At 71.6% G+C, this 43,221-nt stretch carries 36 protein-coding genes and 3 pseudogenes; 22 read left to right on the forward strand and 17 right to left on the reverse strand.

Annotation, left to right across the window (positions count from 1 at the left end):
• Positions 1–106 precede the first annotated feature (106 nt).
• Both AB1460_RS21590 and AB1460_RS21595 read right to left on the reverse strand, forming a co-directional pair.
• Complete coding sequence (locus AB1460_RS21590) at positions 107–826, reverse strand: alpha/beta fold hydrolase (protein WP_368963641.1); 720 nt, start codon at positions 824–826, stop codon at positions 107–109.
• A 125-nt stretch (positions 827–951) separates the two neighbouring features.
• A complete protein-coding gene (locus AB1460_RS21595) occupies positions 952–1,773 on the reverse strand; it encodes a TetR family transcriptional regulator (RefSeq protein ID WP_368963642.1) in 822 nt (273 codons plus the stop codon).
• Between the two features lie 269 nt (positions 1,774–2,042).
• Here AB1460_RS21595 and AB1460_RS21600 point away from each other — a divergent pair, with 269 nt between their 5' ends.
• On the forward strand, positions 2,043–2,837 hold the full coding sequence (locus tag AB1460_RS21600; protein WP_368963644.1) for an O-methyltransferase: 795 nt from the start codon (positions 2,043–2,045) through the stop codon (positions 2,835–2,837).
• Positions 2,838–2,865: 28 nt separating this feature from the next.
• Here AB1460_RS21600 and AB1460_RS21605 read toward each other — a convergent pair whose 3' ends face one another.
• Entirely contained in the window at positions 2,866–3,516 is a 651-nt protein-coding gene (locus AB1460_RS21605; RefSeq protein ID WP_368963645.1) for a TetR family transcriptional regulator, read from the reverse strand.
• Between the two features lie 173 nt (positions 3,517–3,689).
• Between AB1460_RS21605 and AB1460_RS21610 the strand changes: the two genes are divergently transcribed.
• Positions 3,690–4,409, forward strand: a complete 720-nt coding sequence (locus AB1460_RS21610; RefSeq protein WP_368963647.1) for an alpha/beta fold hydrolase — start codon at positions 3,690–3,692, stop codon at positions 4,407–4,409.
• Between the two features lie 15 nt (positions 4,410–4,424).
• On the opposite strand, the gene AB1460_RS21615 is transcribed toward AB1460_RS21610, so the two are convergent.
• Entirely contained in the window at positions 4,425–5,177 is a 753-nt protein-coding gene (locus AB1460_RS21615) for a TetR/AcrR family transcriptional regulator (RefSeq protein ID WP_368963648.1), read from the reverse strand.
• Positions 5,178–5,419: 242 nt separating this feature from the next.
• Between AB1460_RS21615 and AB1460_RS21620 the strand changes: the two are divergent.
• The 6 genes and pseudogenes from AB1460_RS21620 to AB1460_RS21645 form a co-directional block, all read left to right on the forward strand.
• A pseudogene (locus AB1460_RS21620) lies at positions 5,420–5,764 on the forward strand (CoA transferase); the annotation flags it as partial.
• Positions 5,764–5,925, forward strand: a pseudogene (locus AB1460_RS21625) (short-chain dehydrogenase); the annotation flags it as partial. The pseudogenes AB1460_RS21620 and AB1460_RS21625, both read left to right, overlap by 1 nt.
• An 84-nt stretch (positions 5,926–6,009) precedes the next feature.
• Positions 6,010–6,462 (forward strand): pyridoxamine 5'-phosphate oxidase family protein, encoded by a 453-nt coding sequence (locus AB1460_RS21630; protein ID WP_368963650.1) that lies wholly within the window; start codon positions 6,010–6,012, stop codon positions 6,460–6,462.
• 80 nt (positions 6,463–6,542) lie between these two features.
• Entirely contained in the window at positions 6,543–7,805 is a 1,263-nt protein-coding gene (locus tag AB1460_RS21635; RefSeq protein ID WP_368963651.1) for an amidohydrolase family protein, read from the forward strand.
• Entirely contained in the window at positions 7,802–8,989 is a 1,188-nt protein-coding gene (locus AB1460_RS21640) for a cytochrome P450 (protein ID WP_368963652.1), read from the forward strand. Before AB1460_RS21635 ends, AB1460_RS21640 begins: the two co-directional genes overlap by 4 nt.
• Positions 8,990–9,009: 20 nt before the next feature.
• A pseudogene (locus AB1460_RS21645) lies at positions 9,010–10,067 on the forward strand (aldo/keto reductase).
• Between the two features lie 66 nt (positions 10,068–10,133).
• Here AB1460_RS21645 and AB1460_RS21650 read toward each other — a convergent pair.
• The 7 genes from AB1460_RS21650 to AB1460_RS21680 form a co-directional block, all read right to left on the reverse strand.
• A complete protein-coding gene (locus AB1460_RS21650) occupies positions 10,134–10,739 on the reverse strand; it encodes a TetR family transcriptional regulator (protein WP_368963654.1) in 606 nt (201 codons plus the stop codon).
• Between the two features lie 170 nt (positions 10,740–10,909).
• Entirely contained in the window at positions 10,910–12,454 is a 1,545-nt protein-coding gene (locus tag AB1460_RS21655; RefSeq protein ID WP_368963655.1) for a CocE/NonD family hydrolase, read from the reverse strand.
• Between the two features lie 270 nt (positions 12,455–12,724).
• On the reverse strand, positions 12,725–13,387 hold the full coding sequence (locus AB1460_RS21660; protein ID WP_420497334.1) for a phosphatase PAP2 family protein: 663 nt from the start codon (positions 13,385–13,387) through the stop codon (positions 12,725–12,727).
• 219 nt (positions 13,388–13,606) lie between these two features.
• On the reverse strand, positions 13,607–15,133 hold the full coding sequence (locus AB1460_RS21665) for a sensor histidine kinase (protein WP_368963658.1): 1,527 nt from the start codon (positions 15,131–15,133) through the stop codon (positions 13,607–13,609).
• Positions 15,134–15,140: 7 nt separating this feature from the next.
• The gene (locus AB1460_RS21670) at positions 15,141–15,830 is read right to left on the reverse strand and encodes a response regulator transcription factor (RefSeq protein WP_368963660.1); all 690 of its coding nucleotides are present in this window, start codon (positions 15,828–15,830) and stop codon (positions 15,141–15,143) included.
• A 77-nt stretch (positions 15,831–15,907) separates the two neighbouring features.
• A complete protein-coding gene (locus AB1460_RS21675) occupies positions 15,908–16,945 on the reverse strand; it encodes an alcohol dehydrogenase catalytic domain-containing protein (RefSeq protein WP_368963662.1) in 1,038 nt (345 codons plus the stop codon).
• Between the two features lie 95 nt (positions 16,946–17,040).
• Positions 17,041–18,012: an aldo/keto reductase gene (locus tag AB1460_RS21680; protein WP_368963664.1), complete on the reverse strand. Its 972-nt coding sequence runs from the start codon at positions 18,010–18,012 to the stop codon at positions 17,041–17,043.
• A 237-nt stretch (positions 18,013–18,249) separates the two neighbouring features.
• On the opposite strand from AB1460_RS21680, the gene AB1460_RS21685 reads away from it, so the two are divergent.
• The 6 genes from AB1460_RS21685 to AB1460_RS21710 all read left to right on the forward strand — a co-directional run bounded on the left by AB1460_RS21685 (position 18,250) and on the right by AB1460_RS21710 (position 24,651).
• Positions 18,250–19,056 carry a S1C family serine protease gene (locus AB1460_RS21685; protein ID WP_368963665.1) on the forward strand — a complete coding sequence of 269 codons (807 nt, stop codon included), beginning with the start codon at positions 18,250–18,252 and terminating at the stop codon, positions 19,054–19,056.
• Positions 19,057–19,145: 89 nt separating this feature from the next.
• Positions 19,146–20,192, forward strand: a complete 1,047-nt coding sequence (locus tag AB1460_RS21690; RefSeq protein ID WP_368963667.1) for an AAA family ATPase — start codon at positions 19,146–19,148, stop codon at positions 20,190–20,192.
• A complete protein-coding gene (locus AB1460_RS21695; protein ID WP_368963669.1) occupies positions 20,192–21,079 on the forward strand; it encodes a DUF58 domain-containing protein in 888 nt (295 codons plus the stop codon). Before AB1460_RS21690 ends, AB1460_RS21695 begins: the two co-directional genes overlap by 1 nt.
• Positions 21,076–22,131, forward strand: a complete 1,056-nt coding sequence (locus AB1460_RS21700) for a VWA domain-containing protein (protein WP_368963670.1) — start codon at positions 21,076–21,078, stop codon at positions 22,129–22,131. The genes AB1460_RS21695 and AB1460_RS21700 overlap by 4 nt, the downstream gene beginning before the upstream one ends.
• Positions 22,131–23,234 carry a VWA domain-containing protein gene (locus AB1460_RS21705; RefSeq protein ID WP_368963672.1) on the forward strand — a complete coding sequence of 368 codons (1,104 nt, stop codon included), beginning with the start codon at positions 22,131–22,133 and terminating at the stop codon, positions 23,232–23,234. The genes AB1460_RS21700 and AB1460_RS21705 overlap by 1 nt, the downstream gene beginning before the upstream one ends.
• 208 nt (positions 23,235–23,442) lie before the next feature.
• A complete protein-coding gene (locus AB1460_RS21710) occupies positions 23,443–24,651 on the forward strand; it encodes an aldo/keto reductase (RefSeq protein ID WP_368963673.1) in 1,209 nt (402 codons plus the stop codon).
• 46 nt (positions 24,652–24,697) lie between these two features.
• On the opposite strand, the gene AB1460_RS21715 is transcribed toward AB1460_RS21710, so the two are convergent.
• Positions 24,698–25,585, reverse strand: a complete 888-nt coding sequence (locus tag AB1460_RS21715) for a helix-turn-helix transcriptional regulator (protein ID WP_368963675.1) — start codon at positions 25,583–25,585, stop codon at positions 24,698–24,700.
• Positions 25,586–25,688: 103 nt separating this feature from the next.
• Positions 25,689–27,746: an NAD(+) synthase gene (locus tag AB1460_RS21720; protein ID WP_368963676.1), complete on the reverse strand. Its 2,058-nt coding sequence runs from the start codon at positions 27,744–27,746 to the stop codon at positions 25,689–25,691.
• 480 nt (positions 27,747–28,226) lie between these two features.
• Between AB1460_RS21720 and AB1460_RS21725 the strand changes: the two genes are divergently transcribed.
• Together AB1460_RS21725 and AB1460_RS21730 are read left to right on the forward strand one after the other, a co-directional pair.
• A complete protein-coding gene (locus tag AB1460_RS21725) occupies positions 28,227–29,528 on the forward strand; it encodes a glycoside hydrolase family 5 protein (protein WP_368963677.1) in 1,302 nt (433 codons plus the stop codon).
• Positions 29,529–29,931: 403 nt separating this feature from the next.
• Entirely contained in the window at positions 29,932–31,473 is a 1,542-nt protein-coding gene (locus AB1460_RS21730; protein WP_368963678.1) for an alpha/beta hydrolase domain-containing protein, read from the forward strand.
• Positions 31,474–31,569: 96 nt separating this feature from the next.
• Here the strand turns inward: AB1460_RS21730 and AB1460_RS21735 are convergent, their stop codons facing one another.
• Together AB1460_RS21735 and AB1460_RS21740 are read right to left on the reverse strand one after the other, a co-directional pair.
• Entirely contained in the window at positions 31,570–33,303 is a 1,734-nt protein-coding gene (locus tag AB1460_RS21735) for an ABC transporter ATP-binding protein (protein WP_368963680.1), read from the reverse strand.
• The gene (locus AB1460_RS21740) at positions 33,300–35,213 is read right to left on the reverse strand and encodes an ABC transporter ATP-binding protein/permease (RefSeq protein WP_368963681.1); all 1,914 of its coding nucleotides are present in this window, start codon (positions 35,211–35,213) and stop codon (positions 33,300–33,302) included. Before AB1460_RS21740 ends, AB1460_RS21735 begins: the two co-directional genes overlap by 4 nt.
• 105 nt (positions 35,214–35,318) lie before the next feature.
• On the opposite strand from AB1460_RS21740, the gene AB1460_RS21745 reads away from it, so the two are divergent.
• Positions 35,319–35,921 (forward strand): TetR/AcrR family transcriptional regulator, encoded by a 603-nt coding sequence (locus tag AB1460_RS21745; RefSeq protein WP_368963682.1) that lies wholly within the window; start codon positions 35,319–35,321, stop codon positions 35,919–35,921.
• Positions 35,922–35,951: 30 nt separating this feature from the next.
• Here AB1460_RS21745 and mscL read toward each other — a convergent pair whose 3' ends face one another.
• Positions 35,952–36,479, reverse strand: a complete 528-nt coding sequence (gene mscL / locus AB1460_RS21750; RefSeq protein WP_368963684.1) for a large conductance mechanosensitive channel protein MscL — start codon at positions 36,477–36,479, stop codon at positions 35,952–35,954.
• 232 nt (positions 36,480–36,711) lie between these two features.
• Between mscL and AB1460_RS21755 the strand changes: the two genes are divergently transcribed.
• The 3 genes from AB1460_RS21755 (at position 36,712) to AB1460_RS21765 (ending at position 39,067) form a co-directional block, all read left to right on the forward strand.
• On the forward strand, positions 36,712–36,990 hold the full coding sequence (locus AB1460_RS21755) for a hypothetical protein (protein ID WP_368963686.1): 279 nt from the start codon (positions 36,712–36,714) through the stop codon (positions 36,988–36,990).
• A 158-nt stretch (positions 36,991–37,148) separates the two neighbouring features.
• Complete coding sequence (locus AB1460_RS21760) at positions 37,149–38,516, forward strand: PQQ-dependent sugar dehydrogenase (RefSeq protein ID WP_368963688.1); 1,368 nt, start codon at positions 37,149–37,151, stop codon at positions 38,514–38,516.
• A gap of 143 nt (positions 38,517–38,659) precedes the next feature.
• Positions 38,660–39,067 carry a hypothetical protein gene (locus AB1460_RS21765; protein WP_368963690.1) on the forward strand — a complete coding sequence of 136 codons (408 nt, stop codon included), beginning with the start codon at positions 38,660–38,662 and terminating at the stop codon, positions 39,065–39,067.
• Between the two features lie 92 nt (positions 39,068–39,159).
• Here the strand turns inward: AB1460_RS21765 and AB1460_RS21770 are convergent, their stop codons facing one another.
• Positions 39,160–40,437, reverse strand: a complete 1,278-nt coding sequence (locus AB1460_RS21770; protein ID WP_368963692.1) for an MFS transporter — start codon at positions 40,435–40,437, stop codon at positions 39,160–39,162.
• A 493-nt stretch (positions 40,438–40,930) separates the two neighbouring features.
• Here AB1460_RS21770 and AB1460_RS21775 point away from each other — a divergent pair, with 493 nt between their 5' ends.
• Entirely contained in the window at positions 40,931–42,178 is a 1,248-nt protein-coding gene (locus tag AB1460_RS21775; RefSeq protein ID WP_368963694.1) for an ABC transporter substrate-binding protein, read from the forward strand.
• On the forward strand, positions 42,175–43,206 hold the full coding sequence (locus tag AB1460_RS21780; RefSeq protein ID WP_420497333.1) for a carbohydrate ABC transporter permease: 1,032 nt from the start codon (positions 42,175–42,177) through the stop codon (positions 43,204–43,206). Before AB1460_RS21775 ends, AB1460_RS21780 begins: the two co-directional genes overlap by 4 nt.
• Positions 43,207–43,221: the final 15 nt, after the last annotated feature.

A 43,221-nucleotide genomic window follows, 5' to 3' on the forward strand; every position in this document is an offset into this window, starting at 1 on the left:
AACTCACCGCCTGGCAGGCAGCCGTCAACGCCGACCAGCGACAGGTCAACTGGCACTTCACCACCGATGACGCCCGCACCAAACTCCGCCACCTATACCCCACACATTAGCGGCGACAGTCTACTAGGAGGTGGCGCGCGAGCGCGTGGGGCTCCGACAGGGCGATCAGATGACCGCCCGGCAGGATGTCGGCCTCGACACCCAGCCGCTCCCGGGCCACCCGGCGCTGGAACTCCACCGGGAAGAGCCGGTCGTCGGCGCCGGCCACGACGTGAATCGGAACCCGCGGCCAGCAGCCGAACGAACAGACGGAACCGAAAACGGCGTCGTCCTCGGAACGATGATCCTTCAGGATCGCTTCCGCATCCTCGGGGGATACGTCGTGCAGAAAGTACGTGTCAAGGTCGAACTCGGTGCTGTAGCCGCCGTGTTCGGCCGCGGCGGAGCAGGCCTGGGACTGCCCGGTGTTGTCCCACCAGGCGCCCGGCGTCTCGCCCGGAACGGGAATCATCGCGTTCACGAACACGATCGCGCTGACCGGGACCGACTCGGCGGCCAGGGGCGCTGTGAACCCGCCGAGCGACTGCGCGACCAGCACCACCTCGCGTCGTCCGCCCACCGCGGCACCGACCAGGGCGGCGTATTCGGGCAGGCCTGCGCTCGGGTCGTCCCCGGGCAGGTCGATGGCGACAGCTTCGTGGCCCGCGGCACGCAGCAGCGGCGCCAGCCGGTGCCAGTAGATCCCCGCACCACCGGCACCAGGGATCAGTGCGAAGATCCGCGGCCTTCCCGGCGCCCGCTCGTCCAGCTCGTCCAGCTCGATCATCTCGTCCCCGCCTTTCCTCGACCTCCTCGGTAGACCTCGGTTCTGGACGCGTCTCATCGGTGCGGGAGCGAGCGAACTCAGAGCCGGACAGCCCCGCTGGCGGGCTGCACGGCACCGGAGGCTCGCTACGGCTGGCCGCGGGCGGCGGGCGCCGCGGGCGGTGTCACAGGGGGGCTCATACCGCGCCGGACGGTGGCGGCGTCGAGGAACAGATCGAGTTTGGCCTGCAGCCAGTGCCGGGGATCGTCGTGGATGACGGCCGCGAAGACGTCGTGGACAGGCCCGTCACCGACCGGGTTCGTGGTGCTCAACAGCTGACGGCGTTGGGTGGCGACGCGGTCGAGCACGCTCATGGACTGCCAGATCGGCCCTTCGACCAGGTCCTCCCGATCTGAGACCGGACCGGGACCGGGCGCGGGAGCGGGCGCGGCGGGGAGGTCACGGGCCAGCAGGAACGGGCCGAGTGCGAGTTCGCCGGCCATGTCGACGATCAGCAGGGCGTCGCGAGCGGCGAAACCGGCGTCGACGAGCACCTCGATGCTGCGCTGCGCGACCGCGACCAGGCTCGGTGGGGCGAAGGCGAGGGAGGCGACCTCGGCGGCCAGACCGGGATGTCGGTCGTAGAGATTCCAGGCCGCCCAGGTCGTGTGTGCCAGGAAGGCACGCCATCCCGGCCCCGCATGCTGCGGGGCCGGTGGCCAGTCCTGGCTCGCGACGACCTGTTCCACCGCGGCCGCGGCCAGCGCGGTCCGGTTCGGGAACACCCGGTAGAGGGTCGACAGGCCCACTCCCAGCCGCCCGGCGACCGCGGTGGCGGTCAGCGCCTCGAAGCCGACGTCGACGGCGGCGGCGACGACCGTCGCACGATCGATCAGCGGCGGTCGGCCCAGGCGCGGAGTCTGCGCTGGCCCGTTCCTCCTGCTCGGCGGTGGTGACGCGGCTGCCATAGGTCGCGGGACGCTGCCCATGTGCCCATGGTGGCATGCGCCATCGGGCGAAAGGGCATCGTGGGCAAGGGCATCGCGGGTGACGCACCTGGTCGCCCGCAATGCCCCTCGCGGCCACGAGGCAGGCCCGACGGCCCTGCCGCCGCCTCGCCGCTGTCCTGCGCCGCCTATTTGCGAAGGGCCTTCGCAAATGATGTAGGGTGACCTGACCTCGCCGGCTGGAGTGGTGGAGCACCCAGGCCCGCCGGGCAGACAGAAGGGGCCGGACCGTGACCACGACATCCCGCACCTCAGGCAGACCTGCCGCGCAGGCGCCGTCTCCGCTCGACGACCGAGCCCGCGCGGTGGTCGAGGGGCTGCAGGCCCGCAACCGGCGTCAGACTCGTGCGGCGGTCGGTCCGCTCATCGTCAGGGCAGTCCGTAGCCGCCTGCGCGATGGCACGTGGGACCCGACCCAGAGCCCCGCCACCAGGGCCTGGCTGGCCGACAAGCTCGTCGCGCTGGACCCGTCCAAGGCCGCGTTGTGCTACCAGCTCTGTCGCGCCCTCGGTGCCCGTCGGGTCGTGGAGGCTGGCACCTCCTACGGGCTGTCCACGATCTATCTGGCCGCGGCAGTCCGCGACAACATCGCAGCCGCCGCTGCTCTGGCGGAGAGCAGGGATGCCCGCCGCGGCGCAGAACCCGACGATGGCGGCGCGGCGGCCGGTGTGGTGATCGGCACCGAGCACGAGCCGAGCAAGGTCGCCTTCGCCCACGCCAATCTCACCGAGGCCGGTCTGGCCGACCACGCCGACATCCGCGAGGGCGACCTGCGCGAGACCCTGCGGGATCTGCCCGGGCCGGTCGACTTCATGCTCGTCGACATCTGGATTCCGATGGCCCTGCCCGCACTGCGCCTCGTCACACCGCACCTTCGCCCCGGGGCGCTGGTCGTCTGCGACAACGTCGTGTCCGGCCGGAGGTACTACGCGGAGTACCTCGACCACGTCCGCGACCCCGGCGGGCCCTTCACCTCGGTCACCGTCCCCGGAAACGGCGGTCTCGAGATCTCTCTCAGGAACTGAGCGCCGGCCGTCGCCGCTCCGAGGATCGTCAACGCCGTGAGTCGCCCTGGTCGGTCGACTCCTGCCGGTCGAGCTGCGCGGGCGACGTGGGGTACCCGCCGCGCCGCGTCCGCGCCTGTGTCGCGGCGGGCTCGTTGTTGGTGGTGAGGCGGAAGACGGCCCGCTCGAGCGCCGGGAGGATGGCGGTGATGTCGAGCTCGCCGTTCGCGAACTGACCGACCACGGCGTAGGCCATGTTGGTGAGGATCAGCCCGACGTCGTCGACGTAGGTGGGGTCGCCGCCGACCAGGATGGCGCGCGCGACCGGTTCGATGGCGCCCATGGCCTGCTGGTCGAGCTTTCGTCCGCCCGGCCCGTTCCGCGCCCGGTGATAGGCCTCGAGGATGCGCGGGTTGCGTTCCCATGGTTCGAAGACGTGCCGGAACACCCGCATCAGACCGTCGTAGAGGGATTCGCCGGGAGCCGGTGCCGCCAGCGGTGCGCAGCTGTTTACCGTCAGCCACTGCTGGAGCGCGGCCACGACGAGCTCGTCCCGGCTGGGGAACAGCTTGTAGATCGTCAGCGGCGAGACGTGTGCGCGGCGGACCACCTCACGGATCTGGACGGCGTCATGGCTGCCGGACTCCAGCAGCTCGAGAACCACACGGAGGACGGCATCGCCTGGTGGGGATCCGGGCACCTGGCTCCACTCTCCTGTTCGCTCTCCTGTTCGCCGACAGGCTTGCTCGGGACATCGTCGCAGATATCCTGGTTATCCGGATATCCGGGATATCCGCGTGTTCCACAGGATCAGAGGCGGCTGGCGGACCCGTAGGACGGGTCGGCTTGCCGTCGCGGCGAAGGGAGACTCGCATGGCGACGTACGTCCTGGTGCATGGCGGCGGGCACGGCGGCTGGTGCTACCAGCCGGTCGCCCGTCTGCTGCGGGCCGCCGGGCACGAGGTGCACGCACCCACACTCACCGGAGTGGGGGAGCGGTCACACCTGGCGAGCCCGACGGTCGACCTCGACTTACACATCCAGGACGTCGTGGCGGTGCTGCACTACGAGGACCTGCGTGACGTGATCCTGGTCGGGCACAGTTACGGCGGCATGGTCATCACCGGCGTCGCCGACCGGGCCGCGGACCGGGTGGGCCGCCTCGTCTATCTCGACGCGGCGAACCCGGTGAACGGCCAGTCGCTCCTCGACGTCGCCGGGCCGATCATCGAAGCGACCCGGCCGCACGGCCAGGTGGTCGACGGTGTCGAGCTGGTCCTCCTGCCGGCCCCGGGCGCCGGGGCCTTCTACGGCGTGACCGACCCCGCCGACCTCGCCTGGATGGACGATCGCCTGACCGGCCACCCGTGGCGGTGCTTCGAGCAGCCGCTGACGCTCACCAACGAGGAGGCGCTCTGGGCGATCCCGCAGTACCACATCGTGTGCACTTCCACGGTGGCCACCCGTGACGCGGAGCTGATGGAGAAGGCGCACGCGGCCGGCCGTCTGTGGGAGATCGACACCGGTCACGACCTCATGATCACCGAGCCGCAGGCGGTCGCCGACGCGCTCCACGAGGTCGCCGCCGTCTGACGAGGACCGCCGCGCTTACTGACCGCCAGGGAGCTGGCTGGTGACGCCGTCGAGGAAGAGGGCCATGCCGTGGGTGAAGACGTCGTCGGCCGACGCGGCGGTGTAGAGGTTCCCGGTCGCGCGCAGCGCCGGGAAGTCGTCGGCGGGTAGTCCGTCGAGGAGTTGACGCAGGCCGGCCGCTCCGGCCACTCCGTTCGATCCGCGACCGGCGGGGCTGCGTCGGATGCTGGTGGAACCGCCGACGAACTCGATCATCGTGATGGTCGTGTGGACCGCCTGTCTGTCGGTCAGTCCGGCCTCGCGGTACAGGGCCAGCGCGAACTCGACGAGGCGCAGCATGTTCGGCCCGGATCCCGACTGGCTCCGGCCGGCCGACGGAGGGAGCGGCTGGCTGAGGATGACCCTGCGCATCTCGAGCATCAGCGCCTCGACGTCGGCGCGCCAGCCGCGGCCGGTGCGCTCGAGCCGGATGTCGCCCATGACGTGGTCGGCGATGAGGGCGATCAGTTCGTCGCGGCTGGCGATGTGCCGGTAGAGCGAGGCGTTGCTGGTGCCGAGCCGCTCGGCGACCGAACGCACCGTCAGGGCTTCCAGCCCTTCCTCACGGAGGACCTCCAGGGACGTCTCGACGATGCGTTCGGTGGACAGGCCGCCGGCGCGCGGCCGGCGCCGGCGGTCGGCCAGGGAGCGCTCGGCCCACCAGCGGGCGGATCCGGGATCGGCGGGAACCGCCGTCTCCGCGGTCGCCGCCGTCTTTTCGGCTGACATCGTCTCCACGGCCGACACGGCCCTGTCGTCGTGATCAGGCGACTGAAGACCATCGGTCACCACGGGTGGTGAAGGTGTCACGCGGCCCTCCGGTTCCGTCTTGACGATATGCGAGCACCGCCCGCATACTCATCCCCTGGTAGGCGACCGTCGGTCGCATAAGGAGTGGGAGTGCGGCCACGATTACAGCGCGGACCGTCTCCTGTCCACCGCCATCGTGCCTTCACCTGAGGAGAGTGGTCATGACCGCGGTGATGCAGGGTGTCCGGATTCTCGAGGTCGCCGAGCACACGTTCGTACCCGCCGCGTCCGCGTTGTTGTCCGACTGGGGCGCCGACGTGATCAGGATCGAGCACGTCGAGCGTGGGGATGCCATGCGGGCGCTGGCGTCCTTGGGTGTCGCGGTCGTGCCCAAGGACGTGCACGTGCTGCTGGAGCACTCCAACCGCGGCAAGCGCAGCCTCGGTCTCGACCTCACCTCGGAGGCAGGTCGTGACGTCCTCTACAGGCTCGCGGCGACCTGCGATCTCTTCCTGACCAACAAGCTGCCCGGGGTGCGCACCAAGCTGCACATCGACGTCGAGGACTGGAGCAGGCCCACCCACTGCTGTTCCTCTGCAGCGACGCCGCCTCCGCCGTCAACGGCATCACCCTGACAGCCGACTCGGGCTACTTCAGCGCGGGCATGACCGGCTCCTTCCCCTCGGCTGCGCCCGTCGTGAACTTTCTGCTCGGCCGGGTGACCTGACCGGCGGGTGAGCAGCCCGCGCGGCGGGTGTCGACACACGCACCACACAGTAGACATTCAATTGTTCATTGAGGACGACACGCGATGAAAGAACAGCGTCGGGGCCGCAGGATCGCCATGAGCCCGGCCGAGATCGACACGTTCCTCACCGAGGAGCGAACCTGCCGGGTGGCGACGTCGAGCCCGGACGGACCGCACCTGACCCCCCTGTGGTTCGTGTGGGACGGTGCCGCGCTGTGGCTCAACTCGGTCGTGAAAAGCCAGCGCTGGACGGACATCGCCCGCGACCCGCGGGTGGCCGTCCTCGTGGACGGCGGGCACGCCTTCAACGAGCTGCACGGGGTCGAGCTCCGCGGAAAGCTCGAAAGCGTGGGGGAGGCCCCCCGTACCAGTACTCCGAACCCCGAGCTCGAAACCCCCGAGCTTCTTTTCGCCAGGAAGTACACCGGCCGCGACGAGATGCACTACGACGGGCGGCACGCCTGGCTTCGACTGACTCCGGAGAAAGTCACGAGCTGGGATTTCCGCAAGATGTGAGAACCGCCGGTGCGGCCGGGAGCGGACCGCAGATGCCTGGCCGGACGGCTGTCGGGCCACCCCACCCTTCGAGGAGGGTCATGAACGTCGACGACATGGTGCTGGTGAGCATCGACGACCACGTGGTCGAGCCGCCGGACATGTTCACCAACCACGTCCCAGCGAGGCTGGCTGACCAGGCACCGCACGTCGAGACCGACGAGTCCGGTGTGGACCGGTGGATCTACCAGGGCCGGGTGACCGGCGTCAGCGGTCTCAACGCGGTGGTCACCTGGCCGCCGGAGGAGTGGGCCAAGGACCCCGCCGGCTTCGCGGAGATGCGCCCCGCGGTCTACGACATCCATGACCGGGTCCGCGACATGGACCGCAACGGCATCCTGGCGTCGATGTGCTTCCCGACGTTCGCCGGGTTCAGTGCCGGGCACCTGAACCACTTCAAGGATCCCCTGACCGTCGTGATGATCCAGGCGTACAACGACTGGCACATCGACGAGTGGGCGGGCACCTACCCGGGCCGCTTCATCCCACTCGCCCTGCTGCCCACCTGGGACCCGCAGCTGATGGTGAACGAGATCCGCCGGGTCGCGGCCAAGGGCTGCCGGGCGGTCACCATGCCCGAGCTGCCGCACCTCGAGGGCCTGCCCAGCTACCACGACATCACCTACTGGGGGCCGGTGTTCGAGGCTCTGTCGGAGACCGGGCTGGTGATGTGCCTGCACATCGGCACCGGCTTCGGCGCGCTCAAGCTCGCCCCGGACGCCCCGATCGACAACCTCATCATCCTGGCCTGCCAGATCTCGTCGCTCGCCGTGCAGGACCTGCTGTGGGGCCCGGCGATGCGCAGCTACCCCGACCTGAGGTTCGCGTTCTCCGAGGGCGGCATCGGCTGGATCCCGTTCTACCTGGACCGCTGCGACCGGCACTACACCAACCAGAAGTGGCTGCGCCGTGACTTCGGCGGGAAGCTGCCCAGCGAGGTGTTCCGCGACCACTCGCTGGCCTGCTACGTCACCGACCCCACCTCACTGAAGCTCCGCCGTGAGATCGGGATCGACATCATCGCGTGGGAATGCGACTACCCCCACGCCGACTCGATCTGGCCCGAGGCGCCGGAGTTCGTGCTCGACGAGCTGAACAACGCGGGTGCGACCGACGAGGAGATCGACAAGATCACCTGGCGGAACGCCTGCCGGTTCTTCACCTGGGACCCGTTCTCCGAGATCCCCAGGGAACGGGCGACCGTGGGTGCCCGCCGTGCCGTCGCGACCGACGTCGACACGACCATTCGCTCCCGCCGGGAATGGGCCCGCCTCTACGCGGAGAAGCAGGGCCAGACCGCATGACAGAGGATCTGTACTGGGACCCGTTCGATCGGGATTTCCACATCGACCCGCATCCGGTATGGCGCCGCCTGCGCGACGAGGCGCCCGTGTACCGCAACGAGAAGCTGGACTTCTACGCGCTGTCCCGGTTCGCGGACGTCGACGCGGCCCATCTCGACACTGCCACATACAGCTCGGCGTACGGCACGGTCCTCGAGCTCATGTCGCCCGAGCCGATGCGGACCGGGCAGATCATCTTCATGGATCCACCGACGCACACGATGCTGCGGGTGCTGGTCTCGAGGGCGTTCACGCCGCGTCGGGTCGGCGGGCTCGAGGGTCACATCCGGCAGATCTGCGCGGAGCTGCTGGACCGGCAGGTCGGCGGTGACGGGTTCGACTACATCCAGGACTTCGCCGCGCTGCTCCCGTCCATGGTGATCTCCGAGCTGATCGGCGTGGACCCGGCCGACCGTGAGGAGATCCGCCACACGATCGACCAGACCTTCCACCTCGATCCGGAGAAGGGGATGGTCAACGACATCTCGATGGCGGCCAGCGCCAGGTTCCACACCTACCTGTCCGACCAGCTGGAGGCGCGGCGGGCCGCGCCCAGGGACGACATGATGACGGCCCTCGTACAGGCGGAGATCGACACCGACGGGAGCACCCGCCGGCTCACCACCTCCGAGGCCGCCGACTTCACCGCGCTGCTCGTGGCCGCCGGTACCGAGACCGTGGCGCGGCTGCTCGGCTGGGCGTGTGACGTGCTCGAGACGCACCCCGATCAGCGGGCGGAGCTGGCCGCGGACTCGTCCCTGCTGGGGAACGCGGTCGAGGAGACCCTGCGGTACGAATCGCCATCCCCTGTGCAGGGCCGTGTCACCACCCGGGATGTCGAACTCCACGGCACCACCATCCCGGCGCGGTCGAAGATCATCCTTCTGACCGCGTCCGCCGGGCGTGACGGGCGCAGGTATGCCGACCCGGACCGCTTCGACATCAGGCGGCGGGTCGACAGCCACGTCGCCTTCGGTCGCGGGGCGCACTTCTGCCTGGGCGCGGCACTCGCCCGGATGGAGGGTCGTATCGCGCTGGAGGAGACCCTGCGCCGCTTCCCGACCTGGGAGGTCGACCGGGACAGCGCGGTACGTCTGCACACCAGCACCGTCCGCGGCTACCAGAGCCTGCCCATTTCCGGGTAGCTCGGGGTTGAGGGAGACTCATGAGATATCGCAGGTTCGGGACGACCGGTGTCGAGGTCAGCACCCAGTGTCTGGGCACGATGAACTTCGGCCGGCTGGGCAACGTCGATGCCGACGAGAGCGCGCGGGTCATCCGCCGGGCGCTGGACGGCGGAATCAACGTCATCGACACCGCCGACGTCTACTCCGGCGGTCAGGCCGAGGAGATCGTCGGGCAGGCGGTGGGCTCACGCCGGGACGACGTGGTCCTCGCGACGAAGTGCTTCTTCCCCATGGGCGGCCAGCTGCAGCGAGGATCCTCCCGACGCTGGATCACCCAGGCGGTCGAGGGCAGTCTGCGCCGGCTGGGCACCGACCGCATCGATCTTTACCAGATCCACAAGCTCGACTGGAACACCGATGTAGAGGAAACACTCGGCGCCCTGACCGACCTCGTCCGCCAGGGCAAGGTCCTCTACCTGGGCTCGTCGTCGTTCCCCGCCGACTGGATCGTCGAGGCCCAGTGGGCGGCGGCCCGGCGGCCCGGCGAAACGGCGAACGGTTCGTCTGTGAGCAACCGCAGTACTCGATCTTCGCGCGGTCGGTGGAACAGGCGGTGCTACCGGCCTGCCAGCGACACCGGATGGCGGTCATCCCCTGGAGCCCCCTCGCCGGCGGATGGCTGACCGGCAAGTACCAGCGTGGTCAGGAGCCGCAGGCGGGATCACGGTACGACCCGGACAGCCCCTTCATGCAGGGAACCGTCAGCTCGGCCGCCGAGCGCGCCGCTCCCGTCCGGTTCGACGCCGTGGACGCCCTGCGCGACATCGCCGACAAGGCGGGCATCACGCTCACCGAGCTGGCCATGGCCTTCGTCGCCAGCCACCCCGCGATCACCTCGACGATCATCGGGCCCCGCACGATGAAACACCTCGAGGACGCCCTGACCGCGGCGGACGTCGATCTCGGCGAGGACGTGCTCGACGCCGTCGACGAGGTCGTGCCACCCGGCACCGACCTGCCCGGGGTCGACCACTTCACCCAGTACCCGTCCCTCCAGCCCGCCGCCCGCCGCCGGCCGTCGCGCGTCTCGGTGTAGCCGGCACCAACCCCCTCATGGACAGCGCACCAGCCAGCCAGTCGCGCGTGTGGGCTCGGGCCGGGATCATTCGCGGGTGCCGGAGCCGCCCGGGATGACGGTGTCGATGACGGTGAGGGCGTCGCTGATCGTCGCTGCGAGGTCTCCGCCGCGCAGGTACCACCGGGTCTGCGCGGCGAGGATGATCGCACCGGCGGCGACCGCGAGCATCGCCGGCTCCAGGTCGTCGGGCGCCTCGCCCAGCCGCGCCCCGAGGAACTCGGCGAGGACGCCGTTGAACTCCAGAACGCTCACCCCGAGCATCACCCGGGTCGCGTACAGGCTGGCCTCCACCACGCGGACCCACCGCGCGACGTCGGCCGAGTCCTCGGCGGCGACGACCTCCTGGACGGCCTGGCGGACCGAACGCATCGGTGCCTCGTCCGGAGGCCGGGCCGCCAGCGCGGCCGCGACGGCCTGGGCCCGGCGCCGGACGACGCCCCGCAGGACATCGTCCTTGGCCGGGAAGTAGCGGAAGAACGTGCGGGCGGAGATTCCCGCGGCGGCCGCGATGTCGTCGACCGTCACGAGGTCGAATCCGCGGTCTTCGAACAGCAGCAGAGCGGCCGACTCGACGGACCGGGCGGCGGCCTCCAGCCGGTCGGCCCGGGCCTGCCGCGCAGTCGGCGACATCCGGTACGGCCTCTTGGCGCCGTCCCCAGCCACTCGCCCTCCTGCCCTGCGCCCGCGGCGGTGGATCAGACCGTCCGTCATCAGGCTAGCGCTGCCCCCGGCGGGGCAAGTCCCGCCGGGGGCAGCACAGTTTGCCGGCCGCACAAGGACCGGGCAGCGGGCGCGCAGGCTCAGGGTCCGGAGACCGTCGGGAGGGTAAGGCTGGAACCGCCGACGCCGGTGGCGACGGTGACGTCGACCGGGGTCGGGTTCTGGGTGAGCATCGTCGGGGCGCCGCCGGAGACGCGGACGGCGATGCGGTGGCCGACCGCGAACCGCCAGTCGTCGGGCCGGATCGGAACGGTGAGGGTGACGGGCGCACCGGTCGGCACCGGTGTGGGAGTCACGCTCGAGATCCGGTGGCTGGCCCGGAGGAAGCCGTTGTTGACGAGCGTCTCGGTACCGTCCGGGCCGATGTCGAGCAGTTCGACGTAGATGTTGGCGTCCGGACCGGACAGCTTCGCCCGCAGCGTGAGCGTCGGACGGCCGAACAGCGACGTCGGTGTGGTGAGCGCGCTGGTCTGGAACAGGAGGGACCCGCCGGCGCTCGATGGATCCTGCGGCTGGTGGAAGGCCATGGTTCCGGCTGCCCGGCTGGCCGCTCCGAGCGAGCCGTCCGGGTTGAGGGTGAACGATCGTGCGGTGGTGCCGGTCGGCCGGTAGCCGATGATCTCCCGCCATCCCGGGGAGGTCGTGCCGGTGCCGCTGCCGGCGAAGCTGACCAGGGTCGGCCGGGGCGGGATCGGGACGTGGGGAAGACGCTTCACCCAGTGGTCGAACCAGGCGAGGGTGATGCCCGGGGAAAGTCCTTCGGGGTTGCAGACCCCCCCGCAGTTCGGGTACCGCAGCGGGGCCAGGTGCGGCCACTGGCCGTAGATGGCCCACGTGCGGCCGAGGGCGCCTTCGATGTTGGTCAACTGACCGGAGCGGAAGTACTGGTCGATCCAGCCGCCCATCGCGAAGATCGGAACATTGATCGCACTGTGGCGACCGACAAACGACCGCGACTGCCAGTAGTCGTCGTACGTGGGGTGCGCGCGGTTGGCCGCGTACTCGGCCTCGGCGCTGATGGCTCCGCCGCTGATCATCTGGGCGACGCCGGGCCAGTTGTCGATGCTGCCGCCCTCTGTGCTCTTGATGCCACCCGGGTAGATGACGTCGTGGTAGAGGTCTGCCGGGGACTGCAGCGGGGCGATGGCCACCAGGTGCGGAGGCCGGTTGATGGCGGCGGCGTAGGTCGTGTCACCGCCGTAGCTCTCGCCGGTCATTCCGATCCGACCGTTCGAGTAGGGCTGGACGGCCAGCCATTCGACCAGGTCGTGGGCATCCTTGCCGTCCTGGGCCGACATGGCGTTCTGCCAGATGCCACCCGACCCGCCGGTACCCCGCAGGTTGCAGACCAGCGCGTTGTAGCCGTGGGTCGCGAAGTAGGTGGCCTCACTGGCGACATAGCTCGCCCGTAATGCCGCATACGGAGTGAACTCGACGATCAGGCCGGGAAAAGTACCCGCGGCTGGTGCGCCGTTGGTCGCCGGCCGGACCAGAGTGCAACTCAGCGGGGTGCCGTCCCGGACCGGCACCAGGGTCTCGGCGGAGATGGTCTGGTAGGTGGCCGGGCGGTCGTAGTTCCACCAGGCGTTCGTGAGAGCTGACAGCGGCCGACCGATGACGGGCACGGGCGGGGGCGTCGTCAGGGAGGTGGTTCCTGTCGACGTGGACGAACAGGCGGCAACCGCCGAGGCGGCGACTGTCAGAGCGGCGACCGGAGCGAAGCGGCGGATCAACGTTCGCGGACCTCGGGCCATGAGGCTCCCTTCAAATCAGGTGGCAGATGCTGCCACATAATTTGAGAAAGGTCACGGGACCCGAATCGGCCCAGTCCCAGCAACTGATTTCGGTGGCCTGCCGCCGAAATCCTGCTCGGCGCTGTGATGGGGGCGTTTTCCTCAGCCGGTTCCGGGCCTGGGCGGGCCTGACCCGTCCTGTTCGACCCTTCCGGCCCTTCCGACCCTTCCGAGCAGGACTGCCAGCGGCGGCAGGCAGACGCAGGCCAGCAGGAGCGCGAACAGCCATCCGGCGAGGACATCCGACGGCCAGTGGACGCCGAGATAGATCCGGCTGACGCCCACGGCGAACGCCCACAGGCCCGGGACGGCGACGGCCGCGGCCCGAGCGGCGGGCCGGCGGGCGCGGCGGTAGAGCACCGCGGCCACGCCCAGGGCAACCAGGGCTGAGGTGGTGGTGTGCCCGGAGGGGAAGGCGAAGCCCGACGGGTGGGTGATCCAGTCGACCGTCGGTGGCCGTGCCCTGCCCACCACCGTCGCCAGACCGGTGCGGAGCAGCTGGCCTGTCATCAGCGCCGCGATCCCGATGACGGCGCCCAGCCACCACAGCGCGCGCCGGGCCACCGCGACGGCCCCGCTGACCGCGGCGAGAGCGTAGGCGCAGATACCGACCCCGGTGTTCGTGACCGCCACGGCGATGTCGGACAGTGCGTGGCTGCGCTGCCCCAGTGCCCAGCGATGCCCGTGGACGTCGAGGGCGAACGGTGCCGCGTTCCTGAGAGCGATGGCGCACAGCAGCGCCGTCAGCAGCCCGCCCGCCAGCACGGCGACAAGAAGGCGGACGGTACCCGGGTCCTTCACCCATCGGCCGGGCCGAAGACTCGTCACCCGTTCAACCCCGCCACTCACGCGAACTCCCTCTCCGTCCGGCTCGGGCGCGGATACTGCCACGCGGGTCGTACAGGTCATCCAGATCACTGGAGGGCACGCTAGAACGCGGTTCGTGTGAGAACGATGTGACGTCGCGGCGTGGCCGATCGCTGGTCAGGTTTCGCCCCGCAGGTGGTGCACCCGCAGGGACACCGAGACGACAGCTCCGCCCTCGGGGTGGTTGGCAGCGCTGGCCTGCCCCCCGTGGGCGGTGGCGATCGCGGTGACGATCGCGAGGCCGAGGCCGGTTCCGCCCTGCGCACGGCTGCGGGCGGTGTCGGCCCGGGTGAATCGTTCGAAGGCCCGCGGCAGGAAGTCCGCGGGGAAGCCCGGCCCCCGGTCGCGGACCGTGATCCGTACCGTGGCCTGTCCTTCCTGTCCTTCCTGCCCAGCCGCCGGCTCGTCCCCCTTCTTGGGGCCGTCCGCGGTGGCAGTCGGGTCCGGCGTGATGTCCGCGTCGACGTCGATGCGGGTGGCGGGCGGTGCGTGCCGGATCGCATTGCTGAGCAGGTTGTCGACGGCCTGGCGAACTCGGTCGGGATCCACGTCGACCAGCAGTGGGCCGTCGGTGTGCAGGCGCAGCCGCGCCTCGCGCGCCTGGGCGGCCGGCGTGGCCGCGCGGACAGCGCGGTCCAGAAGATCCCGCACCGAGACGGTCTCGCGGCTCGCGAACTGCACGGGGTCCGCGTCGAAGCGGGCGAGGGCCAGCAGCGCCTCCGCCAGCCGGATCAGCCGTTCGGTCTCGAACGCCGCCGCGGACACCGCCTCGGTGAGGTCCCCGTGGGAGCGCCCGGGCCGCAGCGCCAGCTCGAGCTCGGCCTTCAGGTTGGTCAGCGGGGTGCGCAGTTCGTGCCCCGCGTCGGCGACGAAGGCCCGGTCCCGGGCACGCGCCGCCTGCAGGCGGTCGAGCAGACCGTTCATGGTGGCGGCGAGAGCGGCGATCTCGTCTCGGGTCCGCGGGACCTCCAGACGGCCACCGATGTCGGCGGCCTCCATGGCTGCCGCCTGACGGCGCATGCGTTCGACCGGGCGCAGGGCCGAGCCGGACAGCACCCAGGCGGCGAGCGCGGAAAGGAGCACCATAGGGGTGCCGGCCAGCACCATCACGTCGCGGACGCGGTCCTCGGCGAGATCGGTGATGTCTGTGGGGGAGGCGACCACGAGCACCGCCCGCTCGCCGGAGGCGAGGAGGACCGGTTCGACGACCAGGCGCACCCGCTCCTCGTCACTCTCCTCCTCCCCCTCCTCCGTCTCGTCGTCCTCCTCCGTCTCGTGGTCGTCCTCGTCCTCCTCGTCGTCCGTTCTGAGCAGCCCGGTGCCGAAGGTCTCGCCGGCGCGGCCGGCCGTGAGGAGCGCGCTGTCGGCCAGCGGAGCGGTCAGGCTGGGCGGCGACGCGGCGAGGACGCGGCCGTCGGCGCCGACCAGCTGCGTGAACGGGCTCGCCGACACCAGCTCCCGGCCGAAGGGAGGGCCGGTACCGGTCAGCCGGGTGCGCAGGGCCTCGGCGCGGGCCGAGAGCCCCTCGTCCAGCGAACTCTGGAGGCTGGTCCGCAGCAGGACGTAGAACAGGACTCCCAGCCCGGCGAGGACGAGAAGCGTCCCGAGCGCGAAGACGGCGGCGAGACGGATCCGCAGCGGCATGGGCTGGTCAGCCCGGCTGCGCGCTGGTGGTGACGCGCAGCCGGTACCCGGCGCCGCGGACCGTTTCCAGCTGCGACGTCCCGAACGGCCTGTCGATCTTCCGGCGGAGGTAGGCGATGTACTGGTCGACCACGTTCGAGGTTCCGTCGTACGCGAAGTCCCAGACGTGTTCGAGAATCGCGGTGCGGCTGAGTACCTCGCCGGGATGGCGCATCAGGTACTCGAGGAGCGCGAACTCCTTCGGGGAGAGGTCGAGGTCGGTGCCGTCGCGGCTCGCGGTGCGGCCGGCGGGGTCGAGCCGCAGCCCGTCGACGTCCAGAACGACCGGCCGTTCGTGGGAGCCACGGCGGATGAGCGCCCGAATCCGGGCGGAGAGCTCGTCGAAGCTGAACGGCTTGGCGAGGTAGTCGTCCGCACCGACGTCGAGCCCGCGGACCCGGTCGGTGACCTCGCCCCGGGCGGAAAGCATCAGAACGGGTGCCCACCGCCGGGCCGCGCGGAGCCGCCGGCAGACCTCGAAGCCGTCGATGCCCGGCAGCATGAGGTCGAGAACGATCACGTCGTAGGCGACCTCGCTGGCCTGCCACACCGCCTCGAGGCCGTCCGCGACGACGTCGACGGCGAACCCCTCCTCCACCAGACCGCGGCGTAGCAGGGCGGCGGTCCGCGTCTCGTCCTCGACCACCAGTACCCGCATGGACCCACGCTAGGGCTGCCGACATGTGAGTGCGATGTGAGCGCCATCGAACGGGCCGCGGAGCTGGCGCGGCCGGGTCAGGGGCGGACGACGACCTTCAGCGCCTCGCGGGAGTCCATCGCCTGGTAGGCGTTGGCGACGTGGTCGAGGTCGACGGTGCGGTCGAAGACCCGCCCGGGATCGAGGCGGCCGTCGAGGACGAGGGGCAGCGCCTCCTCGATGTAGGCGCGCACGGGAGCGGGGCCGCCGGTGAGGGTGGCGTTCTTCCCGAACAGCGACCCGAATCCGACCGGTGCCTCTTCGTACTGGGGCACGCCGACCCGGGAGATGATCCCGCCCGGTCGCACGATGCCGTAGGCCTGCTCGTAGGCGGGCATGTGCCCGACGGCTTCGAGCACGATGTGGCTGCCCTCGCCGCCGGTGAGTTCCAGGATCCTCGCGACGCCCTCGTCGCCGCGTTCGGCGACCACGTCGGTGGCACCGAAGTCGCGCCCCAGGTCGGTGCGGGTGGTGTGGCGGCCCATGAGGATGATCCGCTCGGCGCCGAGCTGCTTCGAGGCGAGGACCGCGGACAGGCCGACAGCGCCGTCGCCGATCACGGTGACGGTGCTGCCCGGAGCCACCCTGCCCATGTGCGCGGCGTGGTAGCCGGTGAGGTAGACGTCCGACAGGGTCAACAGCGAGGGCCACAGCGCCTCGTCGACGTCGCCGGGGATCTTCACGAGCGTGCCGGCGGCCTGCGGGACCCGCACCGCCTCGGCCTGCGCGCCGCCGATCCCGCCGGCGCCGTACCAGCCGCCGCGCACGCATGCTGTCTGGAACCCCTCGCGGCAGAACGCGCAGGTGTTGTCGGAGACCGCGAACGGCGAGACGACGAAGTCACCCGGTGCCAGGCCGGTCACCTCCCTGCCGACCTCCTCGACGACGCCGAGGAACTCGTGCCCCATGGGAACGCCGTCGTCGGTCGCGGCCATGGAGCGGTAGGGGTGCAGGTCGGATCCGCACACGCACGCCAGTACCACCCGAACCACGGCATCCGTCGGCTCGTGCAGCTTCGCGTCGGCGACGTCCTCGACACGGACGTCACCGGCTCCGTACATGAACGTTGCTCGCATGATGGGGTTTCCTCTGTCCTCGAGATCGGGAAGCAGCGGCAGCCGAACGGCCCGGGCCAACGGCCGGGGCCAACGGCCGGGGCCAACGGCCACGGTCAGTGGTCGATCATCTGCATCTGCTCCTCGTTGTGGTGATCTCCGGCCGGCGGGGTGAGCCGGTCGAGCTGCTCGATCTGCTCGGGGGTGAGCGTCAGGCTGTCCGCGGCGGTGTTCTCCTCGACGCGGGCGACCCGCCTGGTGCCGGGGATCGGGGCGATGTCGTCCCCCTTGGCCAGCAGCCAGGCGATCGCCACCTGGGCCGGGGTGGCGCCGGCCTCGGTGGCGACGGCCGCGACCTCGTCGGCGATGCGCAGGTTGCGCTGGAAGTTCTCCCCGGTGAACCGCGGGTTCGTCCTGCGCCAGTCGCTGTCGTCGAGCTGGTCGACCGAGCGGAGGTGGCCGGTCAGGAAGCCGTGGCCCAGCGGTGAGTAGGGCACGAAACCGATGCCCAGCTCGCGCAGCAGCGGCAGCACCGCCGGTTCGGGATCACGGGTCCACAGCGAGTACTCCGACTGCAGCGCGGTGATCGGGTGGACGGCTTGCGCCCGGCGGATCGTGCTGACACCGGCCTCGGACAGGCCCACGTGACGGATCTTGCCCTCGGAGACCAGCTGGGACAGGGCGCCCACGGTGTCCTCGATCGGAGTCCGCGGGTCGACGCGATGCTGGTAGTACAGGTCGATGTAGTCGGTGCCCAGGCGGCGCAGCGACCCTTCGACGGCGGCGCGGATGTTGGCGGGGCTGCTGTCGAGGCCGGTGCGGCCGGTGTGGGAGATCATGCCGAACTTCGTCGCGAGGACAACCCCGTCGCGGCGCCCCTTCAGCGCCCGGCCGACCAGCTCCTCGTTCGTGAACGGCCCGTAGACCTCGGCGGTGTCGACGAGGGTGACACCCAGTTCCAGGGCCCGGTGGATGGTCCGGATCGACTCGTTGTCGTCGCTGCCCGCGCCGGTGTAGCCGAAGGACATGCCCATCGCACCCAGGCCGATGCGGGAGACGTCCAATGTGCCCAGTCTGACGTGCCTCATGGTCGCTTCTCCTTCTCCGGTGTCGTCCCGTGCCGTGCTGTGCCGGGCGGTGGTCGGTGCCGGGGCCGCACCGACTCTTCCGCAGCCTCGCCGTCCCTGGGAGGGCCTGCCCTGCCAGGTAACGGCGGTATCCCCTTCCCGCCCCCGGCTGCACCCGGCGGGGACATAAGGCCCGGTCTTGCCGCATACACAGCAATTGCTCAGGCTCCGTTCAGACGCGGAACCTAGTTTCAGGATGTGGCATCCGGGTCAGAGCCCCACACAGCCGACGGGCAGGCGTTCGGGTCTCGTGGCGCCCGAATCCTGGCTGTCACCGGCGGTGTCGTCATCGTCGTGCTGGTCGTCGCGGTCGCCGTGCTGGCGGTGCGGCCCGCGGGCGGCCCGGTGGCGCGGGATGCCGGCCCCGCGGCTGCGGCGTCTCCGAGTCCCGGCCCGAGCGCGGCGCCCGCCGTCGCGGAGATCTACCAGCGGATCGGGCCCTCGGTGGTGATGGTGCGGACCGACCGCGGCTCGCTGGGTTCCGGTGTGATCGCGGCGGACGACGGCACGGTCCTCACCGCCAACCACGTCATCGCCGACGGCGGCGCGGTCAGCCTCCTGTTCGCCGACGGCACCCGCTCCACCGCCACCGTCGCCTCGGCCGACCGGGAGGCTGACATCGCCACGCTCGTCCCGGCGAACCTGCCGCAGCCGGTCGTGCCGGCGACGCTCGGCGGCCGGGTGGCGGTCGGCGGCGAGGTGGTCGCGGTCGGCAACCCGCTGGGGCTGGCCCACAGTGTCTCGTCCGGTGTCATCTCCGGTGTCGGCCGCACCGCGACCACGGACAGCGGCACGCTCACGGGCCTGATCCAGTTCGACGCCTCGGTGAACGCCGGCAGTTCGGGGGGCCCGCTGCTGGACGCGGAGGGCCTGGTCGTCGGCATCGTCGTCTCCATCGCGGACCCCGGGCAGGACGACGCCTTCGCCGGAATCGCCTTCGCCGTACCCATCGGCAGCGCCCTCGGCGGGGGCGGTTCCGGCGAGGGCCGTGGGCCGCAGATCTGACGCCAGCACGCGGATCCGGCGCCAGCTGAGGCTCCGACGCAACTGAGGCTCCGACGCCGACAGAGGCCAGGAAAGGTAGCGGGAGGACCATGACACCGAACAACCAGGCCGGGTGGGCAGGCGGCAGTCCCCGTGGCCCCGCGGTAGCCGAGGTACCCCGTGCCTCCGTTCCGGGCAGCCCGCTCGAGCAACTGCTGTTCGAGGTCAAGCGCACGATCGTCGGGCAGGACGTGCTGCTGGAGCGGATGGCGGTCGGCCTGCTCGCCGGTGGCCACCTGCTCGTCGAGGGTGTGCCGGGGCTGGCCAAGACACTGGCCGTGAAGTCCCTGGCGGCCGCCCTCGGCGGGACCTTCCAGCGCATCCAGTTCACCCCGGACCTGCTGCCCGCCGACCTGGTCGGCACCCGTGTCTACCGCCCGCACAGCGGCGAGTTCGAGACGAAGCTCGGCCCGGTCTTCGCCAACCTGCTGCTGGCCGACGAGATCAACCGTGCCCCGGCGAAGGTGCAGAGCGCGCTGCTGGAGGTCATGCAGGAGCGTCAGGTGACCATCGGGCGCGAGACCTTCGCCGTCCCCGACCCGTTCCTGGTCATGGCCACGCAGAACCCGATCGAGTCCGAGGGCACCTATCCGCTGCCGGAGGCCCAGGTCGACCGCTTCATGATGAAGGTCCTCGTGGGCTACCCGTCCCCGGTGGAGGAGCACGCCATCGTCGACCGGGCGCTGCGGCCGCCCGCGGCGACCCAGGCGATCCTCGCTCCCGAGGATCTGGTGCGGCTGCGGGCCGGCGTCCAGGACGTGTACGTCGATCCGGCGATCGTCGACTACGCGGTACGGGTCGTCACCGCGACCCGGTCGCCGGGAACGGTCGGGCTGGGCACCCTCGACAGGTACGTCACCCATGGCGCCAGCCCGCGCGCGTCCATCGCCCTCGTGCTGGGCGCGCGGGCACTGGCCCTGCTGCGCGGGCGGGACTACGCGGTACCGGAGGACCTGCGCGAGCTCGCTCCCGACGTGCTGCGGCACCGTGTCTCCCTGTCGTACGAGGCACTGGCCGACGATGTCGCGCCCGACACCGTCGTCGCCGGGGTGCTGCGGGCCGTGCCGATGCCCGAGGTCCCGCTGCGGGACCGCTGATGGCGGGCGCGCCCGATCGCCTGCTGCTGCGGCTGGAGTGGCAGGTGGTCCGCCGCCTCGACGGGCGGGTGCTCGGTGCGTTCCGCACGGCGTACCGCGGGTCGGGCCTCGACTTCGCCGGCCTGCGGGCCTACGACGAGGCGGACGACGCCCGCCGCATCGACTGGAACGCCACCGCCCGGCTGGACGAGCCGCAGGTGCGCCAGTTTCACGAGGACCGCGAGCTCACCCTGTGGCTGGTGCTCGACCGGTCGGCGTCGATGACGGTCGGTGCCCCGGGCCGGGCGAAGCACGACGTCCTCGCCGAGCTCGCGCTGACCGTGGCCCGGCTGTTCGGCCGCGGCGGCAACCGGGTCGGCGCGCTGCTCCACGACGGTGCCACCACCCGGGTGGTGGCACCGGGTACCGGCCGCGGGCAGGTCCTGCGCATCGGCCGCGAACTCGAGCGCACGGCCGCGGCACCACCGGCCGCGGCCACCACCGACGTCGCCGCGATGCTGGCCGGCACCGCACGGCTGGCCCGGCGCCGTTCGCTGGTGGTCGTCATCTCCGACTTCATCGGCACCGGAGAGTGGGACAGGCCGCTGCTGCAGCTCGCGCACCGGCACGACGTCGTGGCGCTACGCGTCGTGGACCCGGCCGACGACGACCTGCCCGACGCGGGGCTCGTCCTCGTCGAGGACGCCGAGACCGGCGAGCAGATCCTCATCGACTCCAGCGACCCGCTGCTGCGCTCCCGCCTGGGGGACGCCGTGGCGGAACGCGAGGCCGACCTGGCCGCCGGCATGCGTCGCGCCGGGGTCCCGCTGCACCGGATCGACACCGGCCGCGACCTCCTCTCCTCCCTCGTCGCGGTCGTGGCCAGTACCCGGCGGAGGCAGGTGTGACCCTCTCCGCTCCCTGGCTGCTCGCCGTCGGTGCGGCGGTCGTCGCCGCGCTCGCCGTCGCCGTGACACGGGCCTCCCGCCGCCGACGGGCGGTGCTGGCCGCGGCCGGCGTGGATGCCTCGTCCGGTGTGAACGCCTCGTCCGGCCGGCGCCGCCCGCAGGCCGGGGTCTGGTTCAGCCTCGCGGGCATCGCCGTGCTCGCGGTCGCGGCGGCGGGGCCCGCGGCCTCCGTTCCCGTCTCCCGGGCGGCCGGGACGGTGATCGTCGCCATCGACGTCTCGAACAGCATGGGCGCCACCGACCTCTCGCCGACCCGGCTGGACGCGGCGAAGCGGGCGGCGGTCGAGTTCGTCGAGGCGCAGCCTGACAGCGTCGACGTCGGCGTGGTCGCCTTCGAGGGCGGTGCGCTCACCACACACCAGCCCAGCGCCGACCACGCCGCCGCCGCGGCGGCGATCAACCGGCTGAGCCTCGCCGGCGGGACGTCCCTCGCCGAGGCGATCCTCACCTCGCTGTCGGCGATCACGGGCCGAACCGTCCGGCCAGGCCCGGACGGCACCGTGCCCGACCTCGGGTACTGGAGTTCGGCGACCATCGTGCTGTTCTCCGACGGAGAGGACAGCGGCAACGGCGGAACCGCCGGCGGGGGTGCCAGCGGCGGGAGTGCCAGCGGGGGAGGTGGCACCGGAGGGGCCGCCGGTCCGGCGGGAGGCACCGCCGAGGCGGCGGCCACCGCTGCCCAGGCCGCCGGGGTGCACGTCGAGACGGTCGGTGTGGGCACCGCCGCGGGCGCAACCGTCGAGGTCGATGGCTACCGGCTGCACACCGCGCTGGACGAGGAGACCCTCACGGGTATCGCCCGGACGACCGGCGGCTCCTACCACCCCGCCGGGCAGGCCTCCGAGCTTGACGGGGTGGCCTCGGCCATCGACCTGCGGCTGACCACGCACAACGAGGATCTGCCGCTGGCCGGTGCGTTCACCGCGTTCGCCCTCCTGCTGCTGGCGGCGGGCGGAGTCCTCACGGTCCTGCGCACCGGAAGGGTCGTCTGATGTCCCTCACCTGGCCCTGGGCGCTGGCGACGCTGCTGGCCCTCCCGCTGCTGGCCGCCGTCGCCTGGTGGGGCCGGCGGCGGCGGCGCCGTGCCGCCGTCCGGGTGACGTCGCTCGCGCTGGTCCGCGTCGCGCTGCCCGGCCGGACGCGCTGGCGCCGCCGCGTTCCCGCCGCGCTCCTCGTGCTGGGACTGGCCACGCTCGGTGTCGGCGCGGCCCGCCCGCAGGCGAGCGTTCCGGTCGCGGCCAACGCGACGACGATCCTGCTGGCGCTGGACGTCTCGGGCTCGATGTGCACCACCGACGTGGCCCCGAACCGCCTCACCGCGGCGGAGGAGGCGGCCGCCGACTTCATCCGGGCCCAGCCGGGTGGTTCCCGTATCGGCCTGGTCACCTTCGCCGGCGTCGCCGGCCTGCTCGTCCCTCCGACCGACGACAGCGACCGGCTGCTGGCGGCGCTGACGAGCCTGACCACGTCCCGCGGCACGGCCATCGGCCAGGGGATCCTGGCGTCCATCGACGCGATCGCCGACGTCGACCCGTCGGTCGCCCCCACCGGCACGAACCTCGGCCCGGCCGCCGCCGGCGGCGAGTACGCGGCGGACGTCATCGTCGTGCTCACCGACGGCGCCAACACCCAGGGCGTGGACCCGCAGACCGCCGCGGCGGAGGCCGCCGCGCGCCGCCTGCGGGTCTACACGATCGGTTTCGGGACGACGACGCCGGCACCGATGGTGTGCGACAGCTCGCAGCTGGGCGATGACGCCTTCGGTGGTTTCGGCGGCGGTTTCGGGGGCGGTGGCGGGCGCGGTGGTTTCGGGGGCGGCCGCTTCGACCGGAACCCGCTGATCATCGATGAGGACGCGCTGAGGCAGGTCGCGGGAGCCACCGGCGGCACGTACTACCGCGCGCAGAACGCCGGCCAGCTCGAGGAGGCCCTGGGCGCCCTGCCCCGCACCATCACCGTGACGCGCGAGCACCGGGACATCGCGGCCTGGTTCGCCGGCATCGGTGGCCTCCTCGTCGCCGCGGCCCTCGCTCTCTCCCTGTGGTGGAACCGGGTGCGCAGCACACCGCCCGTCGCCTCGGGCCGTCCGAGGTGATGTCACCGGCGATCTGGGAGTCCCTGCTGTTACCCCTTTCAGTAAGGACTCGCTGTGTACCCGCGACTCGGGTTTCCTGAGGTGATGGCCGCGTCGCCGGGAGTAGTCGACGCGCATTGATGCCCACGCCGTCCCGGCGGGTCGCGGTCACCGCGCGGGCCCGTGCCCGCGACTCACACGATCGGCAACGTCGACGAGAGGGTGACCAGTGCCTGAGGACAGCAACATCCTGCCGGGCCGTCGGCCCGGCCACGGCCGCCGCGGGTTCCTGCTGGGCGCGGCCGGGCTGGCGACTCCGCTTGTCGCCGGACTGGTCGGCTGCTCCTCCGACGAGCAGGTCTCCGCGGCGGCGGGTAGGCCCAGACCGGACGGCCGGGCGGCGACCACCGCGACGACGGCGACCACGCTGGCCGCTCGCCGCAGGCTCGGCTCGCTGGAGGTCTCCAGCGTCGGGCTGGGCTGTCAGACCATGCCGGGCAACCTCTACGGCCCGGTGAGCAGCCGGGCGGACATGGTCACGATCATCCGGACGGCCGTCGACCAGGGCGTGACCCTGTTCGACACCGCCGAGGCGTACGGCCCGTTCGAGTCCGAGCGCATCCTCGGGGAAGCCCTCGAACCGGTCCGGGACCGGGTCGTGATCGCGTCGAAGTTCGGGTGGGACATCGACCCGGCGACAGGCCAGCGGCGCGGCGGTCTCAACAGCCGTCCGGACAGTATCCGGCAGGCGGTCGACGGCATGCTGGAGCGCCTGCGGACCGACCGGATCGACCTGCTGTACCAGCACCGCGTCGATCCCACGGTGCCGATCGAGGACGTCGCGGGCACCGTGAAGGACCTGATCTCCGCGGGGAAGGTCCGGCACTGGGGCCTGTCCGAGCCGGGCCCGCAGACCGTGCGCCGTGCGCACGCCGTGGAGCCGCTCGCCGCGGTCCAGAACGAGTACAACCTGATGTGGCGGGGACCAGAGCAGCAGATCATCCCGCTGTGCGAGGAACTGGGTATCGGGTTCGTGTGCTGGGCTCCGCTCGCGTACGGGTTCACCACCGGCACGATCAACCCCTACACGCGGTTCACCCAGGGTGACTTCCGGGCGGCCGTGCCTCGCCATTCGCCGGAGAACATGCCGGAGAACATGCCCCTGGTGCAGCTGCTGCAGGACTGGGGCGTGCGCAAGGGAGCAACGCCCGGCCAGATTTCCCTTGCCTGGCTGCAGGCGCAGAAGCCGTGGATCGTCCCCATCCCGAGTGCCACCCGGACGTCCCACCTCCTGGAGAACATCGGAACGGAGGAGGTGACGTTCAGCGGCGACGAGCTGCGGGAGTTCACCACCGCCCTCGACGCGATCACCATTCACGGCGAGCGGCTGCCGGCACCGGTACTCGCCATGTCGGGGGTCGAGGCACCCGCCCCCTGACGCCCCGGGCGGTCGGGTCCCGAAGGGCCCGGCCTGCGCTGGTGCGTCAGTCCGCCTGGCCGTGGGCCCGGGCGCTGCTCGCACCGTCGTCCCGCGCCGCGGCCCAGCTCGCCAGCAGTTCGAGACCGTCACCGGAGGGTGTTCCCGCCTCGGCGGTGTAGGTCACGATGATCAGGGTCTCCTCGCCGGGAAGCTCGAGGGCCTCATGGGCGAGTTCGAGCTCGCCGATCGCAGGGTGGCGGAAGCGTTTCGTGCCATGGCGGTGCACGAAGACCTCATGGGAATCCCACCAGGTGCGGAAGGGCTCGCTGCTCAGGGAAAGGTCACTGACGAGGTTCATCAGCCGCGGATCGTGCGGATCCCTGGTGGCCGCGATCCGCAGCGCACCGACGGACTGGCGGGCCACCTGCTGCCATTCCGGGTAGAACGCCCGGGCGCGCGGATCGAGGAAGAGGAACCGCAGGGAGTTCACCGGCCGCGTCGCGGCCGTGAACATGGGGGAGTAGAGGGCGTGGCCCAGCGGGTTGGCGGCGAGGATGTCGAAGCTGTGGTTGGCCAGGATGGCGGGCACGCCGGTCATCGAGTCCAGGACCCGGCGGATGGCCGGCCGGATCGTCGCCGTGCCGCCGTGCCGGCGGGTGCGCGCCGCGACCGGGCTGGCGGCGCGGGCCAGGTCGTGCAGGTGCGCGCGTTCGATCTCGTCGAGCCGCAGCGCGCGGGCGACGGCGTCCAGGACGGTGGCGGAGACCCCGGCGAGGTTGCCGCGTTCCAGGCGGGTGTAGTACTCGACGCTGACGCCGGCGAGCGCGGCGACCTCACCGCGGCGCAGGCCGGCGACCCGCCGGTTCCCGTGCGCGGGAATCTCGACCTGATCCGGGCTGATGCGCGCCCGGCGTGAGGTGAGGAACGCGCGGGCCTCGCTGCGGTTGTCCATGTCTCCAGGCTAGGTACAGCTCCGGGCACAGTTCCGGCAGGTGCGGGTCCTGCCGTGGTCGCACGCGGACCGAGGCGGACCCGGGGGCTCCGGGGGGCGTGCCTCAGACCGCCGGCCCGTTCGCTCTGAGCTCGGCCAGCCACACGGCGGCACTGGCGTCCGACGGTGCGCGCCAGTCCCCTCGGGGTGACAGCGTGCCGCCCGCCGAGACCTTCGGGCCGTTGGGCAGCGCCGAGCGTTTGAACTGCGACAGCTGGAAGAAGCGGGTGAGGAACGCCTCGAGCCAGTGGACGATGGTCGACAGTTCGTAGGCGTGCCGCCCCTCTGCCGGGAAGCCGGCCGGCCAGCGGCCCGCGTCGGCCTCACGCCACGCGTGCCAGGCCAGGAACGCCACCTTCGACGGCGGCAGCCCGTACCGCAGAATGTGGAACAGGAAGAAGTCATGTAGCTCGTACGGCCCGATCCGGTCCTCCGTGCTCTGCATCGCGCCCGTCTCCTCGTCGGCGGGCACCAGCTCCGGCGATATCTCGGTGCCGAGGATCGCGGTCAGCAGGCTGCCGGTGGCCTCGTCGAACTGGCCCGTGGCCACCGTCCACCGGATGAGGTACTGGATCAGCGTCTTCGGTACCCCCGCGTTGACGGCGTAGTGGCTCATCTGGTCGCCGACGCCGTAGGTGCACCAGCCCAGTGCCAACTCGCTGAGATCGCCGGTGCCGACGACGAAACCGCCTCGCTGGTTGGCCAGCCGGAACAGGTAGTCCGTGCGCAGACCGGCCTGCACGTTCTCGAACGTGACGTCGTACACCGGCTCGCCCTGCGCCGCCGGGTGCCCGAGATCCGCGAGCAGTTGGCGGGCGGCGGGACGAATGTCGATCTCCGCCGCCTCGATGCCGAGGGCGCGCATCAGCGCCCAGGCGTTCGCCTTGGTCTCCTGCCCGGTGGCGAAGCCCGGCATGGTGTACCCGAGGATCGACGTGCGCGGGACACCGAGCCGGTCGCAGGCCTTCGCCGCGACGATCAGCGCGTGCGTCGAGTCGAGGCCGCCGGAGACACCGATCACCATCGTGGCACCGCCGGTCGCCTGAAAGCGTCGCGCGAGGCCGTGCACCTGGATGTTGAAGGCCTCGTAGCAGTCGAGGTCGAGACGCTCGCGGGTGTCGGGTACGAACGGGAACCGGCGCTGGGAGCGCCGCAGCCCGACATCCCGCCGGTGTGGCCGGTGCTCGAACCGGACTGTCCGGAAGTGACGCTCCGGGCGGTCATGGGCAACGGCGCTGTCGTTGAACGTCCCGGTCCGCATCCGCTCGAGCCGCACGCGGGCGAGGTCGACGTCGGTGACGAGAAGCTGGGCGTCCTCGGTGAACCGTTCCGACTGGGCGAGCAGGTCACCGAGCTCGTGGACGGTACCCTGCCCGTCCCAGGCGAGGTCGGTGGTGCTCTCCCCGGTGCCGGCAGCCGAATAGACGTACACCGCCATCGCGCGTGCCGACTGGGCCGCGGAGAGGTGGGCGCGGTCGGCGGACTTGCCCACGACGATGTTCGACGCCGACAGGTTGGCGAGCAGCGTGGCGCCGGCCAGCGCCGCGTAGGAGGACGGCGGGATCGGCGCCCAGTAGTCCTCACAGATCTCGACACCGACCACGAGCTCCGGCAGGTCCGTCGCGGCGAAGATCAGGTCGGTGCCGAAGGGCGCCGTCTGCCCGGCGATCGTGACGTCCTGGCCGGTGACGCCGGCTCCCGGCGCGAACCACCGCTTCTCGTAGTACTCGCGATAGTTGGGCAGAAACGACTTCGGCACCACGCCGAGGACGCGCCCGCGGGAGATCACCAGCGCGGTGTTGTACAACCGTCCCCGGCAACGGACGGGCGCGCCGACCAGCAGGAGGGGGCCGAGGTCGCGGGTGGCCTCGCAGACGGCCGACACCGCCTCCTCCACGCCGTCCAACAGGGCGTCCTGCAGAAGCAGGTCGTCGATCGCGTACGAGGACAGACCCAGTTCGGGATAGACGACCAGATCCACGCCGTCCGCGTCGGCCTGCCGCGCCAGTGCGATCGTCGCCGCGGCGTTGCGCGCGGGGTCGGCCGTCGCGACGACCGGCGTCGCCGCCGCGACCCGGACCAGACCGTGACTGTGGATCGCCCCGAATTCTCCCAGCCGCACAGCGCCTCCTGGATCAATCGACCGGTTGTGCGTGTCTACGAGGCTAGAGTCCGCGGGCCTCGGAGTTCGCCCAGCGGTCGCCACCCCTCGTCGGGAGCGACCAGAGGCAGCATGCCGCCTCGCCCGGCGCCGGCCGGGGGCGCTGCGGCGGAGACCGTCGGCCAGGCCGACCTGACCGGACGCATCGCGTCCCTCGGTGGCGGCACAGGATGTCCCGGCGCTTGTCCGGGCGCCGCTTGTGCGGGTGCGGGCCGGCCGTTCGCTGTCCGGAGGACAGATGTAGTTCGTGGCTTTTCGGAATGGCCGGCAACCCTTTCGACCGTCCCGGCGACAGATTCTGTGGGGCTCGCGCCGGGGGGCGATAAAGCCGACACGGCTCCGGTTGTCTCCGGGACTGTCCACCACCGGTGGGCGGTTCAGGTATCCGGATTCTGTCGGCTGACGTCCGAATAGGTCGACACGTTTTCCGAGGAGCCACAGATGAACCGAACACCGGTTGTTCGACGCGGTCCGGCGGAGCGGCGTCAGCCGATGCTCCGGCGAGCCGGAGTCCTCGGTATCGCCTGCGCCGCGTTGATGGTCGTCGCCGGCTGCACACCCATGGCGGGCGGCGGTGGTTCCGGTCCCACCGCCAGCCCGACCGCGACCACCGCCGGGCCGCAGTCTCCCGGCGGGCCTGTCCCGACGACAGCGCCCGCGGGCTCCTCACCCACCGCGTCCCCGTCGGCGGTGACCACCTCGCTCCCGGCCACCATCACGCCGTCCGCATCCACCTCCAGCCCGGCGCCGGCGACGACCGCGCCGCCGACTGGTCCCGGTGCGGGGACTCCCACCGGTCTGCGGGTTTCCGGCACCTCGATCGTGGATCGCTCGGGGGCGCCGGTGCGACTGCTCGGCGTGAACCGGTCCGGAACCGAATACGCCTGTATCCAGGGCTGGGGGCTGTTCGACGGCCCCAGCGACGACGCCTCCGTGGCGGCCATCGCGTCCTGGAAGGCCAACGCCGTGCGGATCCCGCTGAACGAGACGTGTTGGCTCGGTATCAACGGCGCGCCCGCGCAGTACTCCGGCGCGGTTTACCGGCAGGCGATCGTCGATTTCGTCGGCCGGCTGAACGCTCACGGTATGGCGGCTGTTCTCGACCTGCACTGGGCTGCTCCGGGGACGGAGCATGCGACGGGTCAGCGGCAGATGGCCGACGCCGACCACGCCCCCGACTTCTGGCGGTCGGTCGCGACGACGTTCAGGGGAAACTCATCCGTCCTGTTCGACCTCTACAACGAACCCCACGACATCTCCTGGGCCTGCTGGCGTGACGGCGGCGACTGCGGCATCGGCTACCAGGTGGCCGGTATGCAGGACATGCTCGACGCTGTCCGCAGCACCGGCGCCACGAACATCGTCCTGGCAACCGGCAACGGCTGGGGTGGTGACCTCACCGGCTGGCTGGCGAACAGGCCGACCGACCCGACCGGCAACCTGGCCGCGGGCTGGCACATGTACGACTTCGGCGGATGCGTGACGGTGTCCTGCTTCGACGCCCAGATCGCGCCGGTCTCCGCCGCCGTCCCGCTGGTCGCGGGCGAGTTCGGGGACAGCGACTGCAACCACTCCTTCAGCGACCAGACGATGACCTGGCTCGACGCCCACAGCGACAGCTACCTGGGCTGGGCGTGGAACACCCACGACTGCAGCGGGTTCCCCGCGCTGATCAGGGACTACGCGGGCACACCGACCGCCTACGGCGAAGGCCTGCGCAACCACCTGGCCTCCCTCAGGTAACTCCGCCCACCCGGCGAGCTCCGGCCCCCTGCGTACCGGGTGGGCCGGTGCTCGCCGGTCGCCGGTCGAGGTCGCCCGCGCCTCGGGTCGCCCGCGCCTCGGGTCGGCCGCGCCTCGGGTCGGCCGCGGAGAAATGGCCGAAAAATCCCGCCACACCGCATCTCGCCACGAGAAACCGGTCGCCGGAAAAGCCGCGGCTCGTCGGCGATGTGGGCATTTGTTGACGCGGCTGCCCGCACCACCCGTACCCGAGAAGAAGTGCGGCGGACAGAATTCCGTTGGGCTGCACTGGTTGCCGCACGGCTGGCACCTTGGTGTCGGCGGCGAGGTGAACGGAACGACATCAGATCGCATCGACGTAAGAATGAGAACCTCCTGATCCGAAGAATTCGGAGGAGGTCCGATGAGATGTTCGCGATTACTGGGTGGGCGCGTTACCGCGCTGCTCGCCACCGGGGCATGCGCCGTTTCGGTGCTGGCGGTCTGTGCTCCGTCCGCACACGCGGCCCCGAGGGCGGGCGCCGTCGCGTCCCCGACGATCACCGTGCCGGCGGCCGGTAGCCACGGCTTCCCGTTCCAGGCGGAGGAACCGGCGCTTCTCGCCGCCAAGGGGTACGTGGAGCGTGAGTTCCTGTTCGGCGGCACGGCTACCGCCTACAACAGGAACGGCGCGTTCGGGTCGGATGGCCGCTGGCAGGTGACTCCAGGCACGCAGGCTCCCTACCAGAGCCGCATGCTGGTCCGTTATCCGGCGGACCCGGCGAAGTTCAACGGGACCGTCCTGGTCGAGTGGTTCAACGTCAGCGGCGGCATCGACGCCCAGGTCGACTGGACGACCATGCGCGACGAGATCCTGCGCTCCGGCTACGCCTATGTCGGAGTCTCCGCCCAGCAGCTCGGCATCAACGCGGTGGGAGAATACCCCGGCCTCAAAGCGTGGGACCAGGCCCGCTACGGAACCCTCAACCACCCCGGCGACCAGTACTCGTACGACATCTTCTCGCAGGCGGCGCAGGCACTGCGCACTCCGGACGGCCCGAACCCGCTGGGGACACTGAAGTTCAGGAAACTGCTCGCGGTCGGCGAGTCCCAGTCCGCGATGCGCCTGACGACCTACGTCAACGCGGTGGCTCCGGTGGCCCGGGTGTACGACGGGTATCTCATCCACAGCAACATGGCGGTACCGACGCCGCTGAGCGCCGACCCGCTCGAGAGGATGCCCAACCCGACCCTCATCCGTACCGATCTGAGGGTGCCGACCTTCGTCGTGCTGACCGAGACCGACATGACGCTCCATGTGACAGCCCGGCAGCCGGACTCGGCGACTGTGCACACCTGGGAGCTCGCCGGCACCTCCCATGCCGACCAGTGGCTTCTCACCTCCGGGCAGCCCGTGTACGAGCGCATGTTCGGCAAACCCGTGCCGCCCCGGGATTGCGGGGCGAACACGGCACCGATCAACGACGGCCCGGCGCACTACTCCCTGAACGCCGCGCTGTCGGCCATGAACCGGTGGATACGCGGTGGGCCCGCACCGGCCACCGGCGCGCTCCTGGCCATGGAGGGCAGCACACCGGTCCGTGACCCCGCAACCGGGCTCGCCCGCGGCGGCATCCGGCTTCCTGACATCACCGTGCCCACCAGGACCCTGTCCGGACAGCGCTATGCCGAGGGCCTGGCGGCCCTGTTCTGCGGACTGTTCGGTGCGACCGACCCCTGGAACGGCGACGCCGACCCCTGGGACAGGCACAACGCGGGCGACCCGTCCAACCCGACCGCGCCGCAGACCGCGGAGCCGGTGCTCAGCCAGCTCTACCCGACCCACGCCGACTATGTGCACAAGGTGCGGGCGGCGGCGTGGACGTCGGTGCTCCGCGGTTTCCTGACGCCCGCGGATGCCAGGACCATCGTCACCGCGGCCAGCAACTCCACCATCGGCGGCTGACCAGGCCAGCGATAGCTGGAACCCGGCCTGCGACGGCGGGCCGCCGGCACACCCGCCGGCGGTCCACCGTCGAGGGCCGCCGCCCGGCCGCGGTGTTCACCCGTGCCGGGCCGCGGGAACGCCGCCCGCGGGCAGGTCCGCGTCCGGCCCCTGCTCGACGACGGTCCCCTCGCGCAGGACGACGACGCGGTCAGCCGCGCGGATCGTGGCCGGTCGATGCGCGATCACGATCGTGGTGCGGCCGTGGCGGACGGTGCGCAGCGCTGCCTGCAGCGCGCGCTCGTTCTCCGCGTCGAGGTTCGAGGCGGCTTCGTCGAGTATCAGGATCGGGGTGTCGCGCAGCAGCGCCCGGGCGATGCCGAGGCGCTGCCGCTCGCCGCCCGAGAGCCGGGCGCCGTTCTCACCGACGTGGGTGGCGTAGCCCTCCGGGAGTGCGGCGACGAACGTGTGGGCGCTGGCGGCGCGGGCGGCCGCGACGAGGTCGTCGTCGGTGGCGTCGGGCGCGCCCAGCCGCAGGTTGTCCGCGACCGAGGCGTCGAAGAGGTGCACGTCCTGCGGCACGACGCCCACCAGGCGGCGCAGGTCCTCGAGGCGGTGGTCACGCAGGTCGTGCCCACCGATCGTGATCGAGCCCGCGTCGACGTCCCAGTGACGCAGGAGCAGGTTGGCGCAGGTCGACTTCCCCGCCCCGGACGGGCCGACGAGGGCGACCATCTCGCCTGGCCGCACCGTGAACGTGACGTCACGGAGCACCGGACGGTCCACCTCGTAGCCGAACGCGACGCCGTCGAAGGTGACCGAGCTGTCCGCGGCTGTCGGGGAGACCACGGCCGTGTCGGCGACCACCGCGGGCTGTTCGATCAGCGCGAGGACCCGGTGGGCGCTCGCCCGCAGCGGCGCGAGCGAGGCCGCGATCGCCGTGGACTCGACCACCGGACGCAGTGCCCCGGCGACGAGCATGACCGCGAGTGCGCCGGTCGCGAGGGTCATCCCGCCGCTCCCGGTGCCGGCGGCGGCGGTGACCACGATCATCAGCGTCAGGATCACCGTCGCCGCGACGAGCAGGTCGGTCACCGCGCTCTGGGCACCCTCGGCGCGGGCCTGCCGGCGTTGGAGGCTGATGTACCGGCGGGTGCTCGCCGCGACGCGGTCCGACCAGGAGTCCACCCGGCGGGCGAGCAGCAGCTCGGTCATGCCGCGCACGCCGTCCACGACGTCGGCGTTGAGCACCCCGAGCGATGCGCGCAGGTCGGCGGCCCGCGCGTCCGCCCACCGAGCGAACAGCGCGGGCAGGACCGCGACCGTGAGCACACCGCCGGCGAACACGATCGCGACCAGGGGGTTGATCGTCGCGAGGGCGACGATCGAGGCCACCGAGACCAGCGCGGCGGCGAACGCCGTCGGGGCGAGATGGGCGAAGAACTGTTCCAGGAGCTCGACGTCGGCCATGGTGACCGCGGCGACCTCGCCGGTGCGGCGACCCTGCAGCCGGTGCGGGGTGGAGCGCTCGAGACCGTCGTACACCCCCAGCCGCAGCCCGGCCTGGTGGCGCCAGGCGAACGCATGGGCGTAGTGCAGGTTCACCCACTGACCGGTGGCCGCCGCGACGAACCCGGCGAGCAGGGCGAGGCCACCGGCCCGCAGATCGGCGGCGGATCGGCCGTCACCGGCGGCGCCGACCACCCACCCGCCGGCCGCGGCCGCGACCACCGCCCCGGCGTACTGGGCGACCGCGCCGATCAGGGTGACGGCGTAGAGCCCGCGGTTGCCGGCCCGCCGCAGCACGTCGAGGAGCGGGCGGTGTGAGCTCGACCGGAACGAGGGGTTCATGCGGCGGCCTCCTGAGCGGTGACGAGGCGGTGGTAGGCGCCCCGCGCGGCGAGCAGAGCGGTGTGGTCGCCCTCCTCGACGATGCGGCCGTCCGCCATGACGATGATCCGGTCGACGTCGCGCACTGTTGACAACCGGTGCGCGATGACCAGCGTGGTGCGGCCGGCCGCGAGGGCCTCGAGCGTGGTGTGGATCGCTGCCTCCGTCGCGGCGTCGACGCTCGCGGTGGCCTCGTCGAGGATGAGAACCGGGGCGTCGGCGAGCAGCGCCCGGGCGATCGCGAGGCGTTGGCGCTGCCCGCCGGACAACCGCCCGCCCGCCTCGCCGATGACGGTGTCGAAGCCGGCGGGCAGCTCGCTGACGAACGCGTCGGCGCCGGCGGCGGCCGTGGCCCGGCCGAGGTCGGCCTCGCTCGCATCCGGCCTGGTGAGCAGCAGGTTCTCGCGGACCGTCCCGTTGAACAGGTGGGTGCGCTGGGACACCATCGCCACCTGCGACCGCACCTGGTCGACCGGCAGCGTGCGGATGTCGACGTCGCCGATGCACACGCGCCCTGCTTGGGCCGGGCCAGCGGTGCCCGGCGTCGACGCCCGCGGGCCAGCGGTCTCGGGCGCCCGCGGTTCGGCCGTCCGCGGTTCGGCCGTCCGCGGTTCGGGCGTCTGGGGGACGGGCGTCTGCGGGGCGGCTGCCTGCGGTTCGGCCCTCGGTCGGTCGGGGTCGGCGAAGCGGACGAGGAGGCTGGCCAGTGTTGACTTGCCCGCGCCCGAGGCGCCCACGATCGCGACGCGCTCGCCGGGCTCGATCCGCAGCGACACGTTGCGCAACGACGGAGTCCGCGCCCCGGGATAGGTGAACGTGACGTTCTCGAACGCGACCGTCGGTGCGGCCTTGGGTGCGGGGCTCGGGCCTGGGGGAGTGGTGCCGTCCGGGGCGGTGGGTGTGGTGCCGGGCCGGAGGTCGGGCGCTGGCGCCTCAAGGGCGAACAGCGCGTCGAGGCGGCGGGCGGCGCCGCCGGCGTCGTAGGTGGTGTGGAACGACTCGGCGAGTACCGCGATGGGCCGCAGCGCCTCGGCGGACAGGACCAGGGCGAGGAAGGCCGCGTGCACCGCCAGGCCCCCGTCGGCGAGCCTGGATCCGGCAGCCCACGCGACGGCCGCCATACCTCCGACGATCGAGGCTGTGAAGATCGCGCCCGCGATCAGCGCCACCGCCATCTCGCGGACCCACGTGGCGATGAGACGCTGGCCGAGGACGTCCAGCTCGTCGCGCCGGCGCCGGCTGGCCCCGAACACCTTGAGGGTCGCCATCCCCTGCATCGTGTCGAGTACCGCCGATCCCAGCGCGATTGTCGCGGTCATCCGCTCGTCGCTGCGGTCGCCGATCACGCCGAGCCACAGCTGGGGTCCGGTCACCGCGGCGATCGCGAAGGCCAGCACGACCAGGCCCAGCCAGCCATCGGTCACCGCGAGTGCGACCACGGCGATCAGCGGTGTGCCGATGCCGGCCACGAGCGCGGGGATGTATCGGCTGAAGTAGCCCTCGAGGGCTTCGACGCTGTCAACGAGGGTCGCCGTGACGTCGCCGGCCCGGTCGCCCGCGAGGTGGACCGGGCCGAGTTCGGCGACCTTGGCGAACCCCCGCTCACGGATGGCGATCTTCGTCGCGCCGGCCGTGCGCGCCCGCGTCTCCTCGGCGGCGAACAGCAGGGCCGCCCGCGCCACGACCAGGCCGAGGATCCAGCCGAAGCGGCCCGCCTGTTCGGCGACCCCGTCGCCACGCAGGATCGCGACCAGGACGTCGGCGAGCAGGAACGCCTGGGCGATGTAGGTCGCCCCCACCGCCAGCCGGATGGCCGTGGTCGCAGCGGTGAGGGCGCCAGCGCCCCGGGCGTACCGCAGGATTCCCGCCACGGTCGCACCTCCTCGGTCCGATGTCGCCGAGCTGTCGTCCCGGCGCTCCGACTGTGACCGACTGATGGTCAGTCAGTCAAGCTGCGGCCATGAGAAGATGACGGTGTGCCCCGCACCAAGCCGCCGGACGAACGCCGCAACGACCTCCTCGACGCAGCCGAGGAGGCGTTCCTGGAACGGGGGATCGGTGCGACCACGGTCGACGAGGTGGTGGCCCGCGCGGGCGTGGCGAAAGGCACCTTCTACCTGTACTTCCGCTCTCGCGACGAGCTGATCGCCGCTGTGCAGCGCCGCTACGGCGACGCGTTCTCCGCACAGCTGGCGGAGGCGATCGCGAAGGCGGACAGCTGGACCGAGAAGATCGACAGTGCGGTCCGTGCCTGCTTCCACGACTTCACCCACGCGAAGGACCTGCACGACGTCCTGTTCGCGTCCGTGACCAAGACGGAGAACGACGAGTTCGTCGACACGTTCGCCGACCTCGTCCACACGATTCGCGAGCTGCTGACGGCGGGTGTGGAGGCCGGGGCCTACCGGGTCGACGACATCTCGACCACCGCGCTGCTCCTGTTCAACTGCATGCACGGCGCGTTCGACGCCGTCTGGCAGGCCGACGAGTACCGGGACGAGAGCCGCATCGTCCTCGCCACCCAGACGCTGTTCCGCCGGGCGCTCGGCCTCCCCGACCCCGAACCCGCCCGTACCTGATGGCGGCGGGGAGTTGGCAGAGCGCGGGGCTCAGGTCGACTGCTCGTGCTCGCCGGCGACGACGGCACCGGCCTGGGTGCCCTGGCTGGGCAACCGGCTGGTGTCGCCGGCCAGCAGGTCCCGGATCTCGGTGAGCAGCCGGGCCTCGTCACTGATCGCGGGTTCCGCCTCGGGTTCCGGGTGCCCGCGCCGGCGCAGCTCGTTCGCCTTGGCGATCGGCAGGACGACGATGAAGTAGACGGTCGCCGCGACGATCAGAAACGTGAACAGGGCGTTGAGGAACAGGCCGTACCGGAAGACGCTGTTGTTGATGGTGAACTGCAGGCCGGCGAAGTCCGGCTTGCCACCGATCGCAGCGATCAGCGGGGTGAGCACGTTGTCGACCAGGGCCTTCACGACCGCGGTGAAGGCGGTGCCGATGACGACCGCCACCGCGAGGTCGACGATGTTGCCCCGCATGAGGAACTGCTTGAACCCGGTGAGGCCGGGCCGGATGATGCGGGTGGTCGGCTCGACGACCCCTTGGCCGCGGTCGACGAACCTCCTGAGACCGAACACGGGCGCTCCCTGACCTCCCGAGGGGACATTCCGGCGGGGCAGGACCTCGGCGGACGCCGCGGTCGGTGCCGAGTCCGGTTATCTCCGGCGAAGCGGTATCTAACCGCTCGGTGGCAGCTGTCGCCCGCGAGAGCCCGACCACCTGCCGAACGGGACGGGCGCCGGTGCGACCCCGATCTCCGATCTTCGTTCGACGGGGTGTTGACCTCGGCCGCGCTTGAGGTTCTGGACGGTGACGAATCCGCAGCGAGAGTCCGCGGCGGCGTACGCCCCCTCGGCCCTGATGGGCGCGTACGAGCACGCGTTCAACGCGAACGACGCGCGGGCGATGAACGACCTGTTCGCGGACGTGGCTGTGGCCCACTCACGGCAACGTTCCCTCGCGGCGGATGGCACCCTTGTCGAGACTGACGCGGACCCGATGGAAGCGATGTTCACCGTCGTTCTCACGATGAACGGCGGGCCTTGGCGGATCCGAGTCGGTCAGAACACTCCCGCCACCTGTCCGTAAGGCGCCGTTCCCACCCGCCCGGTGCAGCCCACCGGCGCCCGGCCTCGACTCCGACGCAGGCATCCGAAGGGGGGTCCCAGGGGAATCTCCCAAGGGTCGGATGGCGGCTCTAGCGTAGTCAGCGGCTGGCTGCCGTCAGCCCCGTCAAAGGAGTCTGCATGACGATCGGGCGCCTTCCGGTGCTGGCGGTGGCTGTCGCGTTTCTTGCGGCGGCCTGCGGGTCGGACTCGTCTCCTCCCGCTCCGAGCACTGGCAGTGAGGTGGGTGTGGCGGCCCCTTCCGTCGCCGCGTCGGGGCTGGAGTCAGTGACCCTCGCCGTCCCGGCGGGGATGGGCGCCGCGCCGCTGGACACGCAGCGGCAGGCGCTTGTGCCCCCCGGCTGGACACTGTCCGTGTTCGCCCGGGTCCCCTCGGCCCGGCATGCCGCCTGGGCCCCGGACGGCACCCTGCTCGTCTCCGTGCCGGAGAACGGCACCGTCGTCCGGCTGGTGCCCGACGGGCGAGGCACCGCGGCCGTGTCCGCGCTGCTGACCGGACTGAACCAGCCGCACGGCCTCGCGTTCGCTGACTCGACCCTGTACGTCGCACAGAGCGACCGCGTGGACGCCTACACCTACGCGGAAGGACAGGCCACGACCCCGCGTCCGGTGGTGACGGACCTGCCCAACGCCCGCAGCCCAGACCTGCGCGGAAGATATGCCCACGCGCTGAAAAGCGTCGCCGTCGGCCAGGACGGATCGGTCTACGTCTCCGTCGGCTCGACCGGCAACATCAGCGTCGATGATCTGACGGCGACACCGCCGCGGGCCTCGATCCTGCGGGTGCCACCGGGCGGCGGGCCACCGGAGCCGTTCGCCGTGGGCGTCCGCAACGGCACCGCTCTCGGCGTCGCGCCCGACGGGGCGGTCTGGACCGCGGTCAACAACCGGGACAACATCCCGTTCCCGTACGACCGCCCCTACGGCGACGACTCGGGATCAGCGCAGGGGCGAGTGATCGACGAGTATGTCCGGGACCATCCGGTGGAGCCCTTCGCGAAACTCACTCCCGGGCGGAACCTGGGCTGGCCCTACTGCAACCCCGACGCCGACGTCGACCCCGGTGTCCGCGGTTCGCGTCAGGACTTCTCGGAAGTGCCGTTCGTCCGTGACATCCAGCTGAACCCGGACGGCCAGCTGCTCGACTGCGCGGCACTCCCGCCGGTCGAGCAGGCACTGCCCGGCCACTCCGCACCGCTCGGTCTGTCCTTCGTCGACGGGGATCTTCCGGGCGACTACGCCTCGGGTGCACTGGTGGGCGTACACGGCTCGTGGAACGCGTCGCCGCCGCGGGCCCCGGAGGTGTCGTTCTTCCCCTGGCGCGACGGCGACCTGGGTGGGCAGCAGACCCTGGTAGGCGGATTCCAGGCCGCGGACGGCTCCCGTTGGGGCCGCCCGGTGGCCGCGATCGCAGGACCCGACCGGGCGGTCTACATCACCGACGACGCCGCCGGCGCCGTGTACCGGCTTGCACCCCCCGCACGCTGAACGAGCCGCGGTGCGTTTCCTCGGTGAACGCCGGTGAACGCCGATGAGCGCCGATGAGCGCGACAGCAGCGCGCAGGGGCACCGGACGGGGAAATGGCATCCGACGGGGAGACGTCGTTCACCGCACCGCCTACGATGTTCGCATGAACCCCTTGCGCCGAATTCTGCTCGGCGCGGGTCAGCTGCCCGCGCCGTTGCGCGACGAGCTCGAGGCAGAAAAGCTGGTTCTGTTGGCGGAGGGCCTGCCCGGGTCGATCACCTATCGTCATTATCGGGCGCCCGGGCAGCGGTCCAACTGGCGGAAGGAGGCCGTGACCGGCGCGATTGCGGTGACCGCCATCCGTCTTGTGGTCTGGGCCGGGCGGGGAAAGCACATTGACGTGCCACTCTCGGGGGCGTTTCTGGCCGCGATCGAGGTCGGTCTCGAATCCCCGGACCAGGTGCGGTTCGCCTACGACGCCGGGAAGTTCAGCCCGGTCAGGTCCGGCGCCGTGGAGGTGCGGCTACGGACTCCCCGGGCCGCCGACGTCGTCGCACTGCTCGCGCCGTAGCGGCGGCCTGACGGCGGCCTGACGGCGGCGTCGCGGTGGCCGCGTCCGGTCCGCGGCCACCGCGCGCCCAGCTCGCGGGCCATGGCAGCCTGTCACCGCGGGCGGTCGGTGCCTCTGGTGAACAGGGCGACGCACAGCACGAGAAGTGGCCCGCAGACCAGCAGCCCGGCCTCGGGCCCGACCAGCGTCCACAGCCCGCCGGCGGTGATCGTCGCGACGACCCGGCCGGCGCTCTGCAGCCCGGCGAGCGCGCCGAACACCGCCCGGTGTGTCTCCGGTGGGGTGAGCCGCCCGGCGCCGGTGTACTCGGCCGCGTCGACCGCGCCGGCGGCCGTGCCGGCGAGCAGGAAGCAGATGGTCATCGTGGTCAGGTCGCCTTCGCCGGCGAAGGCGAAACCGGCGTAGGCGCCGAGCAGGAGGGCCGCGCCGGTCGCGATCACCCGGCCGGCCCCGAAACGGTCGGCGAGCCGGCCGCCCCACACGGCCGCGGCGGCGGAGGAAAGGTGGAACAGGCCGTAGAGCACGGCTACTGCCTGGAGCTGGCTGAGTCGTCCGGCGCCGTCGGGCAGCAGTTTGGTGGCGCGCAGCAGCAGAAGCACGGCCGCGATGTTGGACGCCTCGTAGCAGGTGATGCCGAGCGTGAGCCGGCGCAGAGCGGGCTGGCGCAGCAGCGTGAGCTCGGGCCGGGTCTGGGCCGCGGCACCGTGGTCGAGTGCGTTCCGCCCGCTCAGCGTGCCGTGCGCGCTCACCGCGATCGCGGCGACCACCGGGACCAGCGCGAGCAGGATCACTGTGCGCACCTCGACGAAGGCCAGCAGCAGCGCTGCCGCGAGCGCGCCGAAGGCGGCGCCGAGGGCTCCCACAGAACGCTCGAAGCCGAGCCGGGCGCCGAGCTGGTCCGGGGCGGAGGTCGAGCTCGCCACCTCCAGCAGCGGTGGGGTGCCCAGCCCGCGGGCCACCCACGATCCCGACCGGCACGCCCCGGCCTGCCACACGGCGTTGCTGCCGGCCAGGAAGGCGGCGGCCAGCGCAAGCCCGGCGTTCCCGGCAATGGCGAACGGCCCGCGCAGCCCGGGCCGGCGGTCGGCGAGCTTCGTCGCGCCGGCACGGGCCGCGGTACCGCCGGCGCGGCCCGCCGCCTCGATACCGGCGAGCGCGATCGGCGCGGCTCCCAGGGTTCCGGCGATGAACGGTGCGACGACCGCCGTCGTGCTCTCCAGCCCGACGGCGGAGAACAGCAGCGGTAGCCGCGCGTGGGTGAGCGAGGCCGGGCCCTGCCCTGCCGCAGCGGCGGGCGGGCCTGCTGCGGGGGCGGCGGGAGGCTTGTTGTCTGCGCGGCCTCGCGGCGCGGCGGGAGGCGAAACCGACACGCCGGGATCGTACGGCGCTTTCCGTCGGCGGGGGACGGGTCCTGCCTTGTCGGCCACCTGACGGGACTCCGGCGGACCCGGGGCGCCACCGGCCGGCTGCCCGCGGCGCGGGCCCTCCCGACAGCCGGTCCGGTCCGTCCGACAACGTGCGCCGCCGGCCGACGGCGTCCCGACATGGGCTTCCGTGCGATCCGCACAATGCGGCGGGAAGTATGCCTCCCGGAATGCTCCCAGGACGGCACGTTTACGTCGTCATGTGCCCGGGAATGGCCGAGCCACCGCAGGTCGGCCGACCTGCGGATGCGACCTGCGGATGCACGGTCCGGGGCCGACGTGATGCGACTGTCGGTGCGGTGGCCGGGCGCCGTCCGGCTTTGCGTGTGTGCTGTCCACGAGTCGCTTTCGGCGGCTCGATGTGGGGTGGTGAAAACGGCCTATGGGAATCAGAAAAGCCCGTCGAAAGCGCCGGCGCGGTCGGTCCGCGGTGGTCGGGGTGGGAGCGCTGCTCCTGGCGGCGGTGCTGGCCCTGGGCGCCTGCGGCGGTTCCGGCGCGGGTGGCGGCGCCGGCCCCGTGCGGCTGACCTGGTACGTCTACAACGAGTCGTCCGGTGCGTTCGCGAAGGCGGCCGCGGACTGCTCGGCCGGGTCGGACGGGCGGTACACGATCGGCGTGAACGTGCTGCCGAACGATTCGGACGGGCAGCGCCAGCAGCTGGTGCGGCGGCTCGCCGCCGAGGACTCGTCGATGGACATCCTCGCGCTGGACGTGACCTGGACCGCCGAGTTCGCCGAAGCCGGCTGGGCGATGCCGTTCCCGGCGGCGCAGGCGCGGACGCTCACCGACGGGATGCTGCCGGCCGCGGTGGAGACCGGCACCTGGGAGGAGCAGCTCTACGCGGTGCCGTTGAACACCAACGCCCAGCTCCTGTGGTACCGCAAGGACCTGGTTCCGCAGCCGCCGCGCACCTGGGACGAGATGCTGACGGCGGCCCGGCGGCTGGCGGAGGAGGGCAAACCGCACTACGTCGAGGTGCAGGGCGCGCAGTACGAGGGCTACACCGTGCTGTTCAACTCGCTGGTGGCCTCGGCCGGCGGACAGATCCTCAACGACGACGGCACCGAGGTGGAGCTCGGCGCACCGGCGGAGCGGGCCGTCGAGGCGATCCGGGCGCTGGCGGATTCGCCGGCCGCCGACCCGTCCTGGTCGAACCAGCGGGAGGACGACAACAGGCTCGCCTTCGAGACGGGTTCGGCCGCCTTCCAGCTGAACTATCCGTTCATCTATCCCTCGGCACGGCAGAACAACCCGGAGCTGGCGGAGCAGATCGGCTGGACGCAGTGGCCGACGCTGGTGCCCGGGCAGCCGTCGCACAGCACGATCGGCGGCTACAACCTGGCGGTCGGCGCCCACAGCCGCCACCAGGCCGAGGCGGCCGACGCGATCGCGTGCATCACCGGCCGGGACAACCAGATCCGCAACGCGATCGACGGCGGGCTTCCGCCGACCCTCGAGGACCTGTACACCGACCAGCGCTTCATCGACGGGGGCTACCCGTTCGCGGCGGCCATCTACACGGCGCTGCAGAACGCCAGCGTGCGGCCGCAGACGCCGGCCTACCAGAGCGTGTCGCTGCAGATCGCGCACACGCTCTCCCCGCCGTCCTCGGCGAGTACCGGCAGGCTCTCGCAGCTGCGCGGGGCGATCGCCGACGCCCTCGAGTCGAAGGGACTGGTGCCGTGACCGTGGCTGTGGACGGAGCGGAGCGCGGCAACGGGCGCGGTCCGAACGAGGCGGAGAGCCAGGGAGACGAGGCGACGAGGTGGGGGAAGCGGGGGAGAACGCCGCTGTCGGCGCGGGCACGGGCCGAACGCCGGCTCGGCTGGGCGTTGTGCGCGCCGGCGGTCATCGTCATCCTGGCCGTGACCGCCTATCCCGTCGGGTACGCGGTCTACCTGTCGCTGCAGCGCTATGACCTGCGGTTTCCCGCCGACTCCGAGTTCGTCGGGCTGGCGAACTACGGAACGGTGCTGTCCTCGTCGCTGTGGTGGCAGGCCCTCGCGGTGACGGCGGTCATCACCGTCATCTCGGTGGCGATCCAGTTCGTGCTCGGGCTGGCGCTCGCACTGGCGATGCACCGGGCGATGATCGGCCGCGGCCTGATCCGGACGGTGATCCTGATCCCGTACGGCATCGTGACCGTGGTCGCCGCCTTCGGCTGGCGGTACGCGTGGACGCCGGACACCGGCTACCTGTCCGGTCTGTTCGGGGACGCCGCCCCGCTGACCGAACAGGTCCAGGGCATCGGCGTGATCGTGCTGGCGGAGGTGTGGAAGACGACGCCGTTCATGGCGCTGCTGCTGCTCGCCGGGCTGGCGCTCGTCCCGGAGGACCTGCTGCGGGCGGCGAAGGTGGACGGGGCGACCGCCTGGCAGCGGCTGATCCGGGTGATCCTGCCGTTGATGAAACCGGCGATCCTGGTCGCGCTGCTGTTCCGGGTCCTGGACGCCTTCCGCATCTTCGACAGCATCTACGTGCTGACCGCCGGGGCGTACGACACCCGGTCGGTGTCGATTCTCGGCTACGACAACCTGTTCACGGCGCTGAACCTGGGCGTCGGCTCCTCGTTGTCGGTGCTCATCTTCCTCGTCGTCGCGCTCGTGGCGTTCGTGTTCGTCAGGGGATTCGGAGCCGCCGCGCCTGGCTGTACCTTATACTCATCTCCGATCCCACGAGACCAGAGAGGATATCGTATGCATTCTTCTGTCTGAAAAAAAAACCAAAAC

The sequence above is a fragment of the Parafrankia sp. FMc2 genome (assembly GCF_041008525.1).
Classification (GTDB): Bacteria; Actinomycetota; Actinomycetes; order Frankiales; family Frankiaceae; genus Parafrankia.

What these genes read in the sequence shown, in the direction of transcription:
- AB1460_RS21715 (WP_368963675.1), bottom strand. Translation starts at nt 25,585, where the DNA reads ATGGACAACCGCAGCGAGGCCCGCGCGTTCCTCACCTCACGCCGGGCG.
- AB1460_RS21735 (WP_368963680.1), bottom strand. Translation starts at nt 33,303, where the DNA reads ATGAACCCCTCGTTCCGGTCGAGCTCACACCGCCCGCTCCTCGACGTG.
- AB1460_RS21705 (WP_368963672.1), top strand. Translation starts at nt 22,131, where the DNA reads ATGTCCCTCACCTGGCCCTGGGCGCTGGCGACGCTGCTGGCCCTCCCG.
- AB1460_RS21725 (WP_368963677.1), top strand. Translation starts at nt 28,227, where the DNA reads ATGAACCGAACACCGGTTGTTCGACGCGGTCCGGCGGAGCGGCGTCAG.
- AB1460_RS21690 (WP_368963667.1), top strand. Translation starts at nt 19,146, where the DNA reads ATGACACCGAACAACCAGGCCGGGTGGGCAGGCGGCAGTCCCCGTGGC.
- AB1460_RS21765 (WP_368963690.1), top strand. Translation starts at nt 38,660, where the DNA reads ATGAACCCCTTGCGCCGAATTCTGCTCGGCGCGGGTCAGCTGCCCGCG.
- AB1460_RS21650 (WP_368963654.1), bottom strand. Translation starts at nt 10,739, where the DNA reads ATGTCGCCGACTGCGCGGCAGGCCCGGGCCGACCGGCTGGAGGCCGCC.
- AB1460_RS21730 (WP_368963678.1), top strand. Translation starts at nt 29,932, where the DNA reads ATGAGATGTTCGCGATTACTGGGTGGGCGCGTTACCGCGCTGCTCGCC.
- AB1460_RS21695 (WP_368963669.1), top strand. Translation starts at nt 20,192, where the DNA reads ATGGCGGGCGCGCCCGATCGCCTGCTGCTGCGGCTGGAGTGGCAGGTG.
- AB1460_RS21630 (WP_368963650.1), top strand. Translation starts at nt 6,010, where the DNA reads ATGAAAGAACAGCGTCGGGGCCGCAGGATCGCCATGAGCCCGGCCGAG.
- AB1460_RS21595 (WP_368963642.1), bottom strand. Translation starts at nt 1,773, where the DNA reads ATGGCAGCCGCGTCACCACCGCCGAGCAGGAGGAACGGGCCAGCGCAG.
- AB1460_RS21675 (WP_368963662.1), bottom strand. Translation starts at nt 16,945, where the DNA reads ATGCGAGCAACGTTCATGTACGGAGCCGGTGACGTCCGTGTCGAGGAC.
- AB1460_RS21635 (WP_368963651.1), top strand. Translation starts at nt 6,543, where the DNA reads ATGAACGTCGACGACATGGTGCTGGTGAGCATCGACGACCACGTGGTC.
- AB1460_RS21590 (WP_368963641.1), bottom strand. Translation starts at nt 826, where the DNA reads ATGATCGAGCTGGACGAGCTGGACGAGCGGGCGCCGGGAAGGCCGCGG.
- AB1460_RS21670 (WP_368963660.1), bottom strand. Translation starts at nt 15,830, where the DNA reads ATGCGGGTACTGGTGGTCGAGGACGAGACGCGGACCGCCGCCCTGCTA.
- AB1460_RS21665 (WP_368963658.1), bottom strand. Translation starts at nt 15,133, where the DNA reads ATGCCGCTGCGGATCCGTCTCGCCGCCGTCTTCGCGCTCGGGACGCTT.
- AB1460_RS21760 (WP_368963688.1), top strand. Translation starts at nt 37,149, where the DNA reads ATGACGATCGGGCGCCTTCCGGTGCTGGCGGTGGCTGTCGCGTTTCTT.
- AB1460_RS21610 (WP_368963647.1), top strand. Translation starts at nt 3,690, where the DNA reads ATGGCGACGTACGTCCTGGTGCATGGCGGCGGGCACGGCGGCTGGTGC.
- AB1460_RS21680 (WP_368963664.1), bottom strand. Translation starts at nt 18,012, where the DNA reads ATGAGGCACGTCAGACTGGGCACATTGGACGTCTCCCGCATCGGCCTG.
- AB1460_RS21640 (WP_368963652.1), top strand. Translation starts at nt 7,802, where the DNA reads ATGACAGAGGATCTGTACTGGGACCCGTTCGATCGGGATTTCCACATC.
- AB1460_RS21615 (WP_368963648.1), bottom strand. Translation starts at nt 5,177, where the DNA reads ATGTCAGCCGAAAAGACGGCGGCGACCGCGGAGACGGCGGTTCCCGCC.